The sequence below is a fragment of the Streptomyces canus genome (genome assembly GCF_001514145.1).
Lineage (GTDB): Bacteria > Actinomycetota > Actinomycetes > Streptomycetales > Streptomycetaceae > Streptomyces > Streptomyces canus.
The window spans coordinates 1-42,010 of record NZ_KQ948692.1 but is presented as its reverse complement, the minus strand read 5'-3'; the positions used below and the strand labels follow the sequence as shown (position 1 = coordinate 42,010).

Annotated in this window: 29 protein-coding genes and 4 pseudogenes; 11 read left to right on the top strand and 22 right to left on the bottom strand. The window is 68.8% G+C overall.

The window, feature by feature from the left end; all coding sequences use genetic code 11:
* The 3 genes from AQJ46_RS58700 to AQJ46_RS50210 form a co-directional block, all read right to left on the bottom strand.
* Positions 1-2,050: DnaB-like helicase C-terminal domain-containing protein (locus AQJ46_RS58700; RefSeq protein WP_159064266.1), on the bottom strand; the 2,050-nt coding region annotated here is incomplete at its 3' end.
* 189 nt (positions 2,051-2,239) lie between these two features.
* Positions 2,240-2,452 (bottom strand): hypothetical protein, encoded by a 213-nt coding sequence (locus AQJ46_RS50215; protein ID WP_059212060.1) that lies wholly within the window; start codon positions 2,450-2,452, stop codon positions 2,240-2,242.
* Positions 2,449-2,691, bottom strand: a complete 243-nt coding sequence (locus AQJ46_RS50210; RefSeq protein ID WP_159064265.1) for a hypothetical protein — start codon at positions 2,689-2,691, stop codon at positions 2,449-2,451. Before AQJ46_RS50210 ends, AQJ46_RS50215 begins: the two co-directional genes overlap by 4 nt.
* Before the next feature lie 885 nt (positions 2,692-3,576).
* Between AQJ46_RS50210 and AQJ46_RS55985 the strand changes: the two genes are divergently transcribed.
* A complete protein-coding gene (locus AQJ46_RS55985; protein ID WP_159064264.1) occupies positions 3,577-4,728 on the top strand; it encodes a hypothetical protein in 1,152 nt (383 codons plus the stop codon).
* A gap of 229 nt (positions 4,729-4,957) precedes the next feature.
* Here AQJ46_RS55985 and AQJ46_RS50205 read toward each other — a convergent pair whose 3' ends face one another.
* Positions 4,958-10,264 (bottom strand): NACHT domain-containing protein, encoded by a 5,307-nt coding sequence (locus AQJ46_RS50205; RefSeq protein WP_159064263.1) that lies wholly within the window; start codon positions 10,262-10,264, stop codon positions 4,958-4,960.
* Between the two features lie 135 nt (positions 10,265-10,399).
* On the bottom strand, positions 10,400-12,412 hold the full coding sequence (locus tag AQJ46_RS50200; RefSeq protein ID WP_159064262.1) for a helix-turn-helix domain-containing protein: 2,013 nt from the start codon (positions 12,410-12,412) through the stop codon (positions 10,400-10,402).
* Positions 12,413-12,569: 157 nt separating this feature from the next.
* On the opposite strand from AQJ46_RS50200, the gene AQJ46_RS50195 reads away from it, so the two are divergent.
* On the top strand, positions 12,570-13,805 hold the full coding sequence (locus AQJ46_RS50195; protein ID WP_059212056.1) for a hypothetical protein: 1,236 nt from the start codon (positions 12,570-12,572) through the stop codon (positions 13,803-13,805).
* Between the two features lie 232 nt (positions 13,806-14,037).
* Positions 14,038-14,484: a restriction endonuclease gene (locus AQJ46_RS50190; protein ID WP_208617134.1), complete on the top strand. Its 447-nt coding sequence runs from the start codon at positions 14,038-14,040 to the stop codon at positions 14,482-14,484.
* A 110-nt stretch (positions 14,485-14,594) separates the two neighbouring features.
* Here AQJ46_RS50190 and AQJ46_RS50185 read toward each other — a convergent pair whose 3' ends face one another.
* The 7 genes from AQJ46_RS50185 to AQJ46_RS50160 form a co-directional block, all read right to left on the bottom strand.
* Complete coding sequence (locus tag AQJ46_RS50185; protein WP_059212054.1) at positions 14,595-14,993, bottom strand: PIN domain-containing protein; 399 nt, start codon at positions 14,991-14,993, stop codon at positions 14,595-14,597.
* On the bottom strand, positions 14,993-15,256 hold the full coding sequence (locus AQJ46_RS50180; protein WP_059212053.1) for a hypothetical protein: 264 nt from the start codon (positions 15,254-15,256) through the stop codon (positions 14,993-14,995). The genes AQJ46_RS50185 and AQJ46_RS50180 overlap by 1 nt, the downstream gene beginning before the upstream one ends.
* Positions 15,257-15,438: 182 nt before the next feature.
* A complete protein-coding gene (locus tag AQJ46_RS50175; RefSeq protein ID WP_159064261.1) occupies positions 15,439-15,975 on the bottom strand; it encodes a hypothetical protein in 537 nt (178 codons plus the stop codon).
* Positions 15,976-16,369: 394 nt separating this feature from the next.
* Positions 16,370-16,888 (bottom strand): hypothetical protein, encoded by a 519-nt coding sequence (locus AQJ46_RS50170; protein ID WP_059212051.1) that lies wholly within the window; start codon positions 16,886-16,888, stop codon positions 16,370-16,372.
* 7 nt (positions 16,889-16,895) lie between these two features.
* Positions 16,896-17,513: a family 43 glycosylhydrolase gene (locus AQJ46_RS50165; protein ID WP_059212050.1), complete on the bottom strand. Its 618-nt coding sequence runs from the start codon at positions 17,511-17,513 to the stop codon at positions 16,896-16,898.
* 217 nt (positions 17,514-17,730) lie between these two features.
* On the bottom strand, positions 17,731-17,880 hold the full coding sequence (locus AQJ46_RS55980; RefSeq protein ID WP_159064260.1) for a hypothetical protein: 150 nt from the start codon (positions 17,878-17,880) through the stop codon (positions 17,731-17,733).
* 217 nt (positions 17,881-18,097) lie between these two features.
* A complete protein-coding gene (locus AQJ46_RS50160) occupies positions 18,098-18,778 on the bottom strand; it encodes a response regulator (protein WP_059212063.1) in 681 nt (226 codons plus the stop codon).
* Positions 18,779-19,337: 559 nt separating this feature from the next.
* On the opposite strand from AQJ46_RS50160, the gene AQJ46_RS50155 reads away from it, so the two are divergent.
* The gene (locus AQJ46_RS50155) at positions 19,338-21,338 is read left to right on the top strand and encodes an RICIN domain-containing protein (protein ID WP_059212049.1); all 2,001 of its coding nucleotides are present in this window, start codon (positions 19,338-19,340) and stop codon (positions 21,336-21,338) included.
* 268 nt (positions 21,339-21,606) lie between these two features.
* Here the strand turns inward: AQJ46_RS50155 and AQJ46_RS50150 are convergent, their stop codons facing one another.
* Positions 21,607-23,052, bottom strand: coding sequence for a sensor histidine kinase (locus tag AQJ46_RS50150; protein ID WP_059212048.1), 1,446 nt, complete (start codon positions 23,050-23,052; stop codon positions 21,607-21,609).
* Positions 23,049-23,750 (bottom strand): response regulator transcription factor, encoded by a 702-nt coding sequence (locus tag AQJ46_RS50145; protein WP_059212047.1) that lies wholly within the window; start codon positions 23,748-23,750, stop codon positions 23,049-23,051. Before AQJ46_RS50145 ends, AQJ46_RS50150 begins: the two co-directional genes overlap by 4 nt.
* 295 nt (positions 23,751-24,045) lie before the next feature.
* On the opposite strand from AQJ46_RS50145, the gene AQJ46_RS50140 reads away from it, so the two are divergent.
* From AQJ46_RS50140 to AQJ46_RS50130, 3 genes and pseudogenes are all read left to right on the top strand, one after another.
* A complete protein-coding gene (locus AQJ46_RS50140; RefSeq protein ID WP_059212046.1) occupies positions 24,046-25,137 on the top strand; it encodes a DUF3500 domain-containing protein in 1,092 nt (363 codons plus the stop codon).
* 21 nt (positions 25,138-25,158) lie between these two features.
* Positions 25,159-26,481, top strand: coding sequence for a HupE/UreJ family protein (locus tag AQJ46_RS50135; RefSeq protein WP_225887666.1), 1,323 nt, complete (start codon positions 25,159-25,161; stop codon positions 26,479-26,481).
* A 524-nt stretch (positions 26,482-27,005) separates the two neighbouring features.
* Positions 27,006-27,880 (top strand): annotated as a pseudogene (locus tag AQJ46_RS50130) (LLM class F420-dependent oxidoreductase).
* A gap of 205 nt (positions 27,881-28,085) precedes the next feature.
* Here the strand turns inward: AQJ46_RS50130 and AQJ46_RS50125 are convergent.
* The 8 genes and pseudogenes from AQJ46_RS50125 to AQJ46_RS50095 form a co-directional block, all read right to left on the bottom strand.
* On the bottom strand, positions 28,086-28,784 hold the full coding sequence (locus tag AQJ46_RS50125) for a class I SAM-dependent methyltransferase (RefSeq protein ID WP_059212045.1): 699 nt from the start codon (positions 28,782-28,784) through the stop codon (positions 28,086-28,088).
* 218 nt (positions 28,785-29,002) lie between these two features.
* Positions 29,003-29,144, bottom strand: a pseudogene (locus AQJ46_RS58255) (DNA-binding response regulator); the annotation flags it as partial.
* Between the two features lie 609 nt (positions 29,145-29,753).
* Positions 29,754-31,277 (bottom strand): sucrose phosphorylase, encoded by a 1,524-nt coding sequence (gene gtfA, locus AQJ46_RS50120; RefSeq protein ID WP_059212044.1) that lies wholly within the window; start codon positions 31,275-31,277, stop codon positions 29,754-29,756.
* A 236-nt stretch (positions 31,278-31,513) separates the two neighbouring features.
* A complete protein-coding gene (locus AQJ46_RS50115) occupies positions 31,514-32,734 on the bottom strand; it encodes a serine hydrolase domain-containing protein (protein WP_225887665.1) in 1,221 nt (406 codons plus the stop codon).
* Positions 32,731-33,627, bottom strand: a complete 897-nt coding sequence (locus AQJ46_RS50110) for an alpha/beta hydrolase (protein ID WP_059212043.1) — start codon at positions 33,625-33,627, stop codon at positions 32,731-32,733. The genes AQJ46_RS50115 and AQJ46_RS50110 overlap by 4 nt, the downstream gene beginning before the upstream one ends.
* A gap of 28 nt (positions 33,628-33,655) precedes the next feature.
* Entirely contained in the window at positions 33,656-34,534 is an 879-nt protein-coding gene (locus AQJ46_RS50105) for a carbohydrate ABC transporter permease (protein WP_208617133.1), read from the bottom strand.
* Complete coding sequence (locus tag AQJ46_RS50100; RefSeq protein ID WP_059212041.1) at positions 34,531-35,406, bottom strand: carbohydrate ABC transporter permease; 876 nt, start codon at positions 35,404-35,406, stop codon at positions 34,531-34,533. Before AQJ46_RS50100 ends, AQJ46_RS50105 begins: the two co-directional genes overlap by 4 nt.
* A gap of 130 nt (positions 35,407-35,536) precedes the next feature.
* Complete coding sequence (locus AQJ46_RS50095; protein WP_059212040.1) at positions 35,537-36,838, bottom strand: ABC transporter substrate-binding protein; 1,302 nt, start codon at positions 36,836-36,838, stop codon at positions 35,537-35,539.
* 156 nt (positions 36,839-36,994) lie between these two features.
* Here AQJ46_RS50095 and AQJ46_RS50090 point away from each other — a divergent pair, with 156 nt between their 5' ends.
* From AQJ46_RS50090 to AQJ46_RS59575, 4 genes and pseudogenes are all read left to right on the top strand, one after another.
* On the top strand, positions 36,995-38,008 hold the full coding sequence (locus AQJ46_RS50090) for a LacI family DNA-binding transcriptional regulator (RefSeq protein ID WP_159064259.1): 1,014 nt from the start codon (positions 36,995-36,997) through the stop codon (positions 38,006-38,008).
* 96 nt (positions 38,009-38,104) lie between these two features.
* Positions 38,105-38,425 (top strand): annotated as a pseudogene (locus AQJ46_RS50085) (substrate-binding domain-containing protein); the annotation flags it as partial.
* A gap of 195 nt (positions 38,426-38,620) precedes the next feature.
* A complete protein-coding gene (locus AQJ46_RS50080; protein WP_059212038.1) occupies positions 38,621-40,378 on the top strand; it encodes a hypothetical protein in 1,758 nt (585 codons plus the stop codon).
* Positions 40,379-40,593: 215 nt separating this feature from the next.
* A pseudogene (locus AQJ46_RS59575) lies at positions 40,594-41,984 on the top strand (IS701 family transposase).
* Positions 41,985-42,010 lie beyond the last annotated feature (26 nt).

The following is a 42,010-nucleotide window of genomic DNA, read 5'->3' as shown; positions in this document are numbered from 1 at the left end:
CCCTCTGGGAGGAGGACAGCTCCGAGACGGTCCACTCGTCCCCGGCCCGCTCCTCGTCGAGGTGGTGGACCAGGGCGGCCAGCACACCCCGCAGGGCGTCCGGGAGCTGCTCGAGCGCGCCGGCTTCCATGTAGGGGCGGACCGCGTCGGCGAGGTCGGCGGTGACCTTCTCGCCCTCCGCGCCGCCAAACGCGCGTGCGGCGTCGAACCGGCTCACCGGCTCGGGCGGGTCGGTGAAGCGGGCGCACGCGAGATCGGCGCGCAGCGGCACCCGCGTCAGCTCGCCGAAGTCGCGTTCGGCCACCGCTACTTGGGCGTCGTTGCCGGTGCGGGTCAGGGTCAGGGTGAGGTGGGCGGCGTCCAGCGCGGCCAGGACGTCGGGATCGGCGGTGTCGAGCACGGCCACAACCGGCACGTTCCGGGTGCGGGCCAGGTGCGCCAGCACCCGGGCCGCCTCCGGCAGCGCGGAGCCGGACAGCGGGATGAACGGATCGGCCGCGTGCTGGAAGCGGTCGACGACGACCAGGGCCAGGCCCTCGACGTACGGGGCGGTCTCGGCGATCGCCTCGGCGCTCAGGCCGGTGCCGTCGTCGACGTGCAGGTCGGCGGCCGTCAGCCGGGCCTGAACCTGGGCCGCGGCCTGTTGCTCGTCCTCGGTGAGGGCGCCGGTGCGCAGCCGCCGGTAGTCGAGCTCGGCCTCGGCGGCGATCACCCGCAGCGCCACAGCCGTCCGCGACGGGCCCGACGCCGCGTACAGCACGGGGAGTTGGTGGGTGAGGGCGGTGTGCCGGGCGGCGTGCACGGCCAGGAGCGAGCCGCCCGCGTGCGGCTCGGCCGCCACCACCGTCAGCACCCCCGACGGCAGGCTTCCCAGCACGGCATCCAGAGCGCGCAGGCCGAACCCGAACCGCGGCACAGCCGGCGGCGCGACGGCCTCGGTCAGGGCCAGCCCGGCGACCTCCCCCAGACCGTGCAGCCGGTGCAGCCCACCACCCGCGGCCGGGACGGGCGGTGGGACCTCGGGCGTACGCGCTGAGGCCGCCGTACCGTCCTCACCCGCCGTACCGCCCGCGTCCTGACCGCCGACGGCTTCCTGAGCGGCAGCGTGACCGGCCTGCTCGACCTCGGCGGCCTGGTCGGACTCGCGCTGGCCGGCGCCCTGCGGATCCCCGCCCCCAGCAGCAGCCGGCACGGCGGTCGCATCGTCCAGAGCCGGGGCCGGGGCGTGGCCGGGCGCAGCCGCCGCGCGTACGGGGGACGAGTCCTCCGCGGCCCCAGAAGCGGCCAGCGACGTCCCCGGACCAACGACGGGCGCAGCCGCCGCGCGTACGGGGGACGAGTCCTCCGCGGCCCCAGAAGCGGCCAGCGACGTCCCCGGACCAACGACGGGCGCAGCCGGGCCTTCAGCCGCTCCGGGCGCGGCAGACGGCAGCGGCGCGGCATCCGCCACCCCGGCATCTGTGAGCGCCTCACCGGGCACCGCGACCAGCACGTCACCGGGCGGCACGAGCGAGGCCTCCACCAGCACCGCCAGCGGCGTCGTACGCTCCAGCAGCACCTGCGGCACACCCCGCCGCACCGGCGAATCCCCCGCCTCCACCACAAGATCACCCAGCTTCGGGCGCGCCGCCGTCCGCGCCCACGACGGCCACCCCGAAAGCCGGGCCCGCGACCCAGCATCCAGCCGGGCCACCGGGATCAGCGCCGCGCGGTAGGTATGACGGGCCTTCGCATCCCGCTTCTCGACCACCACCACCTGGCCGTCGTCCCGCGCCGCGTCCACCAGCTGATACAGGCGGTTCCGCGCCTCAGTAACCCCCAACACCACAACAGCCGCCGAACCGGTGACCGGCCCGGCGGCCTCCTCGGAGAGCGCGGCAGCGACGGCGGACGACTCGACGGAGCCGGCTGCCCCCGCAGGGGCAGCCGGACCGGCGGCGCCGGCCAGCACGTCGACGGCGGACGGCTCGACGGCAGCCGGACCGGCGGCGGACTCAGCGACCGACTCGACGACGTCGGACGGCTCAGGAACCACGGGACGATCAGACATCAGGACCTTCTCCAACAGGGCGGTACACCGCCGTGAGCAGCACCGGCCACGGCCGGGAAACGATCAAGAAAATGGGGTCCGGGTGGCACGGCATCACCAGCGGACACCGTGCAGCGGGACGACGCGCGCAACGGGACGGGACACAAGCGGCGTCCGCGCCCGACAGCCCGGGGCGCGGCGGCACGGACGCTACACACCAACCCCGGCCCGGGCGCGGGCGCGGATCCTGTCGATCTCCAGCGCCCCGGCGAGCAGTCGACCGGCCGTCAGCCGAGGGTGCCGGCCGGCGCAGTCCCGCGCCCAGGCCTGGTGTGCGCAGCAGGTCACCCGGTCATCGGCGTGCATCCCGGCATCCTCCAGCCGGTCATCACGCACGAGCGCCGCCGCGAGACCTCTGCTCACCGGCCACCCACCCCCGCCTCCGCCAGGAACGGGCCGGGGAAGTCGGGATGGGCCTGCCACCGCTCCGCGATGCCGCCCAGCTCCCCCCACGCGAGACGGGCCGCGTCCTGGTCGCTGCGGTGCACGGCCTCGACGAAACCCCGGTACGCCGCCTGCGCCTCCCCCAGCCGCACCCGGTAGACGTCCACCGCCGGCTCACTGTCCGCCGTCGGATACTCCGCACGCAGCTCCTCATCCAAACGCGCATCGACGAACTCATACACGGCCCGAACCCAGGCCTCCGAAGGCACCACCGCAGACACAGCAGACACAGCAACCCCTCCAAAAACGATCAACACGGCAACAACCAGCACGGCAACGATCCACACGACCACCCCACAGGGCAGCGACCAAGCCCGCCGGTACGACGCCCGACCAGCACCGCGACCAGGCACAACACACCCACCCGACAGCCGAGTTCACACCCAGCCCGCCCACAGCACCCCACCCTACCCAACCCGTAACACCACGCGCCACACAACCAGGGTGGACACGCACGAACACGCAACAAGACACGTAACAAGCAGGGAGGGAGGAGGGGCGCGCCGGAGGCGGGCGGGGAGGGGCGCGGGGCGGGAGGCGGCGGAGGCGGGGCGAGACGGTTGGTGATCCGCTGGCGTTCCAAATGGCGGATGCTGAGGATCTCGTTATGTCCTCTGTCCGATGCTCTCGGTCAACCCGACGATGCTGCCCGGACGAACTGGAGGACGACCTGATCGCCCGCCGCCAGCACTCTCTCACCCGGGCTTGGAAGGGCGAGGTCGAAGGCATGGAGCTGGCCCTGACGTTCTTCCGCTACAAGCGGTCCCAGGTCCGCGGTTCGAAGCATCTGCCCTCGGTGAACCTGGGCGTTCCCTCCATCCCTCGCAGCAGACTCACGACCGAGTGATCGGCACGACGGACAGTCGAGGACATGCGCTCTGGCACTTCCAGCGCCGCCGGACTAGGTCGTAGCCACCTGGAGATGCAAGAGCCTATCCGGATCCCTCACACTGAAAGTACGGCCGCAGCATCACAAATGGCGCGTCTCTCGGTTTCACGCCGCGAAACGCCAGCCTCCTAGAAATACAAAAGGAGGAGAAGAGGTGTGCGCCAACCGTTCCTCTGTTTACCTGTCCGGCTGGGAGTACAACCGGTTGCTCCAAGTAGACCCCACCGCCCCACGCATCTCAGCCCTACCGGCCTCCATTCTTTGGAATGGCAGTCACCAGCTGTGGATGTTTGAACAGGTGTACTGCACCAGAGAATCATTCGAGAATGAGATAGAGGCAACAGAGCGCCTCGGTTGGGTAAATGGGACGGTACTACGTGATCTACAGCGCGAGGGCATCCTCAGAACCGTCGATTGGAAGACTCTTCCCGCAGAGCTGAAAGATCGCCTTCACGCTACGCGAAGAGAAACACTGGACACACTTCCGGAAGCCCGGATTAGAGCTGCCATAAATGGAGGAGATGCCTCTACGCTCGAACTCGCCAAGGTGCTTATACTGGAACCCATCCTGGACTACTTCGACTGCTTCGAGTCTGGTGCGCCGAACTCGATCTCAACTTGGATCTCCGCGCGAACGGCGCCGCTAAACGCCCCTAGAGTGCCCAGCGGTCTAACCCAACTGCTCGCCAACGGCCTACAGGTCTGCCGCCCACCGGGTACAGGCATTTCAGAAGAGGCTAATCGCAGGCAGCGCCATGTGCAGGAAACAGTAGAAAGTCCCATGATCCCACGCCTTCTTACCGGGGAAGGAAAATTCCGGGGCGCGAGAGGGTTTGAGCCGTATTTCCGGAAACTGGAAAGATATAAGGACGCCTACGAAGCCGCGAACGATCAGCTGACTAGCGACTGGCTGCAGAACAAGCAGCAGCTTTTCGCACTCCGCGAGGCTGCGAGCAGACACTTGTGGCCTGAACTACACGGCTACTGGCTTCCCTTGATCAGGAATGCCAAGTCTGATGAGGAGCTGGATCGAGTCGCGCGAGAATTCAGCAGGTGGATTCGCGGGGCACTCACACTGGCCCCCATGGTGAAATATCTGGCGAGTCGACCCACGAATATTGTTATTGGCTCGCTTGGCCCTCCAGCACTTGCAGTCGCGCTGCAACACGCCGGATTTACCTGGCCGGAAGCAGTGGCGGGGGGAGCCATTGAATATGTAGGACAATCGACTGTTGGCAATTTCCTTAACCGAGTGACCAACCTTGCTCTCTTTTACCAAGAGGCGCGCAGAATCCTCGCTCAGTAGGCTCTCAGCTTCCCCCGGCTTGGCGCAGAGAGGCTGAAGCGGCGGACCACCAGCGTCTTCCCTGACCCTGCGGTACCTCCGGTACAGCTGCAGCTGATCCGACACGAGATCGGGCCGAGCCGCACACACACCGACGGCAAGCACACTGGTCGTACTGGTGCGAAGCACACGCCGGAATCGGCCGCTGACACGAGGCGGGGCAGCTCGAGAGCGCAACGACGTTCGGAGCTCAGCGAACGGTGTCGAGGAGATCGAGGACGGCAAGCCTGATCGGCCTCGGTGTCATGAGGGGGTTGTCGTGCAGGACGCTGCCGCTGTCAGCGAGCGGCGCCAGGGCCGCTGCGACGTCGGCAGGAAGCCCGGTGGCGGTGGCCAGAATGCCAGCCAGAAGGATCTGCTGGTGAGCCGGTTGGCTCGGCGCAGGAGTGTAGGTACGCCCGGTGAGGTGCCACTGGGTGGCGCTGGTGTCCATGGTGTCGGGGCTGGTGATGGCGTCGATCATGGCTTGTTCGGCTTGGGGATCGCGGCGGATGCGGTGGGCCGTTGCCTCAAGGAGTGCGGGCGCAGCAAAATCGGCGTCGCGGCGCTGGAGCCGTTCGGCGATGCGCAGGGTGAGGTGGGGTACGTGGGCGGGCGGGGCGAGGTTAATCGTCACGGCGATGGCTTCGGGCCAGGTCCAGTCGATCCGGTAGGTGCCGGCCAGGTGTTGTTGCAGGGCGCGGTAGAGGCTGTGCGCGTGCGGGTCGTCCGGTAGAAGGCGGGCCAGGGCAATGCGGCACCAGCCGGTGACGGCCATGTCGATTTCGTCGTCATTGATCAGTTGTGCTGTCGGCTTTCTGCCCGGGGGGCGGATCAGGAGTTCCAGCAGTTCACGCTTATGGGCGTCGAGCGGAAGGAGTTTGCCCGCCACGTGGAGCACGGGTTGGGGGTCGTTGTCGGCCCGGGCCGCCTGGGCTGCTTGGCGGAGCAGACCTGGATCGTCCGGGTTGGTGTCGGCGTACCAGGCAAACACCGTCTTGTCGCGCAGGAGTTTGGGGTCAGCGCGCACAGCATCGCTCAGTGCACGGTCGAGTTCGGGGTGCCGGGCTGCAACGGTCGCCAGCGTGGCCCATACCTTGGTGAGGTCCGGAGGGGTGCGGCTGAGCCGCCCGGCCAAGCGTTCGAGCAGCCGGTTGCCGCACTGTTGTTGCAGCGCGGTCCAGTGGGTTGCGACCAGCTCGGTCAGCTGGAGGTCGGGGTCGTAGAGGGGGTCGTCGAATTCGACGGAGGCGGGTCGGCCGTTGTTGCGCTCGGCGACGCCTTCCAGAAGGGTGACGTCACCGAGCAGGAGCATGATCACCCAGGCGGTGCGTCGGCGGTCGTCGCCCGTGTTCAGATCGTAGGAGAGCAGTTCCTGACGGCATTCGGCGCGCAGCCTCTCCCGTGCCTGCTGCGAGTTGGGGTGTGCTGTGGTGGCTTCCGGTGTCGCGCCGTCGCTGCCGGACGCCGTGACGGGAGTGACGGCGAGGGTACGGGCCAGTGCTGTCGCGGCGGCCCGGCGCACTGGGCTCGAGGTGTCGTGGCGCCATTCCTTGAGCAGCTCGGTCACGGTCTCGGTGTCGATGCCGCGCCGTGTGAGCTGCTGGGCGATCAGCACGCGCAGAGCGGGCGGGAGCGGATTGAGCAGGGCCGTGGCTTCGGCGATGATCTGTGCGGCTTGGGGGCTGTTGAGCGGGCCATAGCCGATGAGGACCGGGCCGACCTCGGGCTCTGCGCCGGTCAGGCATTGGCGGGCGTAGGTCAGGACTTCAGGTACTTCGGGCCATGCTCCGATGATCCAACCGCGCGCGGTGCCGAAGTTCTCTCTTGGCACCGCATCGAGGCAGACACGGGCAAGCGCCTGTGCGTCGTGGTGTTCCAGAGCATGTTCGGCCTGATCGGACAGAACGGGAGAGGGTTCGCCACGTACGGCGTTCTTGCAGTCGATCCAGAGGCTGGCGAGGGCGGAAATGGCATGCTGGACGCCCTCTCGGGGGCGCTGCTGGATCAGCTGGAGCAGGTGATCGATGCCGTCTGTGGGTCCCAGGACCGTGGCCACGACCTCGACGAAGGACACGGCCTCATCAGCAGGACCGTTGATCTTGCGCAACAGAGCTTCTCGGGCAACGGGGTCGTCGCCGAAGTGCTCTTGTAGGGCCCGGGCAGCTACGGCTGTTCCGAAAGACGCGTCGAGGGCACTGATCAGGTGATCACGGACCTGGCCGGTGCGGGCCAGCCGGGCCAAGTGGAAGGTGTTGTCTGCCGGGTGGAAGGATTCGTGCAGGAGGCGGGTCTGAGCGGCGTCGCGGATGGCAGGCTCATCGGCCCAGGCGGCCGGCGCGTTGGCCAGGGAGTAGGGCAAGTAGTCGTCGGAAGCGATCTTGCGTGCCGCCCACTGGACGACCTTTGGATCGTGCGGAAATGCGGTGAGCACCACCCACCAGGCGAGTTCTCTCCATCCGGGCGTGCCGGGCTGGCCGGGAGTGCCCGACAGGATGGCAAGGCAGAGGTCCCGCACGGACTCGTCGTCCTGCGCTGCGTCGCTGACCATCTCCGCGGTGACCCGGTCCAGGACATCCCCCACCGAGTCCCGTTCGAGCAGGCTGAGCAGCCACTGACGGTCGTTCTCGTCGTACGGTTCGATGCCCTGGGGGGTATCGCGTCGCAGGGCCCGGTGCGCGCGCAATGCGACGGCCCGAAGGCCGATCACGCCCTGGCGCATGCCCCAGGAGATCAGTTCCGTCGTCCTGGTATGCCCGGGCCAGCCGGTGACCAGTGCGTCGAGCGCGGCGGCCTGGATGGTGGTGTCGCTTCCTTCGCATGCCAGGACGGCCAGGGCCTGTGCCACTTCGTCGGTGCCTGCCATGCGCTGGGCGAGGGCGTGGGCCGAGGCATGCTTGACAGCGTCAGAGGGGTGGTGCAGTGCTTGCAGGAGGATCGTCTCGGCGTCCGGTACGGCGATGTCTTGGCGGCGCAGCGACCAGTAGGCGTTCGGCTCGTCGGTGGTGGCGATCGTCTTGCGGGCGAACCACGGCAGCAGGACCCGGCGGGCAGTGGTCTCGGCCAGGGCGCCGGTGAGGGCGGCGAGCAGGCGTGCCCGATGGGGCATCCAGGGGTGGTGCTCGACGCGGGCGCAGAGCAGTTGGGCGAAGCGGGTGACCTCCCGATGGGGCATGCGCACTCCGGCGGCCAGGGCCTCCGCGGCCAGTTCGTGGCCGCCCAGTTCCGCAGTCGAGTTCTTCGGGCCTGCGTCGAGGGCCGTCTGCAGGAGCTCGGCGGCGTCGCTCGGGCGGTCCTGCCCTGCCAGCAGGGCAAGCAGCACGTCCCGCCAGGAACGGCTTCCCGCTCTGGAGCGGACGACGGCCTGCTGGTCGGCAAGGGGCAGGGTCATCAGGTGCTCGGCGCATAGCTGCTCGGCGACAGCTCGGTGGGCAAAGCCCAGGGTGCCGGCTCCCTGGGCGAGCAGGATGCCGAGATCGCCTTCGGCCACCTCCATGATCTGCGGGGCCAGACGGCGGGCCTCCGCGCCGTCGTAGCCGAACAGGTCGTCATCGCACAGTGCCCGGACCACGCCGGCACGCCATACCCGGGTGCTGGCGGCAGGTCCTGTGTCGGCCTGTCGCAGCTCGTAGGCGACAGCGGCCAACACCTGGCGGACGTCCCGGGCGTCCAGTCCGCCCGCGGGCTGGCGCACGTCGCGACGCCGGATGGCCGGATGCTGCTCGAGCAGTACGTCAACCAGCCGCCGGTAGGCCTCCATGCGTCGCGTGGGCAGCGGTCCGCTGGACCACATCCCGGCCAGCATCAGCAGGAACAGGGGAACGGCGGCCAGCGCCTTGAGGTCGGCCACGGCCTTGACTTCGTCCAGGAAGCGGTCGGCGGTCTCACCCATGAGGCGCTGCGCGATCTGGCCCGCCTTCTGCTCTCCCGCGGGAGTGGCCGGCTCGGCGGTCACGGCCCTGGCGAAGGCGGCCCGTGTCATGCTCTGCTGCTGTGCCGCAGACAGCGGCGCCAGGTTTCCCACCCGCCATCCCGCCAGCGGCATCAGACGGCGCAGAGCGTAGGGGCGGCTGGAGACGATGGCGGCGATGTTGCGGCTGCGGACGAAGTTCTCCAGGAGGGTCAGGGCAGGGTGGGCGCTGTCCTCGTCGGTCCACTCGTCCAGACCGTCGACGACCAGCAGCAGCCGGTCATCGGCCAGGGCCCGCTCCACCAGATCGTGCAGGTGCTGCGCGGAGTAGCGGGTGAGCCAGGCGCGGACGGCGGACTCCACGGACCGCTCGGCGTCCCCTTTGAGGTATTCGCACAGAAACGAAAACGGCAACCACACCGGCAGATGCGAGCCGAACCTCGCGGCCAGGGCTGCCGATCGGGGCCTGTCGTCCAGGAGGTCGGACACCACGAAGCGCAGCAGACTCGATTTTCCCGCCCCTGGCCCGCCGGCCACGACCGAAAGATCACCGTCGGCCAGCCACTCGTCGCATGCGCTGCGGGTCACCTCCAGGCCGCCCAGCTCGTCCTCGACCCGGCCGCGCTCCAGCAAGCGGTCCACGGCGGGTACGGCGTCACGGTAGGACCAGGGGGCGTACCCACCGACGACCTGTTCCATCTCCGCTGTTCCTGCCGCACCCGGGCCTGTTGCGCTGGGCAGACCGTGCCCGTCCCGGCGCTCGTCCGCCCTGTCGGGCTGCTCGCCCGCGGTGCCCGGCGAGCCCGCTAGGAACTCACCGCCGCTGTCGGTGATGTCCAGCAGGACGTACTCAAGCGGCTTCGGTGGGTGTGCGGACACGGCCGGAGCCAGCAGGACCGCCCCTGTGTCCTGAAGTGCGAAGGACGCCCGGTACAGGCTGCGCAGCCCCGAGCGCAATGCCTCCACATCCTGGCCCGGCAGCCGGCCCGCCAGAGCCTGTGCGGCCTCGGGACCGCAGAACTCGGCCACCCAGGGGCGGCCGAAGAAGTCGTCGACGATCTCGGGCAGGTGTCGCAGCCGCTCGCTCACCGACTCGCGTCCCCAGCGCTCGAGCCGGATCCCCGCCTTCTCCAGTCTGTCCGCTTGGCGCTCAAGTTCCTCAGCCAGCGTGGTGGGGCGCAGGGCATGGGTGGTGGCGTAGATGAAGACTTCCGACCGGTCGGCCCAGGAGCCGGCCAGGAACTTGTCGACCGCTTTGCTGATGTCCGCCGGCGTCAGCGTCGCCACACGCTTTGACTGCAAGGTGGTGTAGCGGCGGCCGGGATCGGTGCTGGCGGACGCGGCCGGACCGAGGGTGTTGCGGACGAACAGGTCGATGCCTTCCTGGCCTTGTCCTGCTGTGCCGTACAACTCGGCGTACTCGGCCTGGCCGTCTAGCTCGGCCAGTCGCAGAAACAGCCGCTCCGCATCCGGCCACGGCAGTTGGTCCAGCGGCAGATAGTCGGCCTTGGTGGCAATCGGCGGCGCGACTCTGCCCGAGGGAGGAACACGCAGGCTCGTCGGCACCTCCCCCGACGACCGCACCGCCGCACCGCTCCGCCTCGCCACGACCCGTATCCTCGCACGGCACCCCTGCCCTTTCTCGGCAAGTCCCCGACGGGGAATGAATCTGCTGGCTGTGCGACGCGGTGATTCAACTGAGACGTGGGACTGCTGTGCTCATTGATGCGTCCATGCCCGCCCTCACTCGCGGGTGGTCGTCTCCCCGGCACCGGCCTCTTCCGTGTCCTTCTCGGGTTGCATCGCCGCGCGTACATCGCCGAAGAGGTTGATCGTGGTGATCCGGGGGCGCTGTCCGACGCCGTTCAGCGCGATGATCGACACCAGCCCCCAGATGACGGCCATTAGGCCGGCCGCGGTGCCCCGGGCGGCCGGTCCGGTCCCAAACCACGTCATCGCAACGGTGCCCACCCCCCACAGCATCCATGTCAGCCGGGCCGCGAAGGCGCGAACGACGGTGGAGAGCACCAGCGCCAGGATGCCGAGGCCGATCCACAGGGCGTGCGCCGCCCCGGGGGTGAGCGGGAGGCCGGCGGTATGGGCGTGAAGGAACCGGGTGACCGGTTCGTCGACGGTGCGCACCGCCAGGTGGGCGTGGTGGCCGAGGTCGACAGCTCCGACGGCCTGGGCGAGGCCAACCCCGATGCCGTACAGGCCGGGTAGGACGATCGGGGTCAGGCAGATCCACATCCATGCGGGGGCCTCGCGCCATTTGCCGGACAGTACGGTGTGGAGTTCGTCAGCGCGGCGGTCGATCCACTGCGCGTCCATCACGCGCATCCAGGGCTGCTTCTTGGCGTGTTCGGCGGCATGGTTCGGTGACAGGTTGGGTGCGCGCAGGTCGGCGGCGAGGTCGGCCAGGGCTGCGCGGGTGGTGCGCCGCAGAGCCGGGTCGTAGCCCACGACAGTGATCGAGAAGAACAGCATCGTCCAAGGCGCGGTGAGCAGCCACCACCACGGGCCCCAGGAGATGCCGGCCTGCAGGCTCGCCGCGGCGCCGGCGGCGGTGAGGGCGGCGGTCAGGCAGCGCAGTGCGCGGGGGGCGAGCGTGGCGTAGGTGATGGGCAGCGGTCGAGGCAGGGGTTCGCGGCGGGCGGCGGCGCGCAGCCACGGCCACAGGCGCGCGATCAGGTGCCAGGGTTCGGCGACCAGGACGAGCCCGGAAAGGGCGACCGTGTCGGTGATCACGATCCAGCCGGGGGCGTGCGCGGCAAGGGCTACCAGGTGGAGCGAGGCGCCGGCGGCGGCGATCAGGCAGCCGAGGGTGCGGCCGAGCAGCGTCGTGGCGGCGTGCCAGCGCTCGCTGCGCCGCACCGTGATGTCGGTGGCGGCGGTGGTGGCCGCCAGTCCCATTTGGCCGGCTACTTCGGTGCGCAGCGCGTGGCCCTGGTCGAGGAGGATGCGGGCGGTGCGCAGGGCCTGGGCCGGGTCGGCCAGGAATGCCGTCTGGTCCAAGTCCGGGGCGTGCTCTTCCGGTTGTGGTGCGGCGGCCTCTTCCTTGTCGGGGCCGACCAGGCGGAGGAGGGCGAGTTCTTCTTCCAGTTCCAGGCAGCGGTGGCGGGCGGTGGCGGCGAGTTTCTCCGCCTCGTTGCGGGCCTGGCGGGCTTCGGTGAGGTCCTGTTCGGTCTGCTTGAGCTGCTCGATGGCGCGGGTGAGTTTCTCCTGGGCCTGGTCGGCGTTCTCGCTCTCCGGCGAGACGGCGGCGAGCTGCTCGATCTGGACCCTCAGCTGGGCGTTGAGAGTGGTCAGCAGAACCACGAGTTCCTGGGCGGTGGCCAGGTCCTGTGCCAGGCGGTGGCTGTGGGCGTCGGCCTGGGACAGGCGTCCGCGGCCCTCGGCGATGAACCGTACGGCGGCCGGCGCGGAACCCGGCGGCGGCCGGCGCACGGCCAGGTCTCCGGCAGGCGGGTTGGTCGCCCGTTCCCACAGCCGAAGTGCCCGCGTCTTCATCGCATCGAGCTGGCCGGCTGGGGCGGTGGCCTCGACCAGTTTCAGCACCACGTCCATCGTCGGGACCGTTCCGGACAGGTGGTTGCCGATGCTCGAGCGAGACCAGCTGAGTTCCTTGGCCAGGTCGTCGTAGGTCTTGCCGGACTTCTCGCGCAGTTCCCTAAGGAACTCGGCTAACGCCCGCGCCTGGGGCGTCTCCGCCCGGATCGCAGCCGGTTTGCGACCCCTCTTTCCCCCACCCGCCATCCATGCCCCCATCAGCGCATTCATTTGTCCTGGACATACCAAGCAATGTCCAGAGTCGACCTGCGCGAACCCTCCGTCGGTGGTGTGGACAATTCCCGGCCGCCGCACGCTCAAGGCGTACCGCTCAACCCCAACCGCCGTTACCGGGAGCTGACCCATGCGCACCGCCGCCACTGCGAGCCGCCGTTCCTCCGCCGTCCGCCACCCTGCCCACGCCGTGCCCACTGCCCTCCGCCGCTCGCGCCCCAGGCACGGGGACATAGCCGTTGACACCGCCACGCGCCTACTCGTCGACCTTCGCCAGGCACCGGACAGCGTCCGCGATCTGCCACGCGGGCGCGCTTCCGGCCGCTACAGCTGCCTGGCGTGCGGGCGGGCGCTGGAACTGTGCGGGCCCCGCGATCACACTGACTTCACCGCCCGCTTCCGTCACACCCGGCACGAGATCGACCGCTGCCCGGCCAGCCCCGGGCAACTGGCCCGTGTGCGTGGCGCCGTCGCCGACGCCCGGGCGCTCGCCGAGCGTCTCATTGCCGCCGCGCCCGGAGTGCGCATCCAGGTGGCGGTGACCGCCACCGCCGAGCCGGAGGTGATGCCGGTGCTGGCGCTGCAGTTGGAGGCGCCCTCCGGCGCCGGCGTCATCCACCTCCCCCACGGCGAGCTGAGCGACGAGCAGGCCGACCGGATCCTGGCCGTCCGGGACACCGCGAGGCGGCAGTGGGTCCTGTTCGACCGCCATGACGGCGCCCACTACCGTGCGGCCGGCCAAGTCCAGGTCCGTACCCGCCGACAGGACCAGCGCATCGACAAGATCACACCCACCTCCGGCCAGCGGCGCCTTGCTCAGGCACAGGTCGCCGTAGCCTGGCGCGACGACGGCACTCTGCTGTTGCCCTTCGGCGGCCACCCGATCACCTACCCGCCCCGGGCCGGAGAGGACTGGAGCGGATCGGCAGCCTCCTGGCAGCGAGACTGGAAGATCAGCCAACCCAGGCCCGCCGACGGCGCCGCCTGGTGGGGCCTGCTGCCCCTGCCCCTGCGCGCCCTGGCCGCCCCCGCCCTGCTGGGCGCCGCGGTCACCGCGATGGCCGACCTGGAAGCAGCGCAGTCCGGCCGCGAGGCATACCGGCGCGGCAAGGCCCGCGAACGCTACGCCCAGACGCAGACCTGGCGCGCCCCCGCCCGGCCGCAGCAACTCGCCCTCCCGCTTCCCGCGGACACCGCCGTCTCCCCCAACCGCAGCATCTCCGCCGCGGACCAGGCTCGCCAAGTCGCCACCCAGACTCCGGCAGCTGTCGCTCCGGCGCCTGATCTCGAACTCGCCGCCCAGGAAAGCCGACCACTTCCGTGGCAGCGCTGGCGCAGGCTCCTGGCCTGGCTGCGCCGGCACTGAAGCTCCGAGCCAACATCCCGGCCCCGGCGCAGTGCCGGGGCCGCGCGCCAACACACGTCCGGCTGCTCAGCAGCGCTGATGTCCGGCGCCGTAGCCGCCTGGAGCGTGCCCGGACCGTACAGGAACAGCGGATCGGCACGCGACCGCGGCATCATGGCAGGCAGTAGCGGTGCGGGCGGAGGAAGAGATGACCAGCAAGAGGAACACCTGGCGGTCCTACGAGGACGTGGCTGTGTACCTCCTCGACCAGATCGCCTCCAAGCTGGACCTTGATCGCGTCGAGGACAAGCAGAAGGTCATCGGTGAGCGTTCCGGGACCGAATGGGAGATCGACGGCAAGGGCGTCAAGGTCGGTGACGAGGGATTTGTGATCATTGAGTGCCGTCGCTACACCACGTCAAAGCAGAAGCAGGAACAGATCGCTGGCCTCGCCTACCGCATCATCGACACCGGTGCCGACGGCGCCATCATCGTGAGTCCCCTCGGGCTCCAGGAGGGCGCCGCCAAGGTCGCGGAGGCTGAGAACATCCGCACGGTCCATATGGACCAGAACAGCACGCGCACCGACTACATGTTCAGGTTCCTCAACGAGGTATTCGTTGGTGCGTCCGACACGGTGCACGTTTCGGAATCGGTCACCATTGAGGTCGTCCGAGGGCCAGGTCCGGAAGCCGGCTAGGGCAGGCCCGCCGGCGGTCTCGGCGGGCGAGGGCCCGGGGAGAGCGGCATGGCGAGGCCCATGGGGGCCTGACCCGGCTCACGCGATACGGTTCGCGGCCACCAGGCTCGTCACTGATCAGGGTGGACGGCTTGGATGCCGGTGCCCTCGTACGTCTCCGGAGTCAGGGTGAGGAGGAAGCGTCCCGAAGGATGGGCAGCGGACGGCCGGGCTGCGTGGATGGCATGCACAGAGGCCCAGGAGTGCCCGGCGCGCAGCAGCTCGGTGGCCGCGATCGCCGCGTCCGAGTCGAACACTTCGAGCTCGACGAAACGCAGCCCCTTGATATACGCGAGTAGACCGGGCTGCTCAACGTCGCTGGCGGTCATCGACAGCACCGGTGCGTAGAGCGTCCCCAGCCCCGCGGAGGCCTGCACGTAGAAGGCAGCCACCGCATCGCTGAATGCGTCCTTGGGATCGTAAAGGGCCGTGGCGGTCGTATGGTCCAGGACCACCGCGATCGCTACCACTATGCGGCCGCCTGACCTGAGCCGAGGCGCTCAAGCAGAGCGCGCGCCTTCGCCTCGGCCTCCGCGCTAGGTGCATGGCCAAGAGCGGAAGCGAGCTCCGCCCGGGCGAGCTCTGCGCGCTCAGCAAACTCGGCCTGCGTCGGGGCCCCCTGCGCAAGGTCCTCAACGAAGCCGCGGATGGTCGTACCGTGCTCAGCCGCCAGAACCGAGAGCCGATCCCGGGTGGCGGAGCTGACTTTGATGCTTGTCTCGTCTGCTGCCATTCCCCAAGCCTACCGCGTTCCTCTACCGCGAGTAGAGGAACGAGACAGGAAGGAAGAACCCGGGGCCTGCCGCTCCAGGAGCATCACCAGCATGAACGAGCGCACCCACATGCAGGAGCGGCAGATCCCCCCACGCACCCGCAGCGGAGTCGCCCCTGACCTGCGGTGTCTTGGGATCTTGGTCACTGCCGCACGGCGTGCGCAGCCGACTCTAGGGCGGGGTCCCGCAGCGCAGGACGCTCAGGGTCGCTCCAGTCGACGTCGTACGCCACGTTGTCCGCCCAGCTGCGCCAGCCGTGGATCGAGGCATCGAAGAAGAAGTACAGGCTGACAGACTTGATCTTAACGGGGCGCCGCTGAGCATCCCACGACAGAACGTCAACCACCGGGCTGTCGGCGACGAGGGCCCAACCTGGAGCGGCGATCCGGCGGGGCCAGTAAGTCGGGACGTCGATGATGAAATAGGGCGGTCTGTCGCTCTCCACCTTCCACGTGAAGATCACGCCTGTCCGCGCCCCTGCCGGCACCTGCCGCATCCTCACCACGGTGGGCGGGACCTCCGGAGCCCGGGCCTCGTTGTACGCGGGGTGGAGCCTCTCCTGGCTCCTGCGGCGCGACGCACGGGAGGTGTCCGACTCCTCGACGGTGTGGCGGAAGCCGTCGGTGACCTCCTTGGTGACCCAAGTGGCGATGGCAGCGCGGGCCTCGGCAGTCCTCACATACACGAGCCTAGGGCAGGCTGCATCAGGTCGACCAGGGCGCACCGGCGGGCGCACGCGGTTCGGCTCACCGGCACGGTGCCCATGGTCAACCGTGGTGTCTGGCCGAGTCGGTCCGCATCTTGCGAGCGGCACGGACCTGGGCTCGGTCGATCGGAGGGCGCGTAGCTCTCGGTCACGCCGCCGTTCTGGACGAAGCGACGCACAGGGCCGAAGGGGCAGCACACCGGCCGGGGACGACGGTGATCACTTTGCGTAACTCTGTGACCGAGTAGGCCTCGTGCGGGTCATGTTCCCCGAAGCCGAACAACTCAGGAGCCGGGCTGCAGCGCTTGCTTGAGTCCGCGCCCGTCGCCCGGCGTGGCGCAACTGGCCGGAGACCGTGAACAGGCCCCTACGTCGCCGGGACAATCCACAAAACGACGGTACGACGCACTCCGGCCTCCAGCATCGCCTGGGACCTGTGCTGGCCGTTGACGTAGCCAGACTCGGATGCGGGCTGGATCGCGTCGGACACGCTGAACAGCGTCGCCAGCGCCTCGCTCTGCCACCGGTCCGCGCCAGCTGCGGCAGCGTGAGCCACGGCGAACTCCTCCATGTCCTCTGCGGCAATTCCCTGTGCCCAAGCACGATTCAGCACGTCCAGCGCCATCGCACTCACCGCGTGCCAGTCGCCGCCGTGATACCAGCAGCAGGTCCGGGCCGTACGCCGTGGCAGGGCCTGGCGCACCCAGCGCCGCCACCCCATGCCGGACGGCATGCACTCTGGCTCCCGGAACGGACGGGGTCGGGCGAGACTGATCACCGCGAACTCCGCGAACACCAGCTCCGGTTCAGGCTCTTCAGGACGCGGAACATAGCCATCACCGCGATCCGTCGCGACCGGCATCCCTACCAAAGCCTCGAGCGCCACGGGTTGCTCAACGCGACGATGTAGATGCTCGGGTCGGTCCGACCCACTGCGGCGTCGGCGCCCCCGACCAGGTGAAGTACAGCCGGCCGTCGATGGTGACCACGCTGCCGTCGATGCCCCACCAGTCGTTCGCACCGAAGATCATGCCTTTGTGCGTGTACGGGCCGAGCGGGTCGGTGCCGGCGCTCTCCAGCACGTGCACGCACTGGTCCTCGATGTCACCGGTTCCGGCGGAGTAGTAGATGTACCAGCGTTTCCCGTTGGGGCCGTCGAGCAGGTGCATCTCCGGAGCCCAGATGTAGCGGTCACGGCCCGTGGCGTGGGCGCTGAACACCGGCACCGGCGAAGCCGCTTTCAACGCCTCGATCGTGGGCGCCTTCCGCATCGTCAGCGGCCCACTGTATGGCGTCGTCATCAGGTAGTAGCTGCCGTTGTAGTAGGTCATGTACGGGTCCGCGCCGGAACTGTTGAGCGGGTTGGCGAACGTCGCCGTGGCCGCCTGCGCACCGGATGCGGCCATCACCGTCCCGACCGTCACACCGCCGACGACGACGGCGAGCGCCGTCGCCGTGGCACACAGCCTGCGGACGAGAGAGAAACCCTTCCACGCGTTTGAGATGCTCATGACAGAATATCCTGTTCGCGTCGTGGAGCGTAAGCGCCGCGTTCGTGAGCATGCAATGCCATGCCGGAGCGATTCACCCGGGTACTGCCAGTTCCCGCCATGTCCCGAAATGGCGGTGATGGTCTCACTGTTGGGTGATCGAGCGATAGAGAGGGCCGTCCACCGGAGTCGCTCGCACAGATCGACGAGCGGGAAGCCGGCTGCCCTGAGGGAGGGGTCAGGCGGGGGTCGGCTTGACGGTGTTCAGCGGTTGTGGTCCTCGGCTGGTCGGCGGTGCGAGTAGTTTCCGCTGCTTCTCACGGTCGAGGTCGTGGACATTGGCGTGGTACAGCCGACCGATGGGGTCGACGTCGTCGGTCTGGTGCATGCGCGCTCCGTGGAAACCGGTCCTGGCTGGTCAGGGAGCGGTGACGCTAGAGCACAGGGACGGGTCAGTACGCCATACCCAGGTCCGAGTCCGCTGCCACACCTGGGTATGAGGTGGCCGGGTCGGCGGTCCGAGGTGTCCCAGTGCCCGCATCAGTGGCCCGAGCTGTGACGGGGTGTGGGGCGAGCTGCCCGTGATCGGCCGCGCCGGGCGCGGGTCAGGCGGACATGCCAGGCGTGATCAGCCCGGATTCGTATGCCATGACGACGACTTGGGCCCGGTCGCGGGCACCGAGCTTGGCGAACATCCGGGTCATGTGGGTCTTGACGGTCTGCTCGGACACCACCAGCGTCGCGGCGATCTCCGCGTTCGACAAGCCCCGCGCGACCAGCAGCAGAACCTCCTTCTCCCGCGGTGTGAGACCGTTCAGCCGCACGCGTGTCCTGTGGCTGCCGGCAGGGCGACGCCGGGCGACGTCCTCGATGAGCCGACGGGTCACGGACGGGGCGAGCAGCGCGTCACCGGCAGCGATCACCCGTACCGCCTGGATCAGTTCGGCGACCGGCGCGTCCTTGAGCAGAAAGCCACTGACCCCGGCCTGCAGGGCCTCATAGACATAGTCGTCGAGGTCGAAGGTGGTCAGCATGAGCACCTTGGGCCGGTGCACCACACCGGACGGCGGATCGAGCAGCCGCCGCGCCGCCTCCAGCCCGTCCATCTCCGGCATCCGTACGTCCATCAGCACCACGTCGGGATGCGTGCTGCGACTGGCCTCGATACCGAGCCTGCCATTGGCAGCCTCCCCCACGACATCGATGTCGCTCTGCATCGACAGCACCGCCGCGAACCCCGACCGCACCATGTCCTGGTCGTCCACCACGACCACCCGGATAACCATGCCCATCTCTCCTGTCCCGGTCACCTGACGAACCCGTGCGGCCCGGCCCATTGGCGGCTCAGGCATGGCTGCAGCGACATCGCCGTACTCCTGCGATCGGGCGGAGACCGGGCCCTACTCTCCCCTCTCGGCAGGGACCACCGCCTCGGCCGAACGGCCATGAGTAACCGGCCCGGGCAGGCGGAACCTCGACCGAAAGGCGGATGCGGAAGCGCCGCGGGGCGGACACACATGGTTCGGCGGAGTTCTCGAACAGCGCCTGCGGCCCAAGACCCCATCCCGGCAGCCGGATCGTCGGCTTCGCCACGACATGTGGACGCCTCCCACTAGCCGGCCCCACAAAAGCGAACGAGAAACGCCAGAACCATTGACCTGTCGTTTACTTCACCCCTACCTTCTGACCGACTCACCGAACCCGGTCCGGTATGTCGGACGAGAGTGGCGGTGGCCGCAAAAGGCGTGTGACTCAGAGCCCTCTCTCACGGGCGCCCCATGGGCCGGCGCCCTGGCAAGGTCAGCGTTCTTTCCCCCTTCCCTTCCCTTCCCCCTGGAGAGCCGCATGTCCCAGCCCGCTGCACGAAGTTGGACCAGACGCATCACGGCCCAGCTCCTCGCCGTCGGCCTGGCCGTCGCCGGCCTGGCGGCCCTCGACCGGCAAGAGCCACCGACGCCCCTGTCCGCCGAACCGGCCGCCGTGAGCACCAGTCAGACGGGCGTCACCCCGCCGCCGATGGGCTGGGCGTCCTGGAACAGCTTCTTCAGCAGCATCGACCACACCGTCATCAAGCAGCAGGCCAACGCCCTGGTCTCCTCCGGCATGGCGGACGCCGGCTACAAGTACGTCAACCTCGACGACGGCTGGTGGCAGGGCGACCGCGACGCCAACGGCAACATCGTCGTCGACGAGACTCTCTGGCCCGGCGGCATGAAGGCCATCGCCGACTACATCCACAGCAAGGGCCTGAAGGCCGGCATCTACACCGACGCGGGCAAGCAGGGCTGCGGCTACTACTACCCCACCACCCGCCCCGCCGCCCCCAACACCGGTATGGAGGGCCACTACCAGCAGGACCTGGAGACCTTCCAGCGCTGGGGCTTCGACTACGTCAAGATCGACTGGTGCGGCGGACGGGTCGAGGGCCTGGACCAGGAGACCACGTACAAGCAGATCGCCGCCGCGAACGAGGCCGCGACCGCCGTCACCGGCCGCAGGCTGGTGCTGTCGTTCTGCGAGTGGGGCACCGGCCTGCCGTGGAACTGGGCCACCGGTCACGGCGACCTGTGGCGCACCAGCCACGACGTCCTCCTGTACAAGGAGACCCCGGGCCTGACGAAGATGTACCGCAACTTCGATGAGGCACTGCAGCCCGCGGCCCAGCACACCGGCTACTACAACGACCCCGACATGCTGATGGTCGGGCTGAGCGGTATGACCGCCCAGCGGAACCGGCTGCACATGAGCCTGTGGTCGATCGCCGGCGCCCCGCTGCTGGCCGGCAACAACGTGGCCACGATGACCACCGAGACCCGCGACATCCTCACCAACCCCGAGGTCCTCGCCGTCAACCAGGACCGGCGCGGCCTGCAGGGCGTCAAGGTCGCCGAGGACACCCGCAACCTGCAGGTGTACGGCAAGGTCCTCTCCGGCACGGGCAAGCGCGCGGTGATGCTGTTCAACCGCACCGGCTCCGCCGCGAACATCACCGTCCGCTGGGCCGACCTCGGCCTGACCTCGGCCTCCGCCACCGTGCGCAACGCCTGGACCCGCACCGCCGCCGGATCGTTCGCCACCGGCTACACCACCTCCGTCCCCGCCAACGACGCGGTCCTGCTGACCGTCTCCGGCACCGAGGCGTCCGGCTCGACCTTTGAGGACACCACCACCGCCACCACCCCGACCTTCGGCAACGTCACCGCCACCACGGCGGGCACCAAGCTGGTGGACATCACCTACGCCAACGGCGGCAGCACCACCCGCAAGGCCACCATCCAGGTAGGCGGCCAGTACAAGTACGTCGTGGCCTTCCCTCCGACCGGCTCGGCCACCACCTACCGCACCGTCTCCGTGCTCGCCCACCTGGCCAAGGGCGCCAACACCGCGAGGTTCGCGGCGGTCTCCGGCAGCACCGCCCCCGACATCGACGCCCTCCGCGTCCAGGGCATCCCCGGCACCGACGGCACCGCCCTCGTCGGCGCGGCCTCGGGCCGCTGCGTGGACATCGACAAGAACACCTACGTCAACGCCACTCAGGCACAGCTCTGGGACTGCTCCGGCGGACGCAACGAGACGTTCACCCACACCTCGCGCGGTGAACTCGTCGTCTACGGCAACAAATGCCTCGACGCCGACAACAACGGCACCACCAACGGCACCAAGGTCATCATCTGGGACTGCACGAACGGCACCAACCAGAAGTGGACCGCCAACGCCAACGGCACCCTCACCAACAACGCCTCGGGCCTCTGTCTGGACGCCTCCGACGCGGCGACCGCCAACGGCACCAAGCTGATCCTGTGGACCTGCAACGGCCAGAACAACCAGAAGTGGACCCTCATCTGACCGACGCGGCGACGGCGTGATGTCACACGCCGGTCGGGAACGACGTCCCGGCGACCGGATCTCCGGTCGCCGGGACTCTTACGTCCGGTCTCGGCCCTCGCCCCGCCACGCGGAAGCCGGACAGCGCGGGGCGCCACGATCGGGCAACTCGGGTTCGAGCCGTACGGTCTGACGGGACCGCGAACCCACACGGCGATCGCGTCCTCCGCCGACACGGGTCCGGCCTGCGGCAGCGTGGCACCGCCAGGTGCCGCCTGCACCGCCGCTCTCAGTCCGAACGTCGCTCCGCAGAACGTTCGGGTGACAGCCGTTTGTCCTGCGGCTCGGCGAAATACGGTGCCCGTTCCGGCAGGAGCCGGGAGGTGTCCACGGTGAACCCCACGGCGGCCCCGCCTCCGGATCGTGTTCCCGCGAAGACAGTGCCGCCATGCATCTCCGCCACATCGCGGACGATGGCCAGGCCGAGCCCGGACCCGGGGAGGCCGTGGGCGGTGTCGGCCCGATAGAAACGGTCGAACACCCGCTTGACGTCGTCTGCGTCGATACCCGGTCCCCGGTCGGAGACCGTGATCGTGCCTCGACGGATGTGCACCTCGATGGGTTCGTCACCGCCACCGTCAAACTTGGCGGCGTTCTCCAGCAAGTTGCTCACGGCGCGTTCCAGTCCCTGGCGGCGGCCGCTGACCACGCAGTCGTCGGCGTCGAGCAGGACGAGCCGGCCGGTGCGCCGCCGCAGGCGCTGTGCGGCCCGGCCAGCCACCTCCGCCAGGTCCACGGGCTCCTCGGCTTCGTCGCGGCTCCGCGAGAGGGCCAGCCTGACCAGTTCGTCGACCAGATGACCGAGCTCGCGCGTCTCGCCTTCGACGTCGTCGAGGAGCCGGTCACGGTCGTCCGGGGAGAGTTCGGTGACGTAGCGCAGCACGCTCGCGTTGGTGGTCAGGCTGGTCAGCGGGTTGCGGACTTCGTGGGCGGCGTCCTGCACCAGCCTCTCCCGCACGGCGCGGGAGGCGGCGAGCCTGCGGAGCATCGTATTGAAGGACGCCGAGACCCGGGCGACTTCGTCGCGGCCGTCCACCGGGACCTCGCGGTCGGCGTGGTCGGCGGCACTGATCTCCTCGGCGGTCCCGGCCAGCCTCACCAGGCGCCGGGTGATACGCCGCGCGAGCAGCCAGCCCGCGCCCGCCGCGGCCAGCACGACCGCGAGGACGGCTCCCGCGATCTCCTTGGCGATGCCGACCAGCACGTCACGTGTCGGCTCCAGGGGAATGGCCGCCTGCAGGGCCCCCTGTCCCTCGCCCAGGGCGATGGTGAGTTGGCAGTAGGTGTCGCCGCCCACCTCGATCATGGTCGCCTCCTCCTGCCCGGCGGTTCCGGAGGCGGCGAGGGCACGTCCGGTGTCGGACACCGGCAGCGCCACGTCCGGGCCGCCCAGATGGGTGGTCGTGCCGTCGGGGGCCACAGCCCGCACGATCGCAGGCTGTTCCTCTTCGTCGCCCGTGCCGGGGTAGCCGTCCGAGTCCCGGGTGACCGCGTCGGGGAGGGCCTGTGCCGTGTCCTGCTCCTCAGTCACGGCCAGCGCGACCAGTCGGACCGTCCGATTGGCCCCGTCGACGACACGGTCGGAGGCGGCACGGAAGCTCAGTACACCGACGAGTACCGCCACCAGGGCTCCGACGGCGGTGAAGGCGAGGGTGAAACGCAGACGCAGGCTCATGGCCGACGCACTCCGTAGCCCACGGCACGCACCGTGTGGATCAGGTCGGGCGCGCCGGCGTCGGTGAGCTTGCGCCGCAGATAGCCGATGTAGCACGCCAGATTGTTCGTGTGCGGCCCACAGTCGTAGCCCCATATTCGTCTGGAGATCGTCGAGTGGGCCAGCACGATCCCGTCGTTGCGCACCATCAGCTCCAGCAGATCAAACTCGGTCTTCGACAACTGCAGTTCCTCGTCGGCCCACCAAGCGCGGCGAGCGTCCGGGTCGATGCGCAGGGAGGCGAACCGCAGCACGCCGCCGACAGGTTCTTCCCCTTGGGCCCGGGCCGAGAGCGTGGCCCGGCGCTGGAGCGCTCGCAGGCGAGCGAGCAGTTCGGGGACCTTAAAGGGTTTGGGCAGATAGTCGTCGGCGCCCGCGTCCAGGCCGGCGACCCGATCCACCGTGTCTCCGCGCGCGGTGAGCATCAGCAACGGGGTCCGGTCACCGTCGGCGCGCAGCACACGGCACACGGCCACGCCGTCGACGTACGGCATCAGCACGTCGACCACGAGGACGTCGAACGACTCCCGACGGGCTCGGGTCAGTGCCTCTACCCCGTCGGCGGCGGTGACGACCTCATACCCCTGCAGTTTCAGCGCCCGTGCGAGGGACTCGCGGACCGCACGATCGTCGTCGGCGATGAGGACACGGTTCGGCACCCCCACATGATGGCCCAGAACCTGCCGTCGTCCAGCGGCCGGTACCCCTGGAAACCAAGTCCCCCTCGAAGCACTCCGGTCGCTTTCGGCTCCTGCGGGGTGAACCCGGACTTTGCCCAATTCCCAAACGGCTCCCATGCAGGTCCTATTCGGCTCGATCACGATGGGGGTCCCCTCCATGCACCGTTCCAGGAGCGCCATGTCCACCGTCACTCTTTCCCCCACTGCCTCTGGCCCCGCCGACTCCCCCGCGCACGGATGGCCGCCACTCCGTGGACGACGGAAGCGGGCACTCGTGCGCCGCGCCATCGCCCTCGCCACGTGCGTCGGCCTCGGCGTCGCCGGCTGCGGCTCCGACGACTCTTCGTCCTCCTCTTCGTCGGAGACGTCGTCGAGCCAGAGCTCGTCCGCGACGGCGAGCACGGGCGCCGGAAAGGCGAACACGGCCGAGGTCGTGACCGCCGCCAACGCGTTCCTCAAGGCGCTCTCCGACGACGAGAAGGAGACAGCGCTCTACGACTTCGACGACGAGGCCAAGGCCAAGGGCTGGTCGAACTTCCCGACCTCCTTCGTCGAGCGCAACGGCATCGAATTCGCCGACCTCGACGACGACCAGAAGACCGCCGCGCTAAAAGTCATGGAGGCTGCCCTCAGCGAGCAGGGCTACGAGGAGCTGGAGGAGATCCGCATCGCGGACGAGTACCTCGGCGAGGTGGGGGCGGCCGACAACGGGGGCGGCCCCGGCGGGGGCGACGACTACAACGCGGACAAGTACTTCCTGGCCTTCTTCGGCGAGCCCAGCGAGACCGAACAGTTCATGGTCCAGTTCGGCGGCCACCACGCGGCGTACAACCTCACGTACTACAAGGACGACGTCAGCCTCTCCCCCACGCTGACCGCCATCGAGCCGTCGGAGTTCGAAACGGACGGTAAGTCGTACGCCCCGCTCCAGGACAAGCGGGACACCACCATCGCAGCCATCGGATCGCTCAGCGACAGCGAACTGGAGAAGGCCGAGATCGACGGCAGCTTCGACGACCTGCTGCTCGGCCCCGGCAACGACGGCCCCTTCCCCGACCCCGAGGGCGTCGTGATCGGCGATCTCACCGAGAAGCAGCAGGACAAAGTCACCGCGATGATCCGTACCTGGGTGGACGACCTGGACGAGGAGGCCGCGGAGGCGCTCGTCGCCAAGTACGTCTCCCAGTACGACGAGACATATCTGGGCTGGAGCGGCGCAACGGCCATCGACAACAAGGAGACGTACGTACGGGTCGACGGCCCGTCGGTCTGGATCGAGTTCTCCAACCAGGGCGGCATCGTGGTCCAGGGGGTCCACCAGCACACGATCTTCCGCGATCAGACAGCCGACTACGGCTGGAACTGACCGGAGCGAGGGAGCCTCACCGTGCCCCGTCTCCTGCCCGCACGTACACCGGCGGAACGTCTGCTGCCGGTGTTCCTGCTCGCGGCACTCATGCTGGTCGGCGGCCTCGCGTCGCCGGCCGGCGCCCATCCGATGAGCGCCTCCGCCGTCCTCCTCGACGTCCGCGAGGACCGGGTCGAGGGGGAGGTGCAGCTGCCCGTCGACCGCCTGGCCGTCGCCGTGGACCGGGAGCTCACCCGAGCGAGCGTCCTCGGCGCCGACCTGACGTTCCTCAAGCGCTACACCGCCGAGCACATCGCGGCCGTCGGCGACGACCACCGGCCCTGGGCCGTCACGCTCGGCACCGGGTCGGTCCGCACGATCGACGGGGTGGCGCACCTCGTCTATCCGCTCGGACTCCGCCCACCCGACGGCCGGGTCACCAACTTCCGCCTCCGCTACGACGTCATCGTCGAGGAACTGCTGACCCACAAGGTCGTCGTCACCGTCCGGTACGACTTCGACCGCGGCATCCTGAAGACCGACGACGCCGAGACCCTCGGGGTCGTCGACTTCGACACCAAGAGCCTCGAAGTCCAGGCGGGCGAAGGCTCATGGCTACGAGGCTTCGCGACGACCGCCGGTCTGGGCATCGAGCACGTCGGCGAGGGCGCCGACCACCTGCTGTTCCTGCTCATGCTGCTCATCCCGGCCCCACTGGTGGCCGCAGGGGGCCGATGGCGTGCGGCCCTTTCAGCGCGCCGCAGCGTCGTCCGCGTCGTCCATGTCGTCACCGCGTTCGCCATCGGCCACTCGCTCACCCTGGCGCTGGCGGCCACCGAGGTGATCGACGTGCCGACCCGCCCGGTCGAGACCCTGATCGCCCTGTCGATCGCGGTGTCCGCGGTCCATGCCCTACGCCCCCTGGTGGCCCGCGGCGAGGTACTCATCGCAGCCGGTTTCGGTCTCGTCCACGGCCTGGCGTTCGCCTCCCTGATCGGCGACCTCGGTCTCGACCGCGGCTCGCTCGTGACCACGCTGCTGGGCTTCAACCTGGGCATCGAGCTGACCCAGCTTCTCGTCGTCGCTCTGATGATGCCCTCCCTGATCGTCCTGGCCCGCACCGCCCTCTATCCCGCGTTCCGCGTCGGGGTGGCCCTGACCGGCCTGCTGTTCTCGGTCTCCTGGACGCTCGAACGCGCCGCCCTGACATCCTCCGACCCCTTCGAAGGCATCCAGACGTGGCTGGTCGAGCACCCGCTGCTCCTCGCCGTGACGGTCGCGGCGCTGGCCGTAGTCGCCCGGCGCACCGCACCACAGGCGCCCTCCGACGGCGGCGGAACGCTGGGAGCCGGAGCCCACTGACACGGCTGCCGTGCGACTGCGGAGGAGAGCGACGAGGCCGGAGTGCAACGTCTCGTCATCGCCGGCCGGGAGATCACCTCGCTGCGCATGCGGGCGCCGGTCCGGCCAGGGGACGTGTTGCACGGCACGATGGAGATCGTGGGAGATACGCCCCCGCGACGACGGCACCGCCGTCGTCCGCAGCCGGGCCCCTCACCAACGGCTCCGGCACCATCGTCACGGAGGTCCAGAAGGGAGACGCTCTGGGAACACCGGCCGACGGGCTTGGGTGAAGGCGGGGCGGCGTGATGGACCCGTATGCCGCTTGAGCGGGAGGGGTCCGCCGCCCATACCCCCTTCTCGTCGGTCCGCCGCCGCTGGGGCGGCGGCGGTCGCGACACACGCTCACCACCAGGGCGGGGCCGAGTGGGTCGACCGCACGCGGGCGGATGGCGGGTCCCCACCCGTGAACGCTTCGTAAGCCGCCGTTGCGCGAACTCCGCCGGTTCGGTGAAGGCCCGTACATGCACCGAACGGAGACGGACATGCACGTAGGCGTGCACATCAACCGGTTCGACCACCCCCAGGGCAGCGGCGCACTGCGCGCCGAACTGGCCGCCGCGGGGGCCTCGGCGGAGGCGGCAGGCGTGAGCCGGCTGTCGGTCATGGACCACTACTTCCAGATGGAGTTCAACGGCGGAGCCGAGGCACCCATCTGGAGGCCTGCACAGCCCTGGCCTACCTGGCCGCCCACACCTCCATGGTGCGGCTGGGCGCCCTGGTCACCGGAGTGACGTACCGTCACCCCGGGCTTCTCGCCAAGGTCGCCACCACGCTCGACGCCCTGTCCGGCGGCCGGGCCACCCTCGGCATCGGCGCCGCCTGGTACGACCGCGAGCACCACGGCCTGGGCGTGCCCTACCCGCCGCTCGCGGAGCGGTTCGAACGGCCGAAGGAGACTCTGCGGATCTGTCTGCAGATGTGGGACCCGGACAACAACGGTCCCTTCGAGGGCCGGCACCACCAGCTGGCCGAAACCCGCTGCGTACCGTCGCCGGTGAGCTCTCCGCATCCGAAGATCATGATCGGCGGCGGCGGTGAGAAGAAGACGCTGCGGCTCGTCGCACGGTACGCCGACGCCTGCAACCTCTTCGCCACCTCGCCCGAGGAGGTCGCGCACAAGCTCGATGTACTGCGCAGGCACTGCGACGAGGCGGATCGCGACTACGACGACATCCGCCGGGCGGTCACCTACTCGGGCGCCGCCGAAGGGGACTTGGACACCTTCCTCCGTGACATCGAGCCGTACACAGAGCTCGGCAACGACACGGTGATCATTTCGCCGCATCTGGGCGCCACCTCACAGTGGATGGAGGCCTTCGCCGCCCAAGCCTCGCTACGACTGACCGAACTGGGCTGAGCAGCCGGTAAACGGGCCGTTCCTCATCAGCGGGCTGCTTCCGGCCGCACGATGACGCGTGCTCGGCCGGCACCGGGATCAGGCCGCCGTCCGAAGGAGGACCGGACTTCTGTTGCCCGGCCCGGCAGACGGCAGTGGGAGTGCCGGCGCACGGCCCTCGGCTCACCGGTCGGGGCGGTGCGGCAGCCGTGCGCTCCGGACGGCGTCAGCGCAGGGTGAAGAAGATCATGGGGTTGTCCCGGCTGTCCTTCAGGGGGTGGCTCAGGGTGAGGTTTCGTTTGACGTCGTTCAGGCGGTCATACATCTCGGGTGCGTGGGCGCGGGAGGCGGTGAAGTAGGCGTTCTCCCGGTCGGCGAGCCAGCGCAGGACGACCGCTCCCTCGGTGAACGGCAGTGGCCTGCGGCCGTGGAAGACGTCGTGGACGCACATGGGTATGCCCGGCCGCATGTGCGGCAGCAGGTGCTGGATGTACCAGCGGGCGAAACGCGCCGAGTGCGCGGCGTCGATGAAGAGGAAGTCCGCGGTGTCCGGGATCTTCTCCAGGTTCTCCCGGGCGTCTCCCTGCGTGAACGTCCAGCGCCCGGCGGACAGTTGCTCGGGGACGTTGCGCACGACGTGATCCACGATGTCGTACGAGTACAGGTGGCCGCTGCCGTTGTCCTTCACGGCCTGGAGAATCCAGGTGGTGGACCAGCCGTGGAAGGTGCCGATCTCGACCACCGTCTCCGGACGAGTCTCGCGCAGCAGGAGATAGGTGATCTCCGCCTCGATGTCATCGAGTTGGGCTTTCAACGAGGTCGGCGGGGCGAGCAGCTCCCGCTGCTTCTCGCGGACCTGGTCGAGGTCGTGGGCGTAGGTGCGGTAGAGGCGGATGATGTGGTCGATGTCGATGGTCTGGTGCATGCGCGCTCCGCGGAAACCGGTTCTGGTTGGTCAGGGCTCGGTGACGGTAGGGCGCGGGGCCGGGACGGCACGTCACACCCAGGTGCCAACTCCGGTGTCACACCTGGGAGCGAGGGCGTGCCGGGTCTGGGCATGGGCGGTGTCGGGCGGTGTCGTCTGTGAGCCGGCCGGCCGCACCGGGCGCGGGTCAGGCGGGCAAGCCCGGGGTGATCAGCCAGCTCGTAGGCAATGGCAACGAGTCGGGCCCTGTCGCGGACCGAGCTTGGCGAGCAACCATGGGGTCTTGACGGTCTGCTCGGCCACCACCAGCGTCGCGGCGGTCTCCGCGTTCGACGGGCCCCGCGCCACCAGCAGCAGAACCGCCGACGATCACGCCGCCCGGCGCGGGGCGTCTCCTCCACCGTTCGGGCGAGACACCCGCCACCGGCACACGCAACACCGGCCGTTCGGCTGAGGCGCCTACCCATGTCGCGGCAGAAGAGTTGTGGCACAGCTTCCACCCCGACACAGGAGTACGGCGATGTCCCTTTCTCCCGGAGACCGCGAAGATCGCAGGCACGGCCCGGCCGGGTTCGCGGGAAGCGGTCGCAAGAAGCCCCAACCGAAGCGGACGGTGAACATGGGAAAACGGAAAGGAAGTTCGCCGGACGCGGACCGCTCCGGTGCCCGATCCCTCCCCGCTCTTGCGAGTGGCCACCTGGCGCGGGTCACGGCGCTGTCCGCTGCCGCGCTGGTCACCGCCCTGTGCCTGCCCGCTGCCAGGCGGATCCGGACTCCGTGCGGCCACGACAGCTGGCGGTTTCCGCGGCAGGTGCTGTCCTCAACGCCGCGCCGGTGTCGCGTCGGCACGTTCCTGTCAGGGCGACGCCCGCGATGACCGAGGGCTCCGAGGCGGTCACGGCGACGCCCGCACCGCCGACGGCATCGTCGTGACCGCCTGCACACAGTCCTGGACCACAAAGACCCCGCCTACCACAACTGCCCCATGAGCTGGGGCTTCCAGGGGTCGGCGACCATTGTGGTCGCCATCGCCGTTGTGGCCTCGATGGTCGCGTCCGCCGTGGAGAGGTCCACGGTGAGAGTCGTCCGGTGTTCGCGGTCGCGCCACGTCAGTGCCACATACTGCTCGTCGACCGAGAACGTGAAGGCGCCGCGGAAGGCAGGGTGGCGAGCGCGGAACTTCAGGGCTGCCAGGTGCGCCTCGACCAGGGGGGTGGCGAGCGCGGAATCGATCTCCGCCTGGCTGAAGTGGTGCCGGTTGATGTCCCGGCCGACCGCCGTGCGTTCCAGGAGGGTGACGTCGTTCCGCCCGCCGAGCAGACCCACGTAATAGACCTGGGGAATGCCGGGCACGAACAGTTGCATCAGGCGGGCGGCCAGGTAGCGCGCGTCATCGCCGAGGGCGTCCCGGAAAGTGCAGTTGACCTGGTAGAGGTCCAGATTGGACGCGGCGGTCCCGGTCGCGAGTCGGCTGGTCCCGCCACTGTTGGTGTGGATGGCCTCGACGAGCGCGTCGAGTTGCGAATCGTCCAGGAGCCCGTCATCGCCGGCCCCGTCGCCGCTGGGGCCCGCGTCGATGACGCCGATCCCGTCGTGAGTGTCGAGGACCGTGACGGCATTGGTGGGTCGGATCTCGAGCCACCGCGCCAGTGGTCCGCCGTCGTGGCTGGTCAAGGCGTGAATCAGGAGGGGAGGCAGCGCGAAGTCGTACACATAGTCGACCCTCTTCGCCATATCGATCTGCTGCCGGTGGTGACCGTGGATCTCCAGGAGTACCTTCGCCCCGCGAGAGGCCGCATAGTCGCGGATCCTCGCGACGAAGTCATACGAGGCCGGTGTCATGAAGCAGTCAGTGCCGGGGCTCTTGCCGGTGTAGCCCACGGCGTCCAACCGCAGCAGTCGCACTCCCGCGTCTGTCAGGGCGTCGATGACGGACGTGAGGTACCGCCACGTGCCCGGGTGACGGATGTCGAGGTCGATCTGCTCGGGAGTGAAGGTCGTCCACACCAGCCGTCGACGGCCCCCCAGGGCCATCGCAGTGAAGGGGAGGCCGGGGCGCGGTCGGTAGATCCTCGCCAGGTCCGACTCGGTGACGCCGTCGGGGAAGACGGACCCGAGTGTGAGGTACATGCCGGCGTGCGGTGAGGCGTCGCCGTGTTCGACGACATCACGGAAGCCGGGCGAGCGACTCGATACGTGGTTGACGATGACGTCGGACATGACGACGTGACTTTCGGACAGTGACTCGATGTCCTGCCAGGTCCCGAGGCGGGGATCTGGCTCGGTGTGGTCCTCGGGGTCGAATCCGGCATCGGCTCCGTCGTAGGGCCGGTAGAAGGGGAGGATGTGGACGCCGTCGAAGGCGCCTGCCAGCGGGCCGCGCAGCAGTTCCGCGAGACCACGCAGGGAGCCGCCGAGACGGTCGGCATAGGCGATCAGTTGGGGCCCGCAGCCCTGGCTGCCGTCGGATGAGGGCGAATGTGCATGGGCCATGGTCAGCAGTCCCCATATCGGCGGCGGCCCCGCGGACCGGCCCGCTCGGGCTTTTCAGGGTTCGTCATGGGAGAACGGCTCCATAGTGTGGTACGTGTCGACTGGTCGAGGTGATGCGGTCCCCCACGGGTCTCCCGACCCCAGCACCGAATCTGTGCCGGGAGGCTCTCGTCACCGTGCTGCCTGATCGGCGTCGCGGACGAGACGTCGAGCCGCTGCCGCGGGTGGGAGGGTTCCTACCGTCCGGGCCCTGCAGGTGTGCGGGCGCCGAGGCAGTCACCCAGCGCACGGGTCAACTCGTTGGCTCGTTGGTCGAGAACGGGGCCCATCTGGTTGCTGAGGTAGGCGAAGCCGACGCCGTATCCCTCGTCGGCGAAGCCGAGCTGGCCGCCCGCACCGTCGTGGCCGAAGCTGTGCGGGCTGAGCATGGGCCGCGAGGGCGGGGAGGAGAGCATGAAGCCGGTTCCCCACCGCTGTCCGAGGTCGGGATCGCCGAGCGCCATCTGCCCCCACGACTGCGGGACCAGGGCATCGGTCACCGACCGGGCGCTCAGGGTGCGGGGGCCGGCGATCTCGGTGACACAGCCGGCGTACAGACGTGCCAGCGATCGGGGAGTACCGATGCCGTTCACACCGGGCAGCTCGGCGGCCTGCAGGGCCGGGTCGTTGAGCGTGACGATGCCGTTCTCCGTGGGGAACGGCATCGCACCCCCCATGGACATGGCCTGCCTGACGACCGGTGTCGCCTGGACCTCGGCGACGGCCTGGGTCACCGGGGTGTCCTCGTCCGGAAGCGGGGGCTCCATCCAGGCCACCGTTGGCCTGGCCGACGCGGGGAGCCCGATCCAGATGTCCAGCCCAAGCGGCTCGACAAGTGTCTGGCGGAAGAAGCGGCCCGGTGTCAGGCCGCTGATCCGCCGGATCACCTCGCCCGTGATCCAGCCGATGGTGACAGGGTGGTAGGAGTGGGCGGTGCCGGGGGTCCAGATCGGCTCTTGGCCTTCCAACGCCCGGATGGCGGGATCCCAGGCGCAGATCTCGTCCCGGGCCAGATCCGCTTCGAGGGCGGGCAGTCCTGCTCGGTGGGCCAGCACATGGCGCATGGTGATGGTGCGCTTGCCGGCAGCCGCGAACTCCGGCCAGTAGGTCGTGAGGGGCACGTCGAGGTCGAGGCGTCCCTCCTCGACGAGCCGGTAGACACAGAGCGCGAGGATTCCCTTGGTGCAGGAGAACATGACGGCGGCCGTGTGCTCGTCCCATGCCCGGCCGGTGCGCGTATCGGCCACTCCGGCCCAGATGTCGACGACCTTTTGGCCGTCCACATACACGGTGCAGCCGGCACCGACGTCGCCCCGGTCGCGGAAGTTGTCGCGGAAGACGTCGACGATCCGCCCGAAGCCCGGCTCCGCCCCGCCGTGAATCGCTGGCGCCTCACGCCCGACCATCTCGGACGTCATGCCAGTACCCGGGCGAGGAAGCGCGCCATCCGGTCCCAGGCGTCCGTGGCGGCGTCCTCCGAACCGACGTGCGTGAACGCGTGCGGGCAACCTGCGTAGGAGATGTGCTCGGTCTCGACGTCGGCTTCGCGAAGCCGACGGGCGTAGGCGTCTCCCTCGGCGCAGAGCGCGTCATGGCCAGCGGTGATCACCAGAGCAGGCGGGAGGCCGGTGAGGTCCGGCGCCAGCAGCGGTGACGCGAGGGGATTGTGAGCGTCTGCCGCGGTCGCCAGGTACCAGGCGTTGAACTGTTCGGCGACTCGGGTGAGGAATTCCGCGAACGCGGGGTCGGGGCTCGGATCCGGGTTCGGTTTCGCCGAAGGGCTCGTGGCGAGGTCGAGTGGCGCGTAGTCGATGATCTGCCCACGCAGCGGGAACTGCGCGCGGTCGACGGCCAGGAGGCTGACCGCCGCGCTGATGTTGCCTCCCGCGCTGTGTCCCCCGACGACGAGTCGATCGCCGTCCAGACCCAGTTCGCTGCCGTGCCGGTGCAGCCAGGCCAGGAGCGCATGGGTCTGTTCGACGGCGGCCGGGAACGGGTGCTCGGGGGCGAGCACGTAATCGAGGTTGATCACGGCGCATCCGGCGGTGTCGGCCAGCAGCCGGCAGTACGGGTCGTCGGCCTGCCAGTCGCCGACCACGAAGCCGCCCCCGTGGAGGTTGAGGTACACCGGCAGTGGCCCGGCCACGTTCTTCGGCCGGTACAGCATCAGTTCCTCGACGGCCGCCTCGGTCGGCACCGGGACGCGCTCGTACGTGTCGCGTGGCAGCCCTGGGAGCGCGCGGGGGAACAAGGCGCTCTGTTCGCGCGCGCCCTGGCGGAAGACATGAATGTCGCTGATGTCAGGAATCACAGGTATCTCCTTACGGCCGGGGCGTGGCTCACTTGACCGCGCCCTTGACCATTCCGTCGATGACGTGCCGTTGCAGGAACAGGTAGGCCAGGAAGACGGGGATGACGCTCATGATCAGAGCAGCCATCATCGGCCCGTATTCCGTGGTGTGACTCTGGACGAATGCCATGGTCGACAGGGTGAGTGTTCGCTGCTCGGGCCGTCGCAGTACCAGGAACGGCATGAGGAAGTCGCTCCAGAACATGAGCACGTCGAGGACGACGATCGTGATCGTGATCGGTCGCAGGAGCGGGAAGATCACGTAGAAGAACGTCCGCACCCGGTTGCAGCCGTCGAGTGTGGCGGCTTCGTCGAGCTCCCGTGGGATCGACCGGATGAAGCCCGCGTACAGGAAGACGGCCATCGGCACGCCGCTCGCGAAGTAGACGTAGACGATGATCCAGTTCTGATTCAGCAGACCCAGATCGCCCAGGATTTTGATCATCGGGATCATCAGCACCTGGAACGGCACCATCATCGACACGATCATGAGGTAGAAGACGAACTGGTTCGGCGCCCACCGGACCCGGGTCAGGAAATAGGCCGTCATCGAGCCGAACAGGCAGATGACGACCACGCTGGACACCGTGATGACGAGCGTGTTCACGAAGCTGCCGAGGAAGTTCATCCGCTGGTAGGCATCGACGTAGTTGTGCAGGGTCACCGACGGCGGCGGACCCAGGGGATCACTGAGGATGTCGGACTCCGGCTTGAGCGAGTTCGACACGACCAGCAGGACCGGCACGATGTACGCCAGCAGCACCACGAGCATCCCCGCGGTCCGCCCGATACCCCGCCGTGGAACGCGCGGCCGGCGAACCGGTGTGACCTCAGCGGCAACGCGGGCCGTCTGGACATCAGTGCTCACAACTCCACCTCCCTGCGACGCCCGACCGATACCTGGAGTACCGAGATCGCGGCGACGATCACGAACAGGAGAAGCGCCTCTGTCTGCCCGGTCCCGAACTGCTGCGACACGAAGGCCTTCTGATAGACGTGCATCGCCACCAGCTCCGTCGACCCGTAAGGACCACCGCCCGTGAGCGTGAGGTTCATGTCATAGGTCATGAAGGAGCGGCCTATGGCGAGGAACACGCAGATCGTGAACGAGGGACGCATGAGCGGCAGGACGACGGAGCGCAGTCGTCGCAAGCCGCCGGCCCCGTCCATGGACGCGGCCTCGAGGACGTCACCCGGGAGGGCGGTCAGTCCGGCCAGGTAGATGATCACGAGGAACCCCGCCATCTGCCACACCGTCGCGATCACCAGCGCCCAGAACGCCAGCGTCTCCGAGGCGAGCCACGACGTGGACAGCAGATCGACGCCCAAGGCGGTGCCGACGGCGACAAGCCCCTGGGAGAAGATGAAATACCAGATGAAGCCGAGCACCACACCACCGATGAGGTTGGGCGTGAAGAACCCCGCGCGGAGCATCCCGCGGAAGCGGATTCGGCCCGACAGCATGTAAGCGATCGCGAAGGCGAACGCATTCGACAAGAGGACGACCGCAACGACATAGCGCCCGGTCAGCCACAGCGAACTCCAGAACTGGTCGTCCGCGATCGCGGCGGTGTAGTTGTCGAATCCGGTGAACGAGAGGGTGTTGCTCAGCCCGTTCCAGTTCGTGAACGTCAGCACGACGCCCCCGATGAAAGAAACGATCGTGATGGATATGAAGGCGAAAGTCGACGGACCTGCGAAGAACAGGAACCCGCGGAGGTTGCGCCACTGACGGCTCATAGGGGAGACCCCCTCATGATTTACGGGGCTTGGTGGTGTGCGTGCAGGCTGCCTGGTCTCGCGTCGAGCACCGCTGATGAGCGGTCCGCGGTGCTCCGACGCTGTTCGAGAAACCCAGGGGAGTGCCGGGCTACTTCTGGGACTTCCAGTAGCCGGTGATGGCCTTCGCGACTCCGGCCCGGTCGAGCTTGCCGGCCATGTACTTGACCAGAACGTCGCCCAGGACGGCCCCGTGATCGCTCGGCAGGCCCATGTACGGGGAGTACGTCGCGTTGTCGGCCAGAGCGGCGGCCACCGATCGCCCGAGCGGATTGCTGACCGGGAGCTTCACGTTCGTATAGGCGGGTACTCCTCCGGCCTTGTTCACCATGAAGTCCTGGCCACTGGCGCTTTGGACGTACCAGTCGATATAGGCCTTGGCCGCCTTCTGCTGGGCCGGCGTATTCACCGTCTTGTCGATGGCCATCACGAACGCCGACGTCGCCATGATCTTGTGATTCCAGGGATCGGACGAGTCGTCGCTGATCGGGACGGGGATGATCCCGTACCCGTCCCCGGCCGCCGGGACACCCATGGCCTGCAGCATCGGCCACTGGAAGTCACCCATGAACCAGAATGCCGCCTTGCCGTCCGCGAACGCCTTGCCGTCCGTCTCGATCGTGCCGGCGATCGGCTTGGAGGCGTTCAGGTTGTACTTCAGCATCAGGTCGAGTGTGTCCATCAGCCCGTTGAACACCTTGTTGTCCGCCAGGTCAGCGCTGCCCGCCTTGAGTTGCGAGACGAACCGCGCGCGGGCGGTGTCGTCCCCCTGGGCGTCGTAGAGTTTGCCGAGGAAGTGGGAGCCGAGCGACCAGGACAGGGGCGAGACCAGGAGCGGCGCTGTCCCCGCCTTCTTGATCTTGGCGAACAGCGCTGCCAGGTCGGAACGCGTCTTGATGGTCGATGGGTCGAACTTCCCGCCCGTCGCCGCCTCGATCAGCTTCCTGTTGTACAGGAACCCGACGCCCGTGGCCGACTGCGGAGCGCCCAGTACCTTACCCCCCACCGTCCCCTGCTGACGCGCCCACGGATACTCCTCCCCGACCCATTTCTCGTCCGACAGGTCCACGACCTTGTCGGCCACCTTGGCCAGGTCAGGGGCGTCGAGGATGAATATCGTGGGCACGTTGCCCGAGGCGTACATCGTCAGCAACTGCTGGAACGGCGGCTGATTCAACTGACCCTGAACGAAGGTCATCTCGTAGCGGGGGTTCTCCTTGTTGAAAGCCTTGATCGCATCCTCGGTCTGCGTGAGAATGCCCGGACCGCCGACGAACCCGGAGAAACCGACCGCCCCGTCCGCACCCGACGACGGGCTGCCGGATCCGGCCGCACTGCATCCGCCCGCGAGCAATGTGGCGGCGGCCAGCGCAATGAGTTCTCTTCTGCGCATCGCTTCCCTCCTCAACGTCCTTGTTCTCGGAGATTGATGGAACCGGTTCCACCATCTGGCGGGCGTAACGTAACATGACTTTCGAGAGCCAGCAATGGAACCGGTTCCACCAGTTCGTGCAGGCTGACCATGATCATGAGAGGGACAAGAGGCAAGGTGTCCGCAACCATTGCAGACGTCGCGCGACGTGCCGGGGTGGGCGTCGGCACCGTCAGCCGCGTCCTGAACGATCGGCCGAAGGTAGGTGCGCAGACCCGCGCCCGCGTCCTGGCGGCGATCGAGGAACTGAAGTACGTCCCCAGCGAGACCGCCCGCCGGCTCTCCCTGAGGCGCACGCAGACCATCGCCGTGGTCTCCGTCCACCTGGTCATTCCGTCCGTCATCGAGCGGATCCACGGCATCGAGCGGTCATTGACCGCCGCCGGACTCGACATGATCATCCGGAATGCGGAGACGGTCGAGCGGCGCGACGAGGTCGTCCGCGAGATCGCCCGCGCAGGTCGAGTCGACGGCGCAATCTTCATCTCCGTCGCTCCCCAAGGGGAGGGGCAGGAGGAGATCAGTGCGTCCGGTCTGCCGGTTGTGCTGATCGACGCCCGCCGCCCGGGCGTTCCCCACATTGTCTGCGACGACGTCGAGGGAGGACGGATCGCCGGGCGCCACCTGCTCGAGCTCGGGCACACACGGATCGGTTTCGTCGGTGACCCGCCGTCCCCGAGGCTCGGCGTGCGTTCGAGCCGCACGCGCCTTCGCGGCGTCACCGAGGCATTGCAGGAGTGCGCCCTCCGGATCGATCCGAGCCACATCGCCGAAGGTGAACACTCCCGCCTCGGAGGACAGCAGTCCGCCAGGAAGATCCTGTCCGGCGCAAACCCGCCGACCGCGATCGTCGCCGCGAACGACACCCTCGCATTCGGAGTGCTTCAGGCCGCCCGCGACCTCGGACTGGAGGTGCCTGGCGACCTGTCCGTGCTCGGATACGACGACATCGACGCCGCCGACCTCGTTCAACTGACGACCATTCACCAGCCACTGCGGGAATCCGGGACCGAGGCCGTCCGGCGACTGCTCGCTGCCATCGACGGAACCGGCAAGGGCCCGCTGCGCACAGTCCTCCCCGTCCACTTGATCGTCCGCGGCACGACAGGCCCTCCGCGCACCAGCCTCTGACACCGAGCAGCACGCGATCAAAGGCGAGACCATCAGGCGGCCTCACCGGCACCGGTGAGGTGACGTCGCGACGACGCCCCACACGCCGTACGGTGCCGCACGCGTGAGGCACTGGCCCCCGGCCTGGACTTCACGGCTGTCTTCGTCGGCACCGACATGGTGGCGACCGGCGCCCTGGCCGCCCTGCGCGAGGCCGGCCTCGATGTCCCCGGCGACGTCTCACTCGTCGGCTTCGACGACGTGCCCTTCGCGGCCGACCTCAGCCCGGCCCTCACCACGGTCCGGGTGCCCTACGAGGACCTGGGCCGCACCGCGGTCAGGCTGGCCCTGGGCGGCGAGGAGCGTCTGGCGGCCGACGACCACGTGGTCCTGAGCCCGCAGTTGGTGATCCGGCAGTCGGTGCGGGCGCTGCAGTGACGGCGCTCCAGGCAGGCAGCCCACGCGGGACAACTTCTCACTGAATTGTCATAGAAATTGAAAACAATCTTGGGATGCGGGCTGCAGTGTGGGAGCCGAGGGGACATGCACAGCCCGACCTGCCCGCGGCGTCGCCGGGGCGGGGTGGATAAGTACGGCTGTGGCCACACACTCACCGCACAGGGAGATCTACGGGTGGACATCAACCGCAGGACCGTTATCCGGAGCGCCACGGGCGCCGCAGCCCTGGCCGCGTTCGGAGTCGCCGAGGGCTCGGCAGGATCGGCGGCTTTCGCCGGCACCTCGTCGTCGAGCAGCTCGTCGAGCACGTCCTCGGCATACTCGCTGGAGTTCGATTCCACCGCCTGGTCGTACGACTCGACCAACGACGTGTACTACCAGATCGGGAAGATGTACGTCGCGAACCCGGCCGCGACGGACTACGAGAACCTGTCGATCTACGTGCCGGGCGCTTATCTGAAGGCCACCGCGAACAGCGACGGAACCACGTACACCGCGACGGTCGACCGGAAGGGCACCGTCGGCGACTACTCGGCACGCACGGCGCCGATCGTGATCCCGGTCAGCACCCCCGGCTACGCCGCGCAGAAGCCGGCCACGTCCTACAGCTACAGCAGCGTCTCGCAGTACCTCAAGGCCGGGCTCATCTACGTGTGGCCCGGCCTGCGCGGCCGGGACAGCTCGACCAGCACCCGCTCCGACGCGGCCCCCTGGGGCGTGACCGACCTCAAGGCCGCCGTCCGTTTCCTCCGGTACAACCGGAGCGTCCTGCCCGGCAGCACGGACGATGTCGTCCTGTTCGGCATGAGCGGCGGCGGCGCCCAGGACACCGTGGCCGGTGCGTCCGGTGACAGCCCCTTGTTCTACCCGTACCTGCGCTCGATCGGCGCGGCGATGGAGGACGCCAAGGGGCGGCCCCTCAGCGACGCGGTCGCCGGCGTCATGGCCTGGTGCCCGATCACCAGCCTGCACGAGGCCAACCTGTCCTACGAGTGGAACATGGGCCAGTTCGCCTCGACCGGCACACGCGCGTCCGGCACCTGGACCAGCGGCTACTCGACGGACCTCGCGAAGGCGTGGCCCAAGTACCTCAACCGCCTGGGTCTGCGCGACGAGAAGGGCAGGCATCTGAAGCTGACTGAGTCCAGCAGCGGCGTCTACCTGGCCGGCACCTACTACGACTACCTCATCGAGGTGATCACCACTTCGCTGAACCACTTCCTGGCCGACACCACCTTCCCGTACACCGTCACCACGCAGGGCGGCCCGCCCGGATCAGGCTCGACAGGGTCCTCGACCACGTACAAGACGGTCGCCGACTACATCGCTCACCTCAACACCGACAGCACCTGGGTCACCTACGACTCCACGGCCAACACTGCCAAAGTGTCCGGTCTCGAGGGCTTCGTCAAGAGTCAGAAGACCGCGAGCAAGCCAGTCGGCGCGTTCGACGGGTACTCCCGCGGGCAGACAGAGAACAACGTCCTCGGGATGGGGCTCAACGACCCGTCGCACTTCGCGCCGCTCACCCGTAACGTCATCAAAGCCAACCAGACGAAGTACGCCACGTACTCCGACTGGGACACCGCCTACAACTCCTCGGCGTACGACAGCGACTTCGCTCGGAAGGACAGCGTCGGCAAGGACATGGCCTGGCGGCTCGACGCGTACAACCCGCTGTACTTCCTCTCGCCCGCCTTCGCCGGCTACCGCCGGTCGCAGGTGGCGCCGCACTGGCGCATCCGTACCGGCATCATGCAGGGTGACACGGCCAGCACGACCGAGATCAACGTCCTGCTGGCCCTGCAGAACTACGGGATCCGCAACGTCGACTTCGCCACCGTGTGGGCCCAGGGACACACACAGGCCGAACGCACCGGCGACTCGACTACGAACTTCATCAGCTGGGTGAAGTCGGTCACCAAGAGCTGATCACCGGTTCGGACGGCCCGGGCGCCTGACCGGCAAGCCTCGATCAGGCGCCCGGCACCGAACCGGAGCCGCTCCCGGCACCACAGCCCCCGCATCGCCCAGCGCTTCTGAGCCTGTTACCGGTAGTTCGTTAACCGGCGATGGTGTGGGTTGACGGCAGGTCAGGGTGGTCGTAGGCCGGTGGTAGGAGTCAACTGGCTTGTTGGGTGCTGAAGATGACTGCTCGCCGTCCGTGTCCGCCTGCGCCGGGGCCGTTGGAGGAGTACGCGGCCCGATTCGATGACCTCTTCTTCAGCCTGGCACAGCGGCGGGGGTTTCGTGAGTATCTGACCGGACTGCTGGCACCGCGGGAGCAGAACAAGACGATCACCTGCTTGGCAGGGGCGGAGCCGGTGGCCGGCGCGAGGATGCCGGGGGTGCAGCGGCTGCAGTTCTTCCTGTCCGAGTCGCCTGGGATGCCGAGCAGGTCAACGACCGGCGGCTTGACCTGCTGCGCAAGCAGCCGGAGACGGCTCCTCACGACGGCGGGGTCATCGTCATCGACGACTCAGGGGACCGCAAGGACGCACGGCGACCGCGCACGTGGGACGGCAGTGGCTGGGCCGGCTGGGCAAGACCGACAACGGCATCGTCACGGTGACCACGGTGTGGACCGACGGCCGCGTGTACTACCCGCTGCACGCACAGCCGTACACGCCCGCCCACCACTTCGCCCGCGGCCGTTCCGACCCGGCCTTTCGCACCAAGCCGCAACTGTCCGCCGCCCTCGCGGCCCGGGCCAAGGAGGCGGGCTGCCGGGCCGTGGTCGCCGACTGCGCCTACTCCACCAGCGACGACTGGTACCTCGGTATGCGAGGCCGGCCTGCCTACGTCGTGGCGCTCAAGCCGCACCGCGGCACCTGGGCCCGGGCCGACCAGCCGCACACCCCCATCGATGCCGCCCGCGCCCTGGCCGGGACCGACCCGGAACATCCGGGTGACTGGACGCCGGTTGAACGCCGCTTCCGCGATGGGCACACCGAGACCTGGTGGGCCGCGGATGCCCGCCTGGGCGGCTACGGCCCCGACTCCCCGTGTCGCCTGGTGGTGACCACCGCTGGATCCGGGCGTGCTGCCGGAGAAGGCCACCTGGTTCCTGGCCACCAACCTGCCCCACCCCGACGCCCCGCACACCGCCACCAGCCCGCACCCGCCGGCCGAGATCGTGCGGCTCTACGGGCTGCGGCCGTGGATCGAGCGGAGCTACAAGCAGATCAAGGACGAACTCGGCTGGGCCGACTTCCAAGTCCGCTCCGACCGCGCCATCCGTCGCCACCAGACCCTGGTCAACTGCGCCTTCTCCTTCTGCTGGAACCAGTGGTTCGCCCCACCCGGCCTCCTGGACGCCACCAGGCCCGACCCGTGCCCCGACGACGGGCCAGAGAGGGGGCTCAGCCGCACCCCACCAGCCCCAACTGCCTTGCTGTCCGGGGGCTTTACGGGCCGTCCGTTCCTGGCTCACCCCCGCCGTCACCTTCCACCGATGGTGGCAAGCCTGGACGGACAAGGACCCGCCCTGCGAGCTCCAGGCCCTGATCGACGCGGTTGCCGCCGGACACGGCCTTGATCTCTACTGCCGGATTTAACGAACTA

Coding starts and splice junctions, on each gene's coding strand:
- AQJ46_RS50200 (WP_159064262.1), bottom strand. CDS start 12,412: ATGGCGGGTGGGGGAAAGAGGGGTCGCAAACCGGCTGCGATCCGGGCG.
- AQJ46_RS50195 (WP_059212056.1), top strand. CDS start 12,570: ATGCGCACCGCCGCCACTGCGAGCCGCCGTTCCTCCGCCGTCCGCCAC.
- AQJ46_RS50180 (WP_059212053.1), bottom strand. CDS start 15,256: ATGGCAGCAGACGAGACAAGCATCAAAGTCAGCTCCGCCACCCGGGAT.
- AQJ46_RS50165 (WP_059212050.1), bottom strand. CDS start 17,513: ATGAGCATCTCAAACGCGTGGAAGGGTTTCTCTCTCGTCCGCAGGCTG.
- AQJ46_RS55980 (WP_159064260.1), bottom strand. CDS start 17,880: ATGCACCAGACCGACGACGTCGACCCCATCGGTCGGCTGTACCACGCC.
- AQJ46_RS50160 (WP_059212063.1), bottom strand. CDS start 18,778: ATGGTTATCCGGGTGGTCGTGGTGGACGACCAGGACATGGTGCGGTCG.
- AQJ46_RS50155 (WP_059212049.1), top strand. CDS start 19,338: ATGTCCCAGCCCGCTGCACGAAGTTGGACCAGACGCATCACGGCCCAG.
- AQJ46_RS50150 (WP_059212048.1), bottom strand. CDS start 23,052: ATGAGCCTGCGTCTGCGTTTCACCCTCGCCTTCACCGCCGTCGGAGCC.
- AQJ46_RS50125 (WP_059212045.1), bottom strand. CDS start 28,784: ATGCACCAGACCATCGACATCGACCACATCATCCGCCTCTACCGCACC.
- gtfA (WP_059212044.1), bottom strand. CDS start 31,277: ATGGCCCATGCACATTCGCCCTCATCCGACGGCAGCCAGGGCTGCGGG.
- AQJ46_RS50115 (WP_225887665.1), bottom strand. CDS start 32,734: ATGACGTCCGAGATGGTCGGGCGTGAGGCGCCAGCGATTCACGGCGGG.
- AQJ46_RS50100 (WP_059212041.1), bottom strand. CDS start 35,406: ATGAGCCGTCAGTGGCGCAACCTCCGCGGGTTCCTGTTCTTCGCAGGT.
- AQJ46_RS50095 (WP_059212040.1), bottom strand. CDS start 36,838: ATGCGCAGAAGAGAACTCATTGCGCTGGCCGCCGCCACATTGCTCGCG.